Origin of the sequence: Tersicoccus sp. Bi-70 (assembly GCF_001968825.1) — a bacterium.
In the GTDB taxonomy this organism is placed as follows: Bacteria; Actinomycetota; Actinomycetes; order Actinomycetales; family Micrococcaceae; genus Tersicoccus.
In genome coordinates this window covers 284,648-339,891 of sequence record NZ_MIEU01000011.1, presented here as the reverse complement: position 1 = coordinate 339,891, position 55,244 = coordinate 284,648, and the positions used below count along the sequence as shown (strand labels likewise).

Genomic DNA, 55,244 nt, shown 5'->3' with positions numbered 1-55,244 from the left:
CAGAAGTCGAGCAGGTCGGTGCCGTGGGCGGCGCTGATCCGGCGGATCCCGTCGTTGTAGACGTCGTGCCGGCGGCGGAACGGCTCGAGCAGGGGGCTGATCTTCAGGTCGTACCCGGTGAAGAGGACGATGCGGGCCCCGGCGGCGCTCAGGTCCACCACGAGCTGCTCGTACTGCGCGAGCAGGGCGTCGACGTCGGTGCGCAGGTCGAGGATGTCGTTGCCGCCGGCGTAGAGCGTGACCAGGGTCGGCTCCAGCGCGAGGGCCGGGGTCAGCTGCTCGGCGACGATCTGACGCAGCCGCTTGCTGCGGATCGCGAGGTTCGCGTACTCCCACGCCGGGTCCTGCCGGGCCAGTTGCCGCGCGACCCGGTCCGCCCAGCCCTTCACCCCGTTGGGGCGGGCGGCGTTCCAGTCGCCCACGCCCTCGGTGAAGGAGTCGCCGAGGGCCACGAATCGTTGCGCCATGGTGCGCAGGCTAGGGACGGCAGACGACGGGCGGCCGAACACGGAGTGAACGGCCGCCCGTCGCACCGGCGGTTGCCGGAGGCGTCACGGCGTGGGCATGCCGCCGTTGACGTTGAGCGTCTCCCCGAGCACGTAGCTGGACTCGGCGGAGGCCAGGAACACGTACGCCGGGGCGAGTTCGGCGGGCTGACCGGCACGGCCGAGCGGGGTGCTCTTGCCGAATTCGGGCAGCGCCTCCTTGGGCTGACCGCCCGAGACCTGCAGCGGCGTCCAGATCGGCCCGGGTGCCACGGCGTTGACGCGGATGCCGCGCTCGGCCAGCTGCTGGGCCAGGCCCTTGGTGAACGCGTTGATCGCGGCCTTCGTCGCCGCGTAGTCGAGCAGCGTCGGGGACGGCTCGTACGCCTGGATCGAGGTCGTGTTGATGATCGCCCCACCGGCCGGCAGGTACTTCAGGGCCGCCCGGGACAGGGCGTACATCGCGACGATGTTGATGTCGAAGGTCTGCTCGACCTGCTCGTCGGTCAGCTCCTCGAGCGTCTCGACGGCCACCTGCTTGCCGGCGTTGTTGACGAGGATGTCGAGGCCGCCCAGCTGACCGGCGGCGTCGTCCACCAGCCCGTTGCGGTAGGAGCGGTCCAGGAGGTCACCCGGCAGCAGCACGGCACTGCGGCCGGCGTCCTTGACGAGGCCGGCGATGCGCTCGGCGTCGCTCTGCTCGGCCGGGGTGTAGGCGAGCGCAACGTCGGCACCCTCGCGGGCGAAGGCGATGGCCACGGCGGCGCCGATGCCGGAGTCCGCGCCGGTGATGAGCGCGCGACGGCCGGACAGCCGGCCCGAGCCGGCGTAGCTGGACTCACCGAGGTCGGCGGTGGGCGTCATCTCGCTGTCGAGGCCGGGCGGGTCCTGGTGCTGCTTCGGCGGGCTGATCGACTCGTGCTGGTCCACCGGGTTCTGCAGGGTGGTCTGGTCGTGCTGGCCGCTGGTGTTCTGGTCGGACATGGGACCTCCATCGGGACACCGTGCGGCACCGGGGCCGGCGTCGCACGGACGGACGCGGACAATCCATCAGCCTACTGACGATACGGTCGCGACGCCAGCCGGGAGACGGGCGGTGACGCCGGCGGGAGGGCCGAGGCGATGGGCCGCGTCAGTCCTCGTCGCGGCGGAAGAACCAGTGGTCCTCGTCGATGTTGCCCAGGATCTTGCGGCTGACCCGGTCCAGGTCGCGCACGTCCTGCGCGTCGAGCGCATCGAAGACGAGGGCCCGGACGCGGGCGACGTGCCGGGGCGCGAGCCCCTCGAGGAGGGCGAAGCCGGAGTCGGTCAGCCGGGCCTCCGTCACCCGGCCGTCGTCGCTCGAGGCGGAGCGCTCCACCCAGCCGCGCTTCTCCAGCTTGGTCACCACGTGGGAGAGGCGGGACAGCGACGACGACGTGCACGCCGCCAGGTCACTCATGGTGCGCGTGCGGTCCCGCTTCTCGGAGAGGTGCGCGAGCACGGAGTAGTCGAAGAACGAGATCTTCGCGGCCCGCTGCAGGCCCTTGTCCAGCGCGGAGGGCACGAGCATGGAGGCGAACAGGTAGGACAGCCACGCGTCCCGCTCGCGCTCGTTCAGCCACTTGTCCTTCTCCGCCATGCCCCCGATGATGCCACAAAGTTCAAGCTTCAATCAAAGGCTGCGGGGCAGCGAGAGGTTCGTGACGCCGTCGCCGGCGGGTCACGCCCCGTGGCCGGGGGTGACCTCCTCGCCCGCGCGGACCGGTCCGGGCGCCGTCCCGGCGCCGAACGGGGAGCCACCCAGGCGCTCCCGGCCGTGCTCCGTTCGCCAGAAGGACGTGTCGGGGCCGACGGGGACGATCTGGGTGGGGTTCAGGTCGCGGTGGACGATGTAGTAGTGCTGCTTGATCTGTACGAAGTCCACGGTGTCGCCGAAGCCGGGCGTCTGGAACAGGTCCCGGGCGTAGGCGGAGAGCACCGGCATCTCGGCCAGCTTGGACCGGTTGCACTTGAAGTGCCCGTGGTAGACGGCGTCGAAGCGGACCAGGGTCGTGAACAGGCGCACGTCGGCCTCGGTGATGGTGTCACCGACGAGATAGCGCTGGGTCCGCAGCCGATCCTCCAGCCAGTCCAGGGCGGTGAACAGCCGGTCGTACGCCGCCTCGTAGGACTCCTGGCTGCCGGCGAACCCGCACCGGTACACGCCGTTGTTGACCTCGGTGTAGACGCGCCGGTTGACGGTGTCGATCTCCTCGCGCAGGTCCTCCGGGTAGAGCACCGGAGCGCCGGGACGGTGGAACTCGGTCCACTCGGTGGAGAAGTCGAGGGTGATCTGCGGGAAGTCGTTGGTCACGACGCCGCCGCTGGGCACGTCGACGATCGCGGGGACGGTGATGCCGCGGGGGTAGTCGGGGAAGCGCGCGAAGAACGCCTGCTGCAGCCGCTCGATCCCGAGCACCGGGTCCTTGCCGTCCGGGTCCAGGTCGAAGGTCCACGACCGGGCGTCGTGCGTCGGGCCGGGCAGGCCGAGGGAGAGGGCGTCCTCGAGGCCGAGCAGGCGGCGCACGATGACGGTGCGGTTGGCCCAGGGGCAGGCCCGCGCCGCGACCAGCCGGTAGCGGCCGGCCTCGACGGGCCACCCGTCGCGCGCGTCGCGGGTGATCCGGTCCTCGATGTAGGCGGTGTCGCGCGTGAACTCCTCGCCGTCGTGGACGTAGGAGCCCCGGGTGCTGTGCGCGTCGTCGGACGCCGGCGCCTGCTGATCGTTCTCGGTGGTCATGCCGCCAGTCTAGGAGCGGCCCCGACACGTCGGACTCGCAGGAATCAACGGGTGACCGAGAGAAAACCCGCGGTTAGGCTGGGCGGCATGAACTCCCCTCTTCCCGACGTCGCGACCCGGCTCACGGACGCGCACCGCCACGAGACCCTGTTCTCGGCGCGGGCGCTGCACATCAAGCAGTCCGCGGTGCGCAACATCTTCGACATCTCGATGCGCCCGGGCCTGATCTCGCTGGCCGGCGGGAACCCCTTCCTGCAGACCCTGCCGATGGACGGGCTCGGGGACATCGCGCGGGACCTGATCGTCGAGCACGGCGCCACGGCCCTGCAGTACGGCAGTGGGCAGGGCACCGAGGAGCTGCGCCGCGCGATCTGCACCGTGATGGCCGAGGAGTCGATCACGGACGCGGTGCCGGAGAACGTCGTCGTGACGGCGGGCGCCCAGTCCGCCCTCGACGCGTGCACCCGGGTGTTCTGCGATCCGGGCGACGTCGTGCTCACCGAGGACCCGACCTACGTCGGCGCGCTGAACACGTTCGAGGCCTACGAGGTGGACGTCCGGCCCGTGGACTCCGACGAGCACGGGCTCCTGCCGGACGCGCTCGAGGCCGCGATCGCCGCCGTGACCGCCGAGGGGAAGCGGGTCAAGTTCCTCTACACGATCCCCTCGTTCGCCAACCCGTCCGGCGCCGTCCTGGCCGCGGACCGGCGGCAGCGCGTGGTCGACGTGTGCCGGGCCGCCAACGTGCTCGTCGTCGAGGACAACCCCTACGGGATGCTCGCGTTCGACGGGGAGCCGGCGCGGCCGCTGCGGGCGGACAACCCGGACGACGTCGTCTACCTCGGTACCTTCTCCAAGATCTTCGCGCCGGGGCTGCGGCTGGGCTGGCTGCTCGCCCCTGCGCACCTCAAGCGCCGCCTGTATCTGGCGAACGAGTGCGTGATCCTGTGCCCGCCGGCGTTCAACCAGATGCTCGCCGTCGAGTACCTGCACCGGTTCGACTGGATCGCGCAGGTGCGCTCGTACCGCGAGGTGTACCGCAAGCGGGCCGAGGCGATGGTCGCGGCCCTGGAGGCCGCCATGCCCGACGGCGTGCAGTGGACGACGCCGACCGGCGGGTTCTTCGTGTGGCTGACACTGCCGGGACAGCTGGACGCGGAGGCCCTGCTCGCTCCGGCCATCGAGGCCGGCGTCGTGTTCGTGCCGGGCAGCGCCTTCACGGCGGCCGACGGGCCGAGCGCGAGCCTGCGCCTCTCGTTCAGCGCCGTCGAGGAGGACGCGATCGCCGAGGGCGTCCAGCGCCTGGCCGAGGTGATCCGCGCCGCGCTGTAGCGGCTGGTACCGACCGCGAGGTCGGGCAGCGGCAGATGCGGGCGCTCAGGCCTCGGTGGGCTGGACGACGATCGGCGTCGTGGTCGGCGCCTTCGAGCCACCGGCCGGTTCGACCGTCACGCCGACGTGGGTGGCCCCGTCGAGCTGGCCCTCCAGCGCCGTGTACGAGACGCCGGATGAACCCGTGAAGGTGCCCGCCGGCCGCGCCTGCTGCCCGGCGATGTACCAGAGCTCGTAGGTCTTGCCCGACTCCAGCGCCGGCAGGTCCCGGCTGATCACCGCGGAGCGGTTGAGCGACTTCGACGACGCCACGCTCATCGAACCGCCGTTGCCGGCGTTCCCGGCGCGGACGACGGCGTCCGGCGCGGCGAACACCGCGAGGGCGGCCTCCCGCCCGGCGTTCTGGGAGTCGAGCCGCTGCTGGGCCTCGACCCGCTGCTGATTCAGGTTGCCGGCCCAGCCGCCGAGGGCGACCGCGGCGACGAGCAGCACAGCCGCCGCGGCACCGAGCCAGGCGGCGGTGCGACGCCACCGGTTCAGCTGGACGACGTTGTCCCCGTCTCCCGTCCCCCGGGCCACGGTCCGGTCGCCGTCCGTGGTGGCCGACGCCTTCCGGGCGTCGGCCGCCGTCGCCCGTTCGCCGGTGACGGCGGTGAACGCCGGGCGTCCGGTGGTCCGGTCGTCGGAGACCCAGTCGTCGTCGGTCGCGGCGTGCCGCGGACCGTCCTCCGCGGCCGTGAGCGCGCCGTCACCGGCGGGAAGCTGCGGCAGGTCGGCGATGGCCGCCATCAGCCGGGCCTTGACCTCGGCGCGCGGGGTGATCACCGGCAGGGCGAGACCGAGTTCGGTCTCGACGTCGGAGAAGTCCGTCTCGTCGTCGTGCTGATCGCTCATGTCCTCACCCCCAACGTGGTGCGCAGTCTGCTCATGCCGTCCCGGATCCTCGTCTTGACCGTGCCGAGCGGCAGGTCCATGATCCGGGCGATCTCCTGTTGTGTGTACCCGCCGTAGTAGGCGAGCTTGATGACCTTGACCTGACCGGTGTTCAGGCTCTCCATCGCGCGGTTCACCCGCTCCGACTCGAGGCGGAGGGCCACGGTGTCCTCGACGTCGTCGTAGGACTCCTGGTACTCCTTGATGCCCTGGGCGAGGTCACGTTCCTGGCTGGCCCTCACCGAACGCACGCGGTCGACGGCGCGCCGGTGGGCCAGGGTCAGGCACCACGTGATGACCCGGCCCCGGCCGGCCTCGTAGCCGCCCGCGTTCTGCCAGATCTGCACGTAGGTGTCCTGGAGGACTTCCTCGCTGAGCGCCGGGTTGCGCAATACCTTCAGGATGACGGCGTAGAGGTGACCCGACGTGGCCTCGTACAGGGCGCTGAACGCTTCCTGGTCGCCGGCTGCCACGCGGCTCATCACGGATTCCAGGTGCGCGTCGGAAGCCCTGACGGATTCCGGCGGTGTGGTCATGAACCCAGCATGTCACTTCGCTGCTGGGCGAGGGAACCGCGGCACACCCTACTGACCTGCACGTGACCGCTGCGCCCGTCGGTGCCGAGGGGCGATGCCGGCACGTTGCGTCGGGCGGCCCCACACACCGCCCGACGCCCCGCGCTCCCCCCGGACAGTCCCGTACGACCCCGACGGGACGTCCCCGGAGCTGCTGCGTGACCATGTTCCCCTCCTCCATGTCTCGGCAACAGTCCACGCTCCACCCCCCGATGGGTTCGTCATGCACTGTTCGGAACACGGGCGCCGAGCGGATTGGACCCGGGGGCACGACGCTGGACGCGCCCTGGACGGCCGCCGGGCGTCGCCGGTCAGCGCAGGGCGTTCGCGACCGCGGAGAAGAGGCTGCGGGCCCGGTGGCTGACGGCGAGGTCCTCGATCAGGACGGCGTTGCCGTCGGCGTCGGCCAGCGGTACCCGCCAGTTGGGGTACTCGTCCTTGGTGCCGGGTTGGTTCTGCACGCGCTTCTCGCCCACCGCGTCCACGAGGGAGACGCCGATGAGGCACGCCGGCGAGGCGCCGAGCAGCTCGTGGAGCGCGGCGATGGTGCGCTCCTCGTCGGCGCCGTCGGGCAGCAGGCCGCGCTCCCGGGCCATCGCCAGGAACGCACTCTGCTCGGCCCGGTCCGCGGCCAGCTCCTGCTCGAGCGGGGCGTCGAGCATGCCGAGACGCTCGCGCAGGCGGATGTGCTCGCCGCTGAGATACCCGGCGGTCGGGGGCAGGTCGTGGGTGTTGACGCTGGCCAGGCACAGCCGGCGGTACTGCTCGACGGGCAGCGGAGCGTGCGCCTCGTCGAACTCGAACCAGAGGATCGAGGTGCCGAGGATGCCGCGATCGGCCAGGTAGCGCCGCACCCACGGCTCGAACAGGCCGAGGTCCTCGCCGATCACGACGGCGCCCGCGCGCTGCGCCTCCAGCGCCAGCACGCCGATCATGGCCTCGTGGTCGTAGCCCACGTAGGCGCCGTCCGCGGCGATCGTGCCCTCGGGCACCCACCACAGCCGGAAGAGGCCGAGGATGTGGTCCACGCGGATGCCGCCGGCGTGCCGCAGGATCGTGCGCAGCATGTCGCGGAACGGGACGTAGCCGGCCTCCGCGAGCCGCTCCGGGTGCCACGGCGGCTGATTCCAGTTCTGCCCGAGCGCGCTGTACATGTCCGCGGGGGCGCCGACGGTCACCCCGTGGGCGAGCACGTGACGGAGGGTCCAGGCGTCCGAGCCCTGCTGGTGCACCCCGACGGCGAGATCGTGCAGGATGCCGACGCCCATCCCGGCGCCCTCGGCCACCCGCTGGGCGGCGGCGAGCTGCTCGTCGCAGACGAACTGCAGCCAGCAGAAGAAGTCGATGCGACCGGCGAGCTCGGACCGCAGGTACCCGATCTCGGCGTCGGAGAGATCCGGGTTGACCCACTCGCCGTCGGCGGGGTCGTGCCGCTCGCGCAGGGCGCACCACAGGGCGAAGTCCCGCAGGCCTGCGCCCTCGCGCCGCACGAAGGCCGCGTAGGCGTCCTGCCGCCACGGGCTGCGCTCGACGGCGTGGACGAGCGCCAGCGCCTCCAGCTTGGCCGCGAACACCGGGTTCCGGTCGATGGCGTCGACGCTCGTGTTGTCCGCGGAGCACCGGCCGGCGAGCTCGGCGACGCGGGCCCGGTCCTCCTGCGGCAGGTAGCCGAACTCGGGGATGTCCTCGACGCGGATGTAGAGCGGGTGGAAGAACCGCCGGCTGCTGGGCAGGTAGGGGGACGGCTCGACGGGCGGCGCCGGCTCGGCCGCGTGCAGCGGGTTGATCAGCAGCCAGCCCGCGCCCTCCCGGCCGCTGATGGCCGCCAGGTCCGCCAGGTCGGCGAGATCCCCGACGCCCCACGAGCGCCGGGACCGCACCGAGTACAGCTGCGTCATCAGGCCCCACTGGCGGGTGGCGCCGACGGTGTCGGCAGTCGCGAGGCGGCGCGGGGTGACGATCAGGCGGCAGCTGGCCAGCCGGCTGCCGGACTTGGCGCCCACCGTGTGCCAGCCCAGGGGCAGGTCGCCCGGGACGGCGAAGGTGGCGCGACCGGTGAGCGTGCCGTCGACGTCGCGCGGATCGGTCCACACGTCTCGTTGCTGGACCGGCAGGTTCCGGCCGTCCTCGGTCTCGACCCAGACCAGGACGTCGTCCCCGTGGGGCACGTGCACGCCGAACGTGCGCTGTTCCCCCTCGGTCACGACGAGGACGGGCGGCAGCAGGCGCCGCCAGGGGGCGAGGTCGCGGTCCGCGAGGGCGGCGTCGACCTGCGCGTCGTTGCTCACGGTGACGCCGAGCGCGGCGAGCACGGCGAGCAGGGTGGGCGCGGGGATGTCGCGGGTGATGCCGTCGAACCCGGTGACCGTCGTCTCCACCCGCCACGCCCGGGCGAGGGCCTGGAGGCGGTCCGGGGAGAGGGTGACGGTCGCGGGATGCGCGGGAATGTCGGTCATGATCCTGCCCTGTCGACGTGCGGTGTGCTGGCCCGGGACCGTCGGTGGCTGGTGGCACGGAACGGCTCGGGCCCCGATTCACCCTATGTCAAGGGCGCCCGGCGTCGTCCGCCCGCGTCGTGCCGGCCTGCAGCCGGGCCAGCCGGCGCCGCGCGCTGATCTCGGTCGGTCCGCGCCGGCCGAGGGCGAGGCGGACCCCGGCGAGGACGACGCGCGTGGCCGCCACGGCGGGCAACCGGACCGGTCCGATCCGCCGTCGCTCCAGGCCGAGCAGCTGCCGGTAGGGCTCGCGCAGGCTCGCCAGCGCACCCTCGAACAGCAGGCGGTAGCCGGGCAGCAGCAGGGGACTGAGGCCGGGCGACCGCAGGAAGCTCATCACCTCGTCCAACCGGGCGCTGTGGACGAGCTGGCCACTCGTCAGGTAGTCGTCCAGCTGGCTGCGGAGCTCGGCCGCCGTGCGCGGTGGGTCCGTCACCCCCATCAGCTCGCCCGCGACGGCCCACTCGGCGACGTACGCGTCGGCGCCTTTCGGAATGGACCCCCGCCCGCCCCAGTACGAGCCCCAAATCAGGTGCGCCGCCAGGAAGGAGTCGGTGAAGGCCAGGTGCACCCAGCGCAGCAGGTCGGGATCGTTCGCGGCGTAGGGCCGTTCGGTCCCGGTTCCGTCCTGGTACGTCCCGGTGACCGCGCGGTGCAGGCGCCGCACATGGTCCGAGGCCGTCCGGCCCGCGGTCGTGTCCCCGTAGGTGACGGTGAAGATCCAGCGGATGGTGCCCGCGAGCCGGCCGAGCGGATCCTCCCGGAACCGGGAGTGCTCGTAGACGCCGGCGAGGGCGCCGGGGTGCAGGGCCTGCATCATCAGCGCCCGCACGCCGCCGACGATCGGCGCCATGGACCCGTGCACCGCCCAGGCCGCCGATCCGGGCCCGAGGAAGCCGGCGTCGTTCCCGTCCGCGAGCGCAGCCGACCAGTCCGGCTCCCGTCCGGGGGAGCCGGTGAAGGTCAGTTGCAGTTCGCGGCGGAACACGCCGAGCAGGTCAGGACGCATCGATCACTCCAGCAGCAGGGCGGGTTCCTCCATGATGGCGGCGACGTCGGCCATGAAGCGGGCCGAGAGGTCGCCGTCGACGACGCGGTGGTCGAAGGAGCCGCCCAGCGTCGTGATCCAGCGCGCGATCACCTCGCCGGAGACCACCCACGGCTTCTGCCGAATGGTGCCGAACGCGACGATCGCGACCTCGCCCGGGTTGATGATCGGGGTGCCGATGTCGATGCCGAGCACCCCGATGTTCGTGATGCTCAGCGTGCCGCCCTGCATGTCCGCCGGCTTCGTCTTCCCGGCCCGCGCCGTGCCCGCCAGGTCGCCGAGCGCGACGGCCAGCTCCTTGAGGGTCAGGTCCTGCGCGTTCTTGATGTTGGGCACCATCAGCCCGCGCGGGGTGGCGGCGGCGATCCCGAGGTTCATGAAGTGCTTGATGTGGATCTCGTCGCCCGCATCGCCCGGCACCCAGCTGGCGTTGACCTGCGGGTTGCGGGCCGCGGCCCAGATCACGGCCTTCGCCAGGATCAGCAGCGGGGACACCTTGATGCCCTCGAAGTCGCGGGACGCCTTGAGCCGCTGGACGAACTCCATGGTCCGGGTGGCGTCGACGTCGACGAAGATCGACACGTGCGGGGCCGAGAACGCGGACTGCACCATGGCGGCCGCGGTGGCCTTGCGCACCCCGCGCACCGGGACCTTCTCGATCAGGCCGTGCTTCGCGCCTGCGTTCCAGAACTGCGGGGCGCGGGCCTGGTTGCGGGCCACCTGTTCGGCGTAGGAGATCAGGTCCTCGCGGGTGACCTCGCCCCCGGCGCCGGACGCGGTGACGTCGGCGAGGTCGATGCCGAGATCCTTGGCGGCCTTGCGGACCGGCGGCTTGGCGAGCACGCGCTGCACGAGCCGCTCGATCGGGTTGCCGGCCGGTCGCGACGGGGCGGCCGGCGCAGGTGCGGGAGCGGTCGGTGCCGGCGCGGGAGGCGTCGGAGCGGCCTGCGGGCGCGGGCTGGGCTCGGGCTGCGGCGTCACCGCCGGCGTCCGGTCCGGTTCCTGCGGCGCGGCGGCGCTCTTCTGCGTCGCGGTGCCGGTCTGGCTGCTCCGGCCGGCCCCCGAGGCCTGCGGGCGGGTGGGGGTGTGCCGGGCGCGGCGCTTGACGGCGTCGGCGCGAGGACCGGATCCGACCAGCGGTCCGGGTGCGGCCTGCGGCCCGACGTCGGGCGGGGTCGGGTCGTCGTGTCCGGCAGCGGCCGGCGCGGCGGGAGCCGGGGCGGCAGCGGTCTCCCCGGTCTCGAGGACGGTGATGATGGGCGTGCCGACCTCGACCGTCACGCCCTCCGCGACCAGCAGTTCACCGACGGTGCCGGCCCAGGGGCTGGGCAGCTCGACGAGGGACTTGGCCGTCTCGATCTCGACGAGTACGTCGTTGATCGCCACGGTGTCGCCGGGCGAGACCTTCCAGGAGACGATCTCCGCCTCGGTCAGTCCCTCGCCGGCGTCGGGCAGGTTGAACGTCTGGGCCATGTCCGTTCCCCTCAGTAGGCCAGCGCGCGGTCGACCGCGTCGAGGATGCGGTCGATGTCGGGCAGGTAGTGCTCCTCGACCTTGGCCGGCGGGTAGGGCAGGTGGAACCCGCCGACCCGCAGCACGGGCGCCTCGAGGCTGTAGAAGCAGCGTTCGGTCAGCCGGGCGGCGATCTCCCCGCCGATGCCGCCGAACGTGGGCGCCTCGTGCGCGACGACGAGCCGGCCGGTGCGGCGCACGGAGTTCTCGATGGTGTCGGCGTCCAGCGGCGAGATGCTGCGCAGGTCGATCACCTCGATCGAGTGGCCGTCCTCCGCGGCGGCGTCGGCGGCCGCGAGTGCGACCGGGACGAGCGGGCCGTAGGCGACCACGGTGACGTCGGTGCCCTCCCGGACGATCTGCGCCCGGTACGGGTCGGCCGTCGGGCGGTGGGTGTCCACCTCGCCCTTGAGCCAGTACCGCCGCTTCGGTTCGAGGAAGATCACCGGATCCTGCCCCTGGACGGCCTGCTGAATCATCCAGTACGCGTCGTGCGGGGTGGACGGGGTGATCACCCGCAGGCCCGGGGTGTGCGCGAAGTAGGCCTCGGGGGACTCGGAGTGGTGCTCGATCGAGCCGATGCCGCCGCCGTAGGGGATCCGGATGACGACGGGGGCGCCGAGGTTGCCGTCGGTGCGGGTGCGCATCTTGGCCAGCTGGGTGGTGATCTGGTTGAACGCCGGGAAGACGAAGCCGTCGAACTGGATCTCGCAGATCGGCCGGTAGCCGCGCAGGGCCAGGCCGATGGCGGTGCCGACGATGCCGGCCTCCCCGAGCGGGGTGTCCACGACGCGGGCGGCACCGAAGTCCTTCTTGAGGCCCTCGGTGATGCGGTAGACGCCGCCGAGGTCACCGATGTCCTCGCCCATCAGCAGGACCTTCTCGTTCTGCTCGAGGGCGGCCCGCATGCCGGCGTTGAGCGCCTTGGCCATGGTGAGGGTGCTGGTGCCCGTCGTCGCGGACGCCGTGGGGCTGGGCTGGGTGATGGTCACGTGTCGTTCCCCTTCAGTGGGTGCCGTCGCCGGCGTCGTCGAAGGACGCTTCGTACTGCTGGTGCCAGCGCCGCTCCTCCTCGACCAGGGGGTGGGGTTGGCCGTAGACGTTGTCGAAGGCCCGGTCCAGGCCGGTCAGCGACATGCCGAGCGTGGTCTCGCGCACGTGTGCGGCGACGGCGTCACCCTCGGCCGCGACGTCGGCGAAGAAGGCGTCGTCGGCGAGGCCCTGGGCGCGCAGGTACCGCTCGAACCGGACCAGCGGATCCTTCCCGGCCCACTCCTCCTCCTCGGAGGCTTGCCGGTACTTCGTCGGATCGTCCGCGGTGGTGTGGGCACCGAGGCGGTAGGTGAAGGCCTCGATCAGGGCCGGCCCGGACCCGGCGCGGGCCCGTTCGAGCGCCCAGCGGGTGACGGCGTGAACGGCGAGGACGTCGTTGCCGTCCACCCGCACGCCCGGGAAGCCGTAGCCGGCGGCCCGGCGGGACAGCGGCACGCGGGACTGCACGTCGAACGGGACCGAGATGGCCCACTGGTTGTTCTGGCAGAAGAACACGATCGGGGCGGTGAAGGAGGCGGCGAAGACCATGCCCTCGTGCACCTCGCCCTCGGTGCTGGAGCCGTCGCCGAAGTAGCCGAGCACGGCCTCGTTGCGGGCCGGGTCCTCGTTGCCGACGGCGCCGTCCCGGCCGATGCCCATCGCGTACCCGACCGCGTGCGGCACCTGGGCGGCGAGGACCAGCGTGTAGGTGTGGAAGTTGTGCTCGCGCGGGTCCCACCCGCTGTTGGAGACGCCGCGGAAGAGCCGGAGGATGTCCGCGAAATCCACCCCCCGGGTGCGGGCGACGGCGTGCTCCCGGTAGGTGGGCACGATGTAGTCCTGGGGCGCCGTGGCACGGCCGGAGCCGACCTGCGCGGCCTCCTGCCCGCGGGACTGGACCCAGAGGGCGAGCTGGCCCTGTCGCTGCAGGGCGGTGGCCTCGTCGTCGAAGCGGCGGGTGACGGCCATGTCCCGGTAGAACGTGCGCAGCTCGTCGTCGGTGACGTCGGCGAGGTAGGCGTCGAAGAAAGGGTGGGGATGCCGGGTGCCGTCGACGTCGAGCAGCTGGATCATCTCGTCGGCGCTCGGCAGCTCCGGCAGGTCGACGGCGGCGTCGTCGGCCGGAGTGTCGGCAGGGGCGTCGCTCTCCGCGCCGGTGGGCGCGGTGACGTCGGCGTCCGGGTCGGCGGGCGTCGGCTCGGGAATGCCCGTGGTGGCGCGGGAAGACATCGATCCGGCTCCTGTCCGGGCGGCATGGCCCTGGAGGGGTGGGAGACGGTCATCGGCGCTCGGACGGGAGACGGCCCGTTTATTCCGCATGGCGCATATGACCTGCAGTGACGGCCTTAGCCTAGCGAGCGCCGTTGGCCGCCACTATTCGCGCCATGCGGGGCGGACGATCGGGCCGCGGTCGGCGCCGCCGCCCGCGTGAACCAGCGCCCGTCATCCGGGTCCCGGTCGCGGGTGCGGGCACCGCACCGCTCAGGCGCCGAACTCGCGGCAGAGCTCGATGAACCGGGAATTGCCGTCGACCTCACCGATGCTCACCCGCACGCCCTCGTCACCGAACCGGCGGACGGCGAGGGCCTTCCGCTCGGCGGCCTCGGCGAAGGCACCGCACCGGTCACCGAGCCGCAGCCACACGAAATTGCCCTCGGCCTGCGGCAGGTCCCAGCCCCGCTCGGTGAGCGCGGTGACCACGCGTTCCCGCTCGGCGACCAGGCCGTCGACCCGGGCGAGCACCTCGTCGAGGTGGTCGAGGGAGACGATCGCCGCCTGCTCGGCCAGTGACGAGACCGCGAACGGCACGGCGCTGACCCGCAGGTTCTCCGTGATGCCCTGCTGCGCCACGGTGTAGCCGACGCGCAGGCCGGCCAGCCCGTGCGCCTTCGAGAAGGTGCGCAGCAGCACGAGGTTGGGGTACTCGCGGTAGAGGGCGATGCCGTCGACCGCGGCCGGGTCCCGGACGAACTCGAGGTAGGCCTCGTCCAGCACCACGACGACGTGACGCGGCACCCGGGCGAGGAAGGAGGTCACCTCGTCGTGGGTCAGGATCGGGCCGGTCGGATTGTTCGGGGTGCAGAGCAGGATCACCCGGGTGTTCTCGGTGACGGCGGCCGCCATCGCCTCCAGATCGTGACGCCCGTCCGCCAGCAGCGGCACCTGCACGCTCGAGGCACCGGAGAGACCCACGGAGATCGGGTAGGCCTCGAACGAGCGCCACGCGTAGACGACCTCGTCGGGGGCGCCGAAGTCGTTCTGCCCCGCGTAGGTGGCGAGCACCTGGTTCAGGGCGCCGAGGCTGCCGCCGCCGGTGACGATGTCCTCGGCCGGGACGCCGAGGTGGGTGGCGAGCCGCTCCCGCAGCCGCGTGCTGACGGCGTCGGGGTACCGGTTGATCGACGTGAGGTCGCGGATCGCGTCGAGCACCGCCGGGATGGGGGGCAGCGGGTTCTCGTTGGAGGAGAGCTTGAAGCTCTCCATCCCCTCGACCACCGTGGCCGGCCGGCCGGCCGCATAGGCGGGGAGCGCACCGAGCACCGCACGGGGGCGGACGCCGGGCGACGGGCTCGGCGTGTCGGCTCCGGTGGCGGGACTGGTGGTGGTCGGGTCGGTGGGCGTCATGGGCAACACCCTAGTCATCGGTCCGGCGACCGGAGCCGGCCGACAGGTCGGCGCACCGTACGACCCTGCGTCCCCGGTACGACCCTGCGTCCCCGGTACGACCCATGGCACGATGGTGCCGTGAGCCGGTTCCTCTTCCGCTGGGTGGTCAACGCCCTCGCCCTTGCCGTCGCCGCCTGGCTGCTGCCGGGCCTCGCCATCACCGCCGATGCCGCGATGGTGCGCACGTTCGGCGGCGCGCAGGCGGCCACGATGGCCGCGTACGTCATCATCAGCCTCATCTTCGGGCTGGTGAACGCCGTCATCCGGCCCGTCCTGGCGTTCCTCTCGATCCCCATCACGTGCCTGACGCTCGGCCTGTTCAGCGTCGTCATCAACGCGCTGATGCTGTGGCTGACCGCATGGCTGAGCACCTTCACCCCGGCGAAACTGGGCATCGACACGTTCTTCTGGACCGCGATCCTGGCCGCGCTGATCGTCTCCGTGGTCTCCCTGCTGGTCGGCTGGCTGGAGCCCTCGGAGCACCGCCGGTCGCGGCGTCGCGCCGTCGCCGACTGACCCCGGCACCGACCGAGCGCGTCCGGACTGGCCGGCCCCGACCGGCCGGACGCGGCTGCTCCCGCCCCGGGTCCCTGGCTACGACAGGCCGAGGATGGTGCCGTCGTCGGCCAGGTCGATCCGTCCGGCCGCGGGCGTCGCGGGCAGTCCCGGCATCGTCATCATGTCCCCGCACACGACGACGACGAACCCGGCCCCGGCGGAGAGCCGCACCTCACGCACGTGGATCTCGTGGCCGGTCGGGGCGCCGACCGCGTGCGGGTCGGTGGAGAACGAGTACTGCGTCTTGGCCACGCACACCGGCAGCGCACCGAACCCGTCGTGCTCGATCCGGTCGAGCCGGCGCCGGGCCCGCGCGTCCCAGGTGACCAAGGACGCGCCGTAGAGCCGCGTCGCGATCGCCTCGACCTTCTCCGTCAGGGACGCCCCGTCGTCGTAGGTGTAGGAGAACGTGTAGTCCGACGGCTCGTCGAGCACCTGCAGCACGCCCTGCGCGAGGTCCCGGGCACCGGTCCCGCCGTCGGCGAAGTGGGTGGCCGGGAAGGCGCGCACCCCCTCCGCGGCCACGAGGTCCACGACCCGGGCGATCTCCGCGTCGGTGTCGGTGGGGAACCGGTTCACGGCGACGACGCACGGGATGCCGTACACGCCGCGGACGTTGGCCAGGTGCCGGCGCAGGTTGACCATGCCGGCCTCGACGGCGGCCACGTCCTCGGTGCCGAGATCCGCCAGCGCCACCCCGCCGTGATACTTCAGGGCGCGGACCGTGGCGACGACGACGGCCACGTCCGGCCGCAGCCCCGACTTGCGGCACTTGATGTCGACGAACTTCTCCGCGCCGAGGTCCGCGCCGAAGCCGGCCTCGGTGACGACGTAGTCCGCGAGCCGCAGCCCGGCCCGCGTCGCGGCGACGGAGCTGCACCCGTGAGCGATGTTGGCGAACGGGCCGCCGTGCACGAAGGCGGGCGCGCCCTCGAGGGTCTGGACGAGGTTGGGCGCGAGGGCGTCGCGCAGCAGGGCGGCCATGGCGCCGTGGGCCTGCAGGTCACGCGCCGTGACGGGGGCGGCGGAGCGGTTGTAGCCGATCACGATGTCACCGATGCGCCGCTTCAGGTCGGCCCACGACTCGGTGAGGCAGAAGATGGCCATCAGCTCGGAGGCGACCACGATGTCGAATCCGTCCTCCCGGGGGAACCCGTTGGCGTGGCCGCCGAGGCCGACCACCACCTCGCGCAGCGCCCGGTCGTTGACGTCGAGCACGCGCCGCCAGGTGATGGTGCGGGTGTCCAGGTCCAAGGCGTTGCCGTGGTGGACGTGATTGTCGATGAGTGCCGCGAGCAGGTTGTTGGCGGCGGCGATCGCGGCGAAGTCCCCGGTGAAGTGCAGGTTGATGTCGGTCATCGGCACCACCTGGCTGTAGCCGCCGCCGGCCGCCCCGCCCTTCATACCGAACACCGGACCCATCGACGGCTCCCGCAGGCACGCGACCGTGCGGTGCCCGAGACCGTGCAGCGCGTCGGTCAGGCCGACGGTGGTCGTCGTCTTGCCCTCGCCGGGCGGCGTCGGGGAGAGGGCGGTGACGAGGATCAGCCGGCCGAGAGGCCGGTGCGCCAGCGTCGCGAGGTACCCGAGATCGACCTTCGCCTTGTGGCGCCCGTAGGGCGAGAGGTGCTCCTCCGCGATGCCCAGCGTCTCCGCGGCGACGTCCCGGATCGGGCGCAGGACGGCGGCATTGGCGATCTCGATGTCCGACAGCATCGTCGTGACCTCCCGTGATGGTTCCCTGTGGTCCCGCTCACACCGTAGCGGAGTGCGGTGCCGTCATCAGCCGTTCGGCCAGCGGACCGGGGTGACGTGCCGCTCCTGCTGCGGCGGTCGCGGGTCCGGAGCTCGCGGTGTCGCGGTTCCCGGCGCCGGTATACACGCCGGCACGTCGCGGCCCTCGAAGACCCAGACGGTCTGCCGGGAGACGCCCCGGGTGAGGCCGCGAAGCGAGTCGCGTTGCGCCGCCAGGCTGGCGTCGGTCGATCCGTCGGCCTCGGCCGCGATCCGGCGGTAGGAGTCCAGGCCGTGCGCCGCGGCGATCATCGCGACGGGCGCGGGCAGGGCCAGCCCTCCGCGGGCGCCGGACGGCGTGCCGGCGGGCCGGGCGGTCGGCCCGGGGAACGGCGGCGGGGAGGACCCGGTCACGGTGACGCGATTCCGCGCGTCCGGGTTGGGCCGCCCGTCGAGAGCGGGGACGACGTCGTCGCGGTGCTCCAGGCTCAGCACCGCCGTGCCGGCGGGCACGGTGAAGCCCGCGACGGGAGATCCCGCCGTGACGACCTGCCGGACGTCGTAGCGACGGCGGAACGCCGGGTCCGCCGCGAGCGCGGTGGCGTGGATGCCGCCCTGGCTGTGGCCGGTGAGGATGACGCGGGCACCGCGCGGCGCCCCGGACGCGGCGAGCGCGGCCGTGACGAGCGCGGCGACCTGCGTGGGCCGGACCGTGGTGCCGTCGGCGTCCATGGCGGTGATCGCCTCCGCGTTGCCCTCCAGATCGAACAGACCGGGGCCGTCGGCCAGCTCCCAGCCGGTGGTGCCGGGGACGTCGACCTCCCAGACCGGCTCGGCGCCGCCCTCGAGGCGGCGGACCGTCACCGTGCTGCGGGCGACGCCGTCCGGGCCGGCGCGGGAGCTGACGCCGGCAGCCTGCAGGTTCGCGGTGAGCGAGGAGAGGGTCGCGGGCGTCGCGAGCTCCGTCCGCGGCGTGCCGACGGCGCTGACCGTCAGGGTGCCGGGGGTGACGATGCCCGCGCGCCGACCCGCCGCCACCGCGCTCACGGTGACCCAGGCGAGTGCCCCGATGTCGTGCCCCGTGTCCCGCAGCAGCTGATCGAGGGCGGGCAGCGCGAGCGGCGGATCGGTCGGGTCGATCAGCCGAGGCAGGGTGGCCACCTCGGCCTGGACGGCGTCGCGGTATCCCACCACCCTCGCCCGGATGGCGAGGCCGGTGAGCCAGCCGCCGATGCCCGTGGCGCCCAGGGCGCCGGCGGCCCCGGCGAGCGGACCGGCCGCCGGCGCACCGGCCGCGGCGCTGCCCGCGAGGCGCAGGGCGGTCAGCTCCGCGTGCTGCCGGGCCAGGACCGCCGCGACCGCCGCCGCCTCGCTGCGCTCGTACACGGCCCGGGCGGTGCGCACGCCGGCGGCCAGGTCGAGCAGACGGCTGCCGAGCCTGCCCGCGGACAGCTGGGCGGATCCCCCGGCGAGGCGGGCTGCCGCGGCCGCCGGCTGAGCCGGTGGGGGCAGGCGCCAGAGATCGCCGGTGATCGCGCCGAGGACCGCACTGACCCGGCACAGCTCCTCGGCGACCGCCTGGACCCGGGTGGAGGCCTCGTCCAGCTCCTCGAGGCTGCAGGCGATCCCGTCGACACCACCGCGCACCGTCAGGGTGCCGCTGGTGGGTCCGGAGGCGGCCGGCAGTGTCGGCACCGGGTGCACCGTCCCGGCCCGGGTGCCGCCCTCACCGGCCGGGCCCCAGGAGAAACTCATCGGCCACCCCCGTTCCCCGCGCTCACGGCGTCGTCCCCGGCGTCGCCCATCCCCGCAGGACGGCATCGGCGACACGGCCCTCGGCGTCGAGCAGGTCACCGGCGCCCCCGTGGCGCAGGTCCTCCGCCAGCCGACCCAGGTGCTGGTGCAGGGACTGGACGTCGGCGTCGACGCCGGTCAGCCCGCTCATCAGGGACAGCAGGGAGTCCCGATAGCCCTGCGCCGCCCTGGACTGCCACGCAGCGCACGCACAGCGCCCCAGGTCGGCTCGGTGCTCGGTGAGGGCAGCCGCCTCCGCTCGCACGCGCGCCGCCAGGTCGTCCACCAGGACCGCCGCGGCGGTCCGCTCGCCGCCCACGCTCTCCCCCGCCATCCGTCTCCCCTTCCCGTCGGCCTCCGACCGCTCCTCGTCCCGACGCTAGGCCGGGCCCGGACCGGGCGAGCCGGTGTCGGACGGCCCTGGGGAGAACCTGCCGCAAAGGCCCGGCTGGGGAGGGAGAAGCGGCCCGATCCGTGCACCGATCGGCCGGCCCGCCCCGCGGACTTGCCCGCGGAGAGGCCGGTGGACGCGGGTCCGGCCGCGCCGATCGACGAAAGTGCTTGCGCTCACACGATCCGCGGGTTCTCCTTGATCGCACACGTCGGTGGTGTCGCGTGTCTCGAGCAGCCGGGGCGACGACAGACCCAGCCACTCACGCGCTTCCTCTCACACATCCACACTCGCTCAGGAGTCCGATGTTCAACCGCATCCCGGCGCGCATCGCGGTGGCCGTCACGGCCGCCGCCCTCGTCGTCGCCACCCCCCTCACCGGTGCCGCAGCGGCACCCGCCACCCCCACCCACGCGTCCTCCCCCACTCGTTACTACGTCCCGCCCCTCCCGGACGGCTCGGCGGCCCAGATCGCGTCCCTCGCCCGGACGGGCCAGCTGACCGATGCCCTCCTGGTCGCGAAGGAGGTCACCACCCCGCAGGCGGTGTGGTTCACCTCCGGCACCGCGAAGCAGGTCGAGAAGTCCGTGCGGACGACGATGCAGCAGGCGGCCCGGCAGCGCGCCGTGCCCACGCTCGTCGTCTACAACGCGCCCGGCCGGGACTGCTCGCAGTACTCGTCCGGCGGCGCCGGTTCGGACGCGGCGTACCGCAGCTGGATCGACGGCTTCGTCCGTGGTCTCGGGACGAAGCAGCAGGCGACCGTGATCGTCGAGCCCGACGGCCTGGCCAACCTGCCCTCGGACTGCCCGGCCGCCTACCCGGGCCAGGACATCGCCGCGCTCACGGCGGGCCGCATCGCGGACGTCAAGTACGCGGGCACCACCATCGCGACCCGCAACCGGCACGCGCAGGTCTACCTGGACGCCGGCCACAGCGGCTGGCACAGCGTCGCCGACGCCACGGCCCGGCTCGCGAAGGCGGGCGTGGGCGGGGTGCGCGGGTTCTCGTTGAACGTGTCGAACTACCAGTGGACCCCGAACCTCTCCGAGTACGGGACCTGGATCTCCAACTGTCTCGCCCTGCACCCGGATGCCGCGACCACGACGCCGACCGACTGCGGCGACCAGTACTACTCCGGCGGCCCGGCGAACGACTGGCAGGGCGGCGCCCTCGACGGAAGCAAGGTCTGGAGCACGACGGCGACGGACCCGACGGCGAACGTCGCGGGCATCGACTCGCGCTACGCGCAGGAACTGCAGGCGGCCGGTGTCCGGCCGACCGCCGGGTTCGTGCTGGACACCAGCCGGAACGGCCGCGGCCCCTGGACCCCGGCGGTGACCACCGACTACCCGGATCCGCAGACCTGGTGCAACCCTCCGGGCCGCGGCCTCGGAGCGCGCCCGGCGGCGCACCCGTCGTCGGCCTACCCGCTGCTCGATGCGTACCTGTGGATCAAGACGCCGGGCCAGTCCGACGGCCAGTGCAACCGCGGGTTCGCGGGCAGCACCACGGACCCGGAGTGGGGCGGGATCACCGACCCGGCGGCCGGGGCCTGGTTCCCGCAGCAGGCGCTGCAGCTGGCCCGGCTGGCGCAGCCGGCGCTCTGACAGCGCCCGCATGACCGACGGGCGGCTCCCCTGTACGGGGGAGCCGCCCGTTCTCCTTCCGAGGTCGAACGGTGCGCCACGGGGGCGCGTTCGTCAGGCGCTGGGGGTGGCCTCCGCCGCCCGGGTCGCCTGCCAGCTGGCCAGCAGCCGCAGCCGCTCCGCGGAGGGTGAGCCCGGCTCGGCCGTGTAGATGAGCAGCACGAGACCGGGCTCGGCGGTCAGCGCGAGCTCCTCGTAGGTGAGCGTCAGGTCCCCGACCACCGGGTGGTGGAATCGCTTGAGGCCGGAGCCGTGGGTGCGCACGTCGTGGGCGCCCCAGAGCCGCCGGAACGTCTCGCTGCGGGTGGAGAGCTCACCGACGAGGTCCTGCAGCTCCTTGTCGTGCGGGTCGCGTCCCGCCTCGGCGCGCATCACGCCGACGCACATCTGCGCGAACAGGTCCCAGTCGGGGTAGAAGTCCTCCGCGGCCGGGTCGAGGAACTGGAAGCGCGCCAGGTTCGGGGTGCGCCCGCCGTCGCCGATCACCGGCGAGTAGAACGCCCGGCCGAGCGCGTTGGTGGCGAGCAGATTCTGCCGCGGGTCGCGGACGAAGGCGACGCCCTCGGTGATGGCGTCCAGCGCCCACTGCAGCCCGATCCGCGCCGCGGGCGGCGGGGTGGCCCGCCTCCGTGGCCGCCCGCTGGTGGGGATCCCGTCCGCCGCCCGGGCGAGGTCGAACAGGTGGGCACGCTCGGTCTCGTCCAGCCGCAGGGCGCCGGCGACGGCGTCGAGCACCGACGCGGAGGCCCCGGCGATCGCCCCGCGCTCCAGCTTGGCGTAGTACTCGACGCTGACGCCGGCGAGCGTGGCCACCTCCGTGCGGCGCAGGCCCGGCACCCGCCGGTTGCGCCCCGCCGGCAGCCCGGCGTCCTCCGGGGACAGCTTCGCCCGGCGCGACATGAGGAATTCCCGCACCTCGGCCCGATGATCCATGCGTTCCAGCCTAGGGAGTCCCGCGCGCCCGTGGGGTGCCCTCCCGGTACACCCCTCGACAGGGACTCCCCCACCCGCGTGAGGCACGATGGAATGGGAACCGAATCATTCCGACACCAAGGAGAACATTCATGCGCGGAGTCATCATGCACGCGCCCGGCGACGTCCGGGTCGAGGAACGCGAGAACCCGGTCATCGTCGAGCCCACCGACGCGATCATCAAGCTGGCCGCCAGCTGCATCTGCGGCTCGGACCTGTGGCCCTACCGCGGCGCGGACGACGTCGACGGGGCCCCGATGGGCCACGAGTACGTCGGCGTCGTGACCGAGATCGGCGACGCCGTGACCACCGTCAAGCCCGGCGACTTCGTGGTCGGCTCGTTCATGGCCTCGGACAACACCTGCGAGATCTGCCGGGCCGGGTACCAGTCCCGGTGCGTGCACGTCGTCCCGATGGGCGGCGTCGGCACCCAGGCCGAGTACGCCCGCATCCCCCTGGCCGACGGCACGCTCGTCGCCACCCCGGGCCAGCCCGACGAGGACCTGATCCCGTCGCTGCTCGCCGCCTCGGACGTGCTCGGCACCGGCTGGTTCGCGGCCGTCGCCGCCGAGGCCGGCCCGGGCAAGACGGTCGCCGTGGTCGGCGACGGCGCGGTGGGCCTGCTCGGCGTGCTCGCGGCGAAGCAGCTGGGCGCGGAGCGGATCATCGCGATGAGCCGCCACGCCGACCGGCAGGAGCTGGCCCGGAAGTTCGGCGCCACCGACATCGTCGAGGAGCGCGGTGACGACGGCGTCGCGAAGGTCAAGGAGCTGACCGACGGCCTCGGCGCGCACTCGGTGATCGAGGCGGTCGGCACCCAGGAGTCGATGATGCAGGCGGTCCGGTCGACGCGCCACGGCGGCCACGTCGGATTCGTCGGCGTCTCGCACGACGTCGAGCTGCCCGGCCAGGAGCTGTTCCGCTCGATGGTCCACCTGCACGGCGGTCCCGCCCCCGTCCGGCAGTACCTGCCCGAACTGATCCAGCTCATCTGGGACCGGAAGATCGACCCGGGCGCCGTGTTCGACCTGACGCTGCCCCTGGACCAGGCGCCCGAGGGCTACAAGGCGATGGACGAGCGGCGCGCCACGAAGGTGCTGCTCACCGTCTGAGTTCCACCCCGTTCACGAGGAAGGCCCCCGGCAGCTGCCGGGGGCCTTCCTCGTGTTCTCAAGCGGAGTCATCCGCGTCAGTGGCTCGCGTCGAGAGCGCCACTGACGCGGTCGCGGAACCGGCTGCTGACCGCATTCAGTCCCACCACGCGCACCTGGACGCCGCGCTGGGCGTACTTGTCGGTGATGGAATCCACGGCCGCGACGGTGGAGGCGTCCCACAGGTGGGAGTCGGAGAAGTCGATCTCCACCCGGTGCGGATCCTCGGCGTACCGGAACGACGTGTACAGGTCGTTGGACGAGGCGAAGAACAGCTCGCCGTGCACGCTGTAGACGGCGGTCTGCTCGCCGTCGCGCTGCTCCACGACCCGATCCACGGTCACCAGGTGCGCCACCCGGCGAGCGAACGCGACCATCGCCACGACCACGCCCACCATGACGCCGAGCGCCAGGTTGTGCGAGGCCACCGTCACCACCACGGTCGCAAGCATCACCAGGGTCTCGGCCACCGGCATCCGCCGGAGCGTGCGGGGGCGGACGGAGTGCCAGTCGAACGTCGCCCAGGACACGAAGATCATCACGGCCACCAGTGCGGCCATGGGGATCCGTCCGACGACGTCGCCGAGGCCCACCACGAGGATCAGCAGGAACACCCCGGCGGCGAAGGTGGACAGGCGTGTGCGGGCGCCGGAGGCACGGACGTTGATCATCGTCTGGCCGATCATGGCGCAGCCGCCCATGCCGCCGAAGAAGCCGGTGACGACGTTGGCGACGCCCTGCGCCCACGACTCGCGGGTCTTGTTCGAGCGGGTGTCGGTGATGTCGTCCACGAGCTTGGCCGTCATCAGCGATTCCAGCAGTCCGACGAGCGCCATCGTCAGCGAGAACGGCGCGATGATCCGGAGGGTCTCGACGGTGAAGGGGACCTGCGGGACGAGGAACGCGGGCAGGGAATCGGGGAGCTGGCCCTTGTCGCCCACGGACGGGACCGCCACGCCGAGCACCAGCACGACGGCGGTGACGACGACGATGGCCACCAGCGGCGCCGGGACCGCGGTGGTCAGTCGGGGCAGCAGGAAGACGATCACCAGTCCGAGGGCGGTGAGCGGGTACACCGCCCAGGGCACGCCGATGAGCTCCGGGACCTGCGAGAGGAAGATCAGGATGGCCAGGGCGTTGACGAAGCCCACCATCACGGAGCGGGGCACGAAGCGCATCAGCCGGGCGACCCCCACCAGCCCCAGCATGACCTGCATCAGGCCCGCGAGGATGACGGCGGCGATGAGGTAGTCCACCCCGTGCGAGGCCATCAACGGCGCCACGACCAGGGCGACGGCGCCGGTGGCGGCGGAGATCATGGCGGGACGCCCACCGAGGACGGCGGTCGTGACCGCCATGGTGAAGGCGGCGAACAGGCCGACCCGCGGATCGACCCCGGCGATGACGGAGAAGGCGATGGCCTCCGGGATCAGGGCGAGGGCCACGACGAGCCCGGCGAGGAGCTCGGTGCGCAGCAGTCGAGGGCTCCGCAGCGCGACGCGCAGGGAACCCCGCTGCTCGGGCGTGAGGGCGGTGGTGCCGAAGCGGGCCGGGCGGGAGGACATGGGCGACTCCGAGGGGAATGAGCGGTGCTGAGCGGGGCGCGCGGTGCCGGTGAGCCCGGTGTCGACGCTGCCGGTGACGAGCGCGCACGAGGGATCGGAAACCTTGACCACGCGTGAAGGTTCATCTCAACCCTAACCATTGGTTAAGGTTGATGCGCAACCATCACGGCCCACGGTGACCGACGTCACGGGCCTGCGACGCGGACGGAGGGGCGACGATGCACATCGGTGAGATGGCCGAGCGGTCAGGGTTGTCCTCGCGCACGCTGCGCCACTACGAGGCGATCGGCCTGCTGCCGCCGTCCGGTCGCACCGAGGGGGGCTTCCGCGTCTACACCGACGAGGATCTGCGTCGGCTCATGACGATCCGGCGGATGAAGGCGCTCGACTACTCGACCGCGGAGATGGGGCGGCTCCTGGACCTGCTCGACGTGGTCGAGGGCGACGGAGCCGACGAGGACCGGGCGCGCGCTCGCGCCGAGCTCGACGCGCTGCAGCAGGACGCCCGCGACCGGCGCGCCAAGCTGGCCCGCCAGGTGGAGCGGGCCGATGAGTTCCTCGACATCCTGGACCGCCGCCTGACGTAGTCCGGACCTGCGCCGCCCGTCGACCGTGCGGTGCGCCCGCTGGTGGTGCCGGCTCAGAGGCGCACGTACGCCCAGCCGTCCCACTGCCGACGGGCGAGGTGTCCCACCGCGGCAGGAACGGTCTCGACGCCGTCGCGCAGCCGTGCGGCATCCAGGTCGGCCGAGCGCATGCTGTTCTCGCAGGCCAGCACGGTGATGCCGGCATCGTCGTCGAGGGGGGCGAGCGACGCCGCGGGCTCGCTGTCCGCGAGCAGGCCCCGGACCGCCCCGCCCTGGACGACGAGCTCGATGACGGCGTCGTCTCGTAGGTCCCGCCGGGCGTTCAGCGCCACGCGGACACCCGCGGTCACGGCCGCCGGGTCGCCGCCGAACACGTGCAGCAGCAGTCCTGCCGGTCGGTTCGCGGTCATACGCACTCCTCGTTCCCGGTCGCAGCGATCGTCCTCGCCTGCCCGCTGCTCAGGCGAGGGAGAGGAACAGCTTCTCGAGGTCCTTGGTGTCGAGCGACTCGTCGGGGTTGCTCAGGCACTGCTGCAGGCCGCTCGCGATGATCGCGAAGCCGGCCCGGTCCAGCGCCTTGGAGACCGCGGAGAGCTGCGTGACGACGTCCTTGCAGTCCTGCCCCTCCTGGAGCATGCGCACGACGCCGGCCAGCTGCCCCTGGGCGCGCTTCAGGCGGTTGATGACGGGGGTCAGTTCCTCGGTGTCGAGCTGCACGGGTGCCTCCTGTGGCGTGTCCGAGTTGCGGAAGAGTTCTCCATCGTATACCCCGGGGGGTGTCTTACATACCCCTGGGGGTATCTGTCATGCTGGTGTCACACCCCATCGAGAACCCGTCGAGAGGACCTCATGACGACCCCCACCATCACCACCGTCGAGCCCACCACCGTGCGCGGGTGGATCGATCGACACGACGACCTCCTGATCCTCGACGTGCGGTCCGCCGCCGAGTTCGAGACCCTGCACATCAGCGGCTCCTACAACGTGCCGCTGCCGCTGCTCGCCGAGCACACCGCCGAGCTGGCCTCCCGCCTCGGCGAGCGCGTCGTGCTCGTCTGCCAGTCCGGCGTCCGCGCCGAGCAGGCCCGCGTGAAGCTCGCCGGCGCCGGCATCGACACGGCGTACGTGCTCACCGGTGGCGCGCCGGGCTACGCGGCGGCCGGCGGCGACGTCGTCCGTGGCGCCGGCACCTGGGCCATGGAGCGCCAGGTGCGGATGGCCGCCGGCTCGCTCGTGCTCGCCAGCATCCTCGGCGGGCGCTTCGTCTCGCCGAAGCTGCGCGCCGTCGCCGGCGTGATCGGTGGCGGCCTCGCGTTCTCCGCCGCCTCGAACACCTGCGCCATGGGGCAGGCGCTGGCGAAGATGCCCTGGAACCGCACCGCCGAGGAGCCGACCGCCGCGTCCGCGATCGGTCAGCTGCCCCGCCCCACCGCCTGAGTCACCCCCACCCCCTGACACGTCGAGGAGACGACACCATGTCCGAGATCACCGTGGCCGACGCCGATCGGCGTCGTTCGAACGAGCAGGTCCTCGACGTCCGCGAGGACGTCGAGGTGCGCGCCGGCATGATCCCCGGCGCCCTGCACATCCCGATGGGCACCCTGGGCGACCGGCTGGGCGAACTGGACCGCACCCGGCCCGTGATCGTGGTCTGCCGCAGCGGCAATCGCAGCGCTCACGTCGCGGATGCCCTGAACCAGGCCGGCTTCGCGGCCGACACGATGGCCGGCGGCATGGTCGCCTGGCAGCGCGCCGGCCTGCCCACCGCCTGAGCCACCCGCCCACGCACCCGACCTGCGAAGGACGCCACCGATGACCCTCACCCTCACGCTCCTCTTCTCCGTGCTGATCGGGCTCCTGCTCGGTCTGCTCGGCGGGGGCGGATCCATCCTCACCATCCCGGTGCTGACGTGGGTCGCCGGTTTCGCTCCTGCGCAGGCGATCACCGCCTCGCTCGTGGTGGTCGGCACGACCTCCGCGGTCAGTGTCATCGCCCACGCCCGGGCCGGCCGGGTCGCCTGGCGCACCGGCCTGATCTTCGGTGCCGCCGGCGTGCTCGGCGCCTTCGGTGGCGGGCTGATCGGCCGGCTCATCCCGGGCACCGTGCTGATGATCCTCTTCGCCCTGATGATGCTCGTGACGTCGATCGCGATGATCCGAGGGCGCCGCGGGTCAGGCAACGCGGCGGATCCGGTGCGGCGGCGCGTGCCGCTCGTCCTCGCAGTCGGGCTCGGCGTCGGCATGCTCACCGGGCTGGTGGGTGCGGGTGGCGGCTTCATGATCGTGCCGGCGCTGACCCTGCTGGCCGGGCTGTCGATGCCGCAGGCCGTCGGCACGTCCCTGCTCGTCATCACCGTCAACTCCGCGGCCGGGCTGGCCGGTCACCTGACCTCCAGCACGGCCCTGAACTGGCCGCTGGTGGGCGCGGTGACGCTCGTGGCGATCGCCGGCAGCCTCGTCGGTGCCCGCCTGGTCGACCGGATCCCGGCGCCCGCGCTCCGCCGCTGGTTCGGCGTCTTCGTCCTCGCCATGGGCGTCATCGTCCTGGCGCAGAACCTGCCCGGTGCCACCGGCATCGCCGTCGGCGGTGTGGCCGCGGCCCTCGCTCTCGGCGCGGTGGCCTGCTGGTTCACCGTTCCCCGGTGCCCGCTGCGGCGCACCGCCACCGCCTGATTCCCTCCCTCCCCCCTCGTCCCCTCTCCCCCGAAGGAGTTCCCACCATGGCCGTCATCGACATCACCGAACAGCAGTTCGCCGACACCATCGAGACCAACGACGTCGTCCTCGTGGACTTCTGGGCCTCCTGGTGCGGCCCGTGCCGTCAGTTCGCCCCGACCTACGCGGCCGCCGCCGAGAAGCACACCGACGTGGTCTTCACGAAGGTCGACACGGAGGCCGAGCAGCGTCTCTCCGCCGCCGCCGGCATCAGCTCGATCCCGACCCTGATGGCCTTCCGCGACGGCATCCCCGTCTTCTCCCAGCCCGGCGCGCTGCCCGCCGCCGGCCTCGAGAAGGTCATCAGCGCGGTCAAGGACCTCGACATGGACGACGTCCGGGCCCGCATGGCCGAGCAGCAGGCCGCCGCCACCGCGTCCTGACCCGCGCCGCTCCACCTCTGCGCTCCACCCACACCCACTGACACACCACCGACCCGAGAACCACCCCAGGAGGATCACCATGGACGTCATCGTCATCGACACCCCCCAGCTCGGCGACCGCAGCTACCTCGTGCACGACGGCACCACCGCGCTCGTCATCGACGCCCAGCGCGACATCGACCGCGTCGAGCAGGCCGCCGAGGCCGCCGGCGTCACCGTCACCCACGTGGCCGAGACCCACATCCACAACGACTACGTGACCGGTGGCCTGATCTACGCGACGAAGCACGGCGCGGCCTACCTGGTCAACGCCGCCGACGACGTCTCGTTCGACCGGACGCCGATCAGCGACGGCGAGACCGTGCAGGTCGGCGAGCTGACCGTCAAGGCCGTCGCGACCCCCGGCCACACGCACCACCACCTCTCGTTCGTCGTCTCGCACGGGCAGGACGAGGCCGTGTTCTCCGGCGGCGGTGTGCTCTACGGGTCGGTCGGCCGCACCGATCTGCTCGGCCACGAGCACACCGAGGGCCTGACCCACGACCAGTACGCGTCCGCCCGGCGCCTGGCGAAGGAGGCGACGGCCCAGGCCGCGCTGTACCCGACGCACGGCTTCGGCTCGTTCTGCTCCTCCGGCCCCGCGACCGGCGCCTCCGAGTCCACCCTGGGCGAGCAGTTCGCCGCCAACCACGTCTACACCGACGCCGACGAGGCGCACTTCGTCCGCGAGCTGATCGCCAACCTCACGGCATACCCGAGCTACTACGTGCACATGGGCCCGGCCAACAGCGCCGGCCCCGTCGAGGCGGACCTGAGCGTGCCCGAGTCCCTGACCACGGACGAGCTCACCGCCCGGCTGGAGCGCGGCGAGTGGGTCGTCGACCTGCGCCAGCGCGTGGCCTACGCCGCGGACCACCTGGCCGGCACGATCAGCTTCGAGTACGGCAACGGCGGCAGCTTCACCACGTTCCTCGGCTGGATCTTCCCGTACGAGCAGCAGCTGACCCTCGTCGGCTCCCAGGACGACGTCGAGAACGCGATCCGCGACCTGTCCCGGATCGGGATCGACTCCCCCGACGCTGCCGTCGGCGAGGACCCGCGGCAGCTCGCCCCGGGCACGCCCGTGCTCTCCTACGACCGGGTCGACTGGGCCGGCCTGCTCCGGGACCGCCCCGCCGACGAGCCGATCCTGGACGTGCGACGCACCGAGGAGTTCGCCGCGTCGCACCTCGACGGTGCGGTCAACATCCCGCTGCACGAGCTGGTCTCCCGGATGGACGAGGTGCCCGCCGGTCGCGTGTGGGTCCACTGCGGCTCCGGGTACCGCGCCGGGGTGGCCTCCTCGCTGCTCGAGCGCGCCGGCCGCACCCCGGTGCACGTCGACGGCTCCTTCGGTGACGCCGCGGGCGCCGGCCTGCCGATGGCGGCCTGAGCCGAGTCTCTCGCCGACCGCGGCCCGGTTTCCGCCGGACCGCGGTCGGTGGACCAGTCGGCCGGCCAGGTCTCCCCCGCCTGGCCGTCCCGCGGGACATGTCCCCAGCGTGTCCCGCATTCCCGGCCGGGGCGAGTCCGTCTCGACTCGCCCCGGCCCCCTGACGTCCCGTTCTCCTCGTTCTCCCCACCCCGGAAGGGCTACCGTGACATCCGTGAGCTTCGAGACGCCAGCGCGCTCCGCAGCACCCGTGCCGCCGTCGCTGCCCGGGTCCGGCCCGCTCCGCGCCATGGTCGCGACCGTGGTCGGTCTGCACCTGCTCGGCGTCGGGGCCCTCGTCCTCTGGCTGCTGCCCGCGCAGGCGGCCGCCGGTGGCAACACCGGCGTGCTGCTGGGTCTAGCGCTGAGCGCCTGGGCCCTCGGCGTCCGGCACGCGTTCGACGCCGACCACATCGCGGCCATCGACAACGCGACGCGTCGCCTGCTCGCCCGCGGCCGACCGAGCTCCACGACCGGCTTCTGGTTCGCCCTCGGCCACTCCTCGGTGGTGCTGCTGGCCGTCCTCGGACTCTCCCTCGGTGTCGCGTCGCTGACCGGTGGCCTGGCCGACGAGCACTCACCCCTGCGCGAGGGCGCCGGCATCTGGGGAGCCAGCGTCTCGGGCCTGTTCCTCCTGACCGCCGGGCTGCTCAACGTGCCGACACTGCGCGGCCTGCTCCGGCTCCGCCGGACCGCCGGGACCCGCAGGTTCCGGGCCGGCACCGATGGTGCGGCGGTGGACCAGGCCGCCCTGGCCGCCCACCTGGACCGGCGCGGCGTCCTGCACCGGCTGCTCCGCCCGGCCGCACGCTGGGTGAACCGCCCGGCCGCGATGTACCCCGTCGGCTTCCTGTTCGGCCTCGGCCTGGACACCGCCGCCTCGATCGGCCTCTTCGTCCTGGCCGGCGCGCTGGCCCCCGGACTGCCCTGGTACGCCGCCCTCGTGCTGCCGGTGCTCTTCACCGCGGGCATGACGGCGTTCGACAGCGCGGACGGCCTGCTGATGAGCCGCGTGTACCGGGACGCCGCCGCCGACGCGCGGCGCACCCTCGACCTCAACCTGGCGATCACCGCCGTCTCGGTCGGCGTCGCGTTCCTCGTGGGCGGGGCGAACCTGCTCGGCGTGCTCAACGAGGTCCTCACGCCGCTGACGGGGGTGCCGTCGTCCCTCGGGCTCCTGGCGGACCTCGACCTGAACGTCCTCGGCGTGCTGCTGGCGGCCTTCTCCGCGCTGGTGTGGGCCGCCATCCTCTTTTCCCGGCGGCTGCGGCCGGGTCTCTCCCGGTAGGCCGGCGCCGCCCGTCGTCGCCCGTCGCCCGTTGTGCTGCGGGTCCGCGTGGCTCCGTGTGACGTGCGCCTTCGGACGGGCGGGGTCCCGGCGTCATGCTGGATCCCAGCCCACCGTCCGTCGACTCCGGGAGGACCCCCGTGACCGTCACCGCCACTGCCTCTGCCTCTGCCACTGACACTGCCCCCACCACGATCGACCCCGCGCTGCTGCAGGAGTGGACCGGGGATCACGACGACGTCGTCCTCGTCGACGTCCGGTCGGCCGCCGAGTTCGAGGCCGTCCACATCGACGGCTCGTACAACGTGCCGCTGCCCCTGCTCACCGCTCACACGGGCGACGTGGCGTCCCGGCTCGGCGATCGGGTCGTGCTGGTCTGCCAGTCCGGTGCACGCGCGGAGCAGGCGCGGCAGAAGCTGGCCGCCGCCGGCCACGACGGTGCACGCGTGCTCACCGGTGGCGTCCCGGCCTTCGCCTCGGCCGGCGGTGCCGTCGTCCGCGGGGCCGGCGCGTGGGCGATGGAGCGTCAGGTGAGGATGGTCGCGGGCTCGCTGGTGCTCGTCGGCCTCGTCGGCGGCCGCTTCGTCTCGCCGAAGCTGCGTGCCGTGGCCGGCGTCATCGGCGGCGGCCTGACCTTCTCCGCCGCCACCAACACGTGCGCGATGGCTCGCGCCCTCGCGGTCCTGCCGTGGAACCGCGCGACCGAGGAGCCCACCGCCGCGACCGCGATCGGTCGGCTGCCGCGGGCCACCGTCTGACCCGCCGATCGGGACGCACGGGGCCACACGGTGCCTCGTTCTGCCGGCCTGTTCAGCGAATGCCCAGATCAGCAGGGCATGATGGAGGAAAGCCGAGGTCGGGACGTCCGTCCGCCGAACAGGTGACAACCACCCGATCCGCGCTTCGCTTCGGTCGATCCGGCTCCGTGCGCCGTCATGAGACGCGGCACACGCCCGTGGCACCATCGCCGAATCCGGCCGGTTGTGTCCCCAGCGCAACCGGCGCCGCCGGGACGGGTCACGCACCCGTCCCGGCCTTCTTCTTCCGGCCGTGCAGCCGAGCCGGCAGCGCCCCTCAGGCGGCCGGCGCCTCGTACCGGTAGACCGACTCCCCGCCGATCCACACCTGCTCCGCGCGGGAGTAGAGGTCCAGCGGGTCGCCGGACCACAGCACCAGGTCGGCGTCCTTCCCCGGCGTCAGGGAGCCGAGCCGTTCGTCCACGCCGAGCACTCGCGCCGGGTTGATCGTGATCGCTCGCAGCGCCGTCTCGCGGTCCAGCCCCTCCTTGACCGCCAGCGACGCCTGGTGGACGAGGAAGTGGATCGGCACGACCGGGTGGTCGGTGATGATGGAGATCTCGACGCCGGCCTTCGCGAGCAGCCCCGGGTTGCGCAGGGAGCGGTTCCGCAGCTCCACCTTCGAGCGCGACGTCATCAGCGGGCCGATCAGCACGGGAACGTTCCGCTCGGCCAGCAGGTCCGCCACGAGGTGCGCCTCGGTGCCGTGGTCGATGACGAGCCGGTAGCCGAACTCGTCCGCGATCCGCACGGCGGTCGCGATGTCGTCCGCCCGGTGGCAGTGCTGCCGCCACGGGATCTCCCGGTCGAGCACCTGGGCGAGCGCGTCCAGTTTCAGGTCCCGGCCCGCGAAGGCGTCCCCGGCCGCGTCCCGCGTCGCCCGGTAGTTGGTGGCCTCGACGAAGGCCTGCCGGATGACGGCGGCGACGCCGAGGCGCGTGCTCGGCATCTTCTTCTGGTCGCCCCAGACGCGCTTCGGGTTCTCGCCGAGCGCGGACTTCAGCCCGGCCGGCGACTTGAGCACCATGGCGTCCACGGTGGGTCCGGCGGTGTGGATGGCGGCGGACAGGCCGCCGATCGGGTTGGCGGAGCCGGGGTTGACGTTGACGGTGGTGACGCCGCCGGTGAGCGCGTCGCTGAAGCCGAGGTCGGCCGGGTTGATGCCGTCGATCGCGCGGACGTGGGCGGTGACCGGCTCGGTCTTCTCGTTGGTGTCGTCACCGGCCCAGCCCTCGGCCTCCTCGTGCACGCCCAGGTGCACGTGGGCGTCGACGAAGCCGGGGAGCAGCCATTTCCCGGCGGCGTCGACGGTCTGCGCACCGTCGGGGATCTCGATGTCCGGGCCGAGCGCGGTGATGGTGCCGTCGGTGACGACGACGGTGCCGTCGAAGGGATCGCCGTCGACGGGGACGACGTGGGCGTGGGTGAATGCGGTGATCGACATGAGTCCACCGTAGATCGCCCCACGTCGGAGCGGCAGTGTCCGGGGACATCGTCATGCCCCGGGGCGTAGTCGCCGTGACCTCTGCCGCACGTAGCGTCAGTCTTCTGAAGGCCGGTCGTTCAATGCACAGGGGATCGATGTGAGGTAGTTCCCCACCGACCTCCGGTAGACATCGGGTTCGCCCACGCCCACCGAGACCAAGAGCTCGATTGAGTCGAACGCTTCCGCAGCGTCGGAGTTGAAGAAACGGACGGCGTTCTCGTTACATCTCGAGAAACTCGTGTCTTGGCCATAGAGGGTCTCGATCGCTGAGCGTGGAGTGAAACGTCCGCCGCGAGGATCGCCGCCTTCGGCGGCGGCCTGTCGGCCTCGAGCCCACCGTTGATAGGCCCGATACACGGCGACTTCGCTGGACACTTCCACGTCGATGATGCGGACGTCACTGTAATCGTGGAGAGCCAGTAGTCGAAGCTTCTCGGCAACAGTTCCGGCCCACGACATCGTCCCCGAGATCACGACGTTCTCGCCCGCTTCAACGGATCGCTCTGCCATCCGGTCCGCCAATATGGCGCTCTCTACGTGAACGAGAGTCGACAACTCGTTCAGTCGCACAGGGAATCCGTCGGCAAGGATCGTGTCAAGTGCAGGGGAAAACCGCCCGTCGGCCCAGCAGTCTTCGAGAAGTCGGACTTTGATATCGTCGGCATCAATAATCCGCCAACCGTCGAGTTCAAGGTTCCCAGTTTCGATTGCCGTCGACTTGCCTGCACCGGGCGGCCCCGCGGTGAGGAGGACCGAACGCCCTTCCCGCGCAACGTCGGCCTCGCTCGACTCGAACAGTTCGTCAAGTAGGCGTCTTTGATAGCGCAATCGGTCTGATTTGAGGGGGATGTCGTAAGACTGCGTGGAGAGGGTGGAGACCCAGGTTCCACTGACATCCAGATGGGACTCGAGTTGGTGCGCGACCTTCCCCAGGATCGCGTTGTCCATCTATCGTCGACCGCCCGGAAGTCCGTGAAGGAGCTCGTCGTAGTCCTCGACGAGGAGCAGATCGCGATGGACGGCATCGACGACGTCCTCCCACGAGCCTCGTGCCGACGGACTCAGCGGGTTTTTCGGCTCCGCGGGAGTGCTGAAGGTGAACGGCCATACCTTGAGTTCGTCCATCATCTCGGAGTGGTTGATCAGCTCTGCATGGAAGTCAAGAATGACCTCGCGCGGCGTCCGGTCGAGCAGCTCCGGGAAGTGGTCAACCTTGCGCAGCATACGGTGAACCTCGGGCTGCGAAACACCGAGCTTGCGGGCGATCTCGACCTGGGTCATCCCGTCCTCGCGAGCCTTGTTACAAGCTCGAAGAGCGTTCAGCCGGTTGAGTTCTCGCTGAGCGTGAACTCGGGCAAGTTCTTCCTGGACGGTCAACACCAGCAGGCTCCTGTCTATACAAGATGTATAGACAGGAGCGTACTGCTCGACGGCCCAGGCCGGAAGACGCGCTCACTCCAGGCCCACCAGCCCTGATACACCGCATGGGAGAATGGGGCCATGCCCTCCGCCGCGGACTCGACCCTGCCCTCCGGCCGCCGCTCGCTGGCCGCCACCGACATCGCGCTCGGCCCGCTCGACGGCCGCTACCGCATGGACGCCGCCCCACTGGTGGACCACCTCTCGGAGGCGGCGCTGAACCGGAACCGGATCCACGTCGAGGTCGAGTGGTTCCTGCACCTGACGGAGCAGTCGGTGCTGCCGGGGCTGTCGCCGGTCAGCGCCGAGCAGCGTGACGGCCTGCGTGCGATCGTCACCGGCTTCGGTCCCGAGGAGATCGCCGAACTGGCGGCGATCGAGCGGGAGACCGTGCACGACGTCAAGGCCGTCGAGTACTTCATCGGCCGCCGGCTCCCGGCGCTGGGCCTGGAGGCCCTGACGCCGCTGGTCCACTTCGCGTGCACCAGCGAGGACATCAACAACCTCGCCTACGCCCTCGGCATCCGGGACGCCGTCCGCGAGGTGTGGACGCCCACCGCGCAGCGCGTCGTCGACCAGATCCGTGAGCTGGGCGAGGCCCACGCCGAGACGCCGATGCTCTCCCGCACGCACGGGCAGCCGGCGACGCCGACCACCCTCGGCAAGGAGCTCGCGGTGTTCACGCACCGGCTGGGCCGGCAGCTCGGCCGGATCGGCGGCCAGGACTACCTGGGCAAGATCAACGGCGCCACCGGCACGTTCGCCGCCCACGTGGCGGCCGCACCCGCCGTCGACTGGCTCGAGGTGTCCCGGACCTTCGTCGAAGGCCTCGGGCTGACCTGGAACCCGCTGACGACGCAGATCGAGTCGCACGACTGGCAGGCGGAGCTGTACGCCGACGTCGCCCGCTTCAACCGCATCCTGCACAACTTCTGCACCGACGTGTGGAGCTACATCTCCATCGGCTACTTCAAGCAGATCCCGGTGGCCGGCGCGACCGGGTCCTCGACCATGCCGCACAAGGTCAACCCCATTCGGTTCGAGAACGCCGAGGCGAACCTCGAGATCTCGAACGGGCTGCTCGACACCCTCGCCGCCACGCTCGTCACCTCGCGCTGGCAGCGGGACCTGACGGACTCGTCGTCGCAGCGCAACGTCGGGGTGGCGCTCGGCCACGGGCTGCTCGCGCTGAACAACGTCGCCAAGGGGCTGCGCCAGCTCGACGTCGCCGGGCCCGTCCTGGCCGAGGATCTCGACCACAACTGGGAGGTGCTCGGCGAGGCGATCCAGACGGTGATGCGGGCCGAGGCCCTTGCCGGAAGGCCGGGCATGGACAACCCCTACGAGCGGCTCAAGGAGCTCACGCGCGGGCACCGGGTGGACGAGGCGCGGCTGCGGGAGTTCGTCGGTGAGCTCGGCCTGTCCGACGGCGCCGAGGGCCGGCTGCAGCGGCTGACGCCGGGGTCGTACATCGGCATCGCGGCGAAGCTCGCGCGGCGGGCGTAGGGCGGCTCGCGCCGGCCACGCCGAGTGGACCGATAACGCACCCATGCCCCGCGTATGGCGACGTCAACCGTCCACTCGACGCGTCGGCCGGTCCCCTGAGCCACCTGCCGTTACGCCGGCGGCCGACCGGCCGACAGTCTCGAGAGGGCGGATGACGAGCCGTCCCCGACAGTGAGGCGACAGGGGGACGGATGCAGCCGGTGGCGACACCGTCGATCGACGCGGAGGTGCTGGCGGCGACGGGCGTGGATGCGCGGCCGGCCTGGCTCGACGCCATCACCGCGCCCGTGCACCCGCCGGCGGCGGTCATGGCCCGGACGGCCGTCGTCCGCAGGCAGGCGCTGTTCCTCATCGTCACCGGCCTCATCTGGCTCGGCGGCCTGGCGCTCGTCGCTCTGACCCGCCCGTTCGACCGTGTCGGGCTGCCGCCGCTCACCGGACTGCTCACGGGACTGCCGGACGTCTACTCCCTGGCCCGGATGTACACCCGCGCCGACCTGCCGTCGTTCTCCGGCACGGCCACGCTCGTCGCGCTGGCCCTGACCATCGCCGCCGTCATCCGCACGTTCCCGACGGAACGCTTCGAGGCGCTCACCCGCCGGATCGGGCACGTTGCCGTCGTCGTGGTCGCGCTCGGTTCGCTGTTGCCCTGGTATCTCACCGGATGCAACGGGTGGTGGAGCGCCTACCTGCTCGTCATGGCTCTGGTGATCCCGAAGGCTGCGGTGGCCCGACTCGACCCGAAGTACCGCCGCAACCAGACGCTCGGCAGCTACCTGCCCGACCTCAACCACTGCGAGCCGCCGGCCCGGGTGTTCGGCAGCGCCGGCGCCGTCGCCGACTCGGTCGACCGGTTCGGTGAAGCGCGCGTGTCCCGCGGAGTCGCGGGCGAGCGGTACACCGCGGAGCTGCTGAAGTTCTTCGCGACGATCCCCGGCGTCGCGGTGTTCCACAGCCTGCGCTTCCCCGGATCACGCCACGCGGACATCGACCACGCCGTCCTCTTCGGCACCAACCTGCTGCTGATCGACTCGAAGATGTACCGCCCCGGCGACTACACGCTCAACGAGTGGTCCCAGATCCGCGACACCGTCTCCGGGCGACTCATCGACAACCACATGAAGGCAGCCGTCGACAAGATAGCCCAGCGGTTCCCGCACCTGTTCGTCACGGCCATGATCGTGATCCACGGTGAGGGCGTGACGACGAGCGGCACGTCGTCCGACCACCGCCTGAGCATCGAGACGCCGCGCAGCTTCGTGGACTGGGGCGCGTGGGTCACCGTGCACAGCCAGAAGAACTACCAGCCCGGTCTCGCCCGGCAGCTGGCCGCCCAGCTGAAGGGCTGGCAGGGCGAGGGCGCCGGTGTCGAGCCCCCGAGGCCGGCCCCGAGAGCTCGACGGGCCGGATCGCGGAACGTCGCCACCCGTGCGCCCTTCACCCCCTCCGGTGTCGGGACGCCCGCGGCCGGGTCCGCGCGCGGGCGACGGCGCCACCCACCGCGCACGCCGGGCCCCCGGGACTGGAGCCCGCCGCGTCGCGGACGCTGAGCGTCAGACCCGCCGGTACCGGGATGCCAGCTGCGGGCTCTGCCCGTGGAAGGCGGCGAGGTCCGCGTCGAACACCCGGCCCAGCAGGCTCGCGTCCTCCACGCCGGGGGCGATCACGGTCTCGCCGAGTTCGATGCCGGCGAGCGCGGCGGTGACGACGTCGTCGGCGCTCATCCGCGGCACGGACGAGAGGTCCATGCCCTGCACCTCGTGGAACTCGGTGGCGACGATGCCCGGGCACACCACGTGCACGCCCACGCCGGTGCCCTCCAGCTCGGCGTGCAGCGTCTGCGACATCGCGACCGTGCCGGCCAGGCTGGCGACGTAGACGGCGCGTTGGCTCGGGGCGGGAGCCGCCGGTGCCGGGCCGGAGAACGCGAGCATGCCCGCGACGTTCAGGACGGTCCCCGTCCCGCGCTCGAGCATGCCGGGCAGCACCGCCCGGGTCAGCATCGTCGGGGCGACGACCTTGACGCCGACCAGTTCGTGCGCCTTCTCGGGCGGCAGGTCGGCGAGCGGCATGTAGTGCGCGACGCCGGCATTGTTGACCAGCAGGGTCACGGGCCGGTCCGCGCACCGCTGGGCCACGGCGTCGATGCCGGCGTCGGTGGCGAGGTCGGCGACGAGGACGTCGGCCGTGACCGTCGCGTGCGCGTGGCGCAGGGCGGCGGCGAGTGCGTCGAGGCGCTCCTTCCGCCGGCCGACCAGGATGAGGTCGTGGCCGTCCGCGGCGAGGCGCTCGGCGAAGGCCTTCCCGATGCCGGAGGAGGCCCCGGTGACGAGGGCGAGAGGGGCAGGAGTCTCAGTCATGTCCTCGAGTCTGGGCCGGATCGCCGACGTCAGACAGCCGTCCGGTCATCCTGGGACTTAGAGGGCCACGACACCGGCGACCGCGGTGACGCACACTGGTGCGATGGAGTCCCCCGAGTTCGGCCGCGCAGTGCGCCGGTGGCGCGACCGCGTCACCCCGGACGCCGTCGGACTCCCGGCCGGACGACGGCGCCGCGCGGCGGGGCTGCGGCGCGAGGAGCTGGCCGGCCTCGCCGGCATCTCGTCCGACTACCTCACCCGGCTCGAGCAGGGGCGCGCGACGTCACCGTCGGCTCAGGTCGTCGAGGCGCTGGCCCGTTCCCTGCGACTCTCCTCGGCCGAACGGGACCTGCTGCACCAGCTGGCCGGGCTCGCCGCACCGGGCCGGGACCTCGTGCCCTCCCACGTCCCGCCGAGCGTGCACCGGCTCCTCGACCGCCTCGCCCACACCCCGGTGGCCGTGTACGACGCCGGCATGACCCTCGTCGTCGCCAACGGCCCGTACGACGCGCTGATGGGGGACACGAGCAGACTCACCGGCCTGGAGCGGAACGCCATCTGGCGCAACTTCCTCGGCCCGGGCAGTCGGGCGGCTCTCGACGACGAGGAACGTGCCGACCTGCAGGCCCGCATGGCCGCCGATCTGCGGGTGACCGCCGCGCGCTACCCCGCCGATCCCGACCTGCGCCGCCTCGTCGCCCACCTGACCGCGCACAGCGCCCGCTTCCGCGAGCTGTGGGAGGGCGGCGTGCTCGCCGCCGTCCCGGATCCGTCGCGACGCAAGGTCGTCGTCCACCCCGTGGTCGGGCCCATCACCCTGGACTGCGACACCCTGGTCGACGCCGTGGACGGCCTGCGGATCATGATCTACACCGCCGAGCCCGAGACGGAGGACGCCGACCGCCTCGCTCTCGCGACGGTCGTCGGCACCCAGTCGCTGGTGGAGTGAGCCGTCAGCGTCAGTGCGACGAGTGAGCTGCCGTCAACGCTGTCACCGGTTCACCAGGTCGCCGTCGCGACGTCGCTGTACGCCAGGATCGTGCGATCCACGGTCAGCAGGGTGTGAGCCTCGCACTGTGCCTGGGCGACGAGAAGGCGATCGAACGGATCCCGGTGCTCCCAGTCCAGTGTTCCGGCGACGGTCGCGTGACGACTGGTGATCGACAGTGGATCCATCCCCGCCGACCGCAGATGCGCATCCCAACCGGCCACCAGTCCGGGGACGCGCAGTTTGCCCAGACGCTCCTTCGTGGCCACCTCGAGGGCAGACGCGGCGGAGACGACGAGCGTCGATCCGGGATCAGCCAGTCTCGTACGCCAGGTTTCCGGAAGTCGGCCCGGATCTGAGAGCAACCAGAGCAGGACGTGCGTATCGAGCAGCCAGGTCACTCCCACGCGGCACGTTCTTCGTCCGGCAGCGGCGCGTCGAAGTCGTCCGGCACAGAGAAGTCGTGGAGACCGAAACGACGGATCTGTGCCTCCACCGGGACCAGTCGGACGGCGGGATGGCCGGCCCTGGCAATGACGATGTCCTCTCCGGCCTCGGCGCGCGCCACGAGCTCGGAGAGCTTGCCCTTGGCCTGCGCAACGTTGACGGTGCTCATGTGGTCCATGGTACGTGGACCACTCGTGAACGCGAAGGTCCGTTTCGGTCAGCGCTGCGCGGTCCGCCGGGAGCGCCAGAGGAACCACGCCGCCGGCCCTGCCAGGGGCAGCGCGAGCACGACGACGGCCCACCCGGCCTTGACCGGCCCGGTGAGGCTACGGGTCGTCACCACGGACACCATGCCGACGATCGTGACGAGCAGCAGCGCCAGGCCGACGCCACCGACCAGCACCTCCCACATCATGGGACCGGCCGGGTCGTCGACCTCGTCGGCGAGAACGGTCATCGCGGGCGACGGGGTTCCGGACGTCATCCGTCGAATCTATCCGGTGGTGCCGCGCTCCGCTGCGCCGGGCAGCCCCTGCGGGCGGCGGAGGACGAGGGCCTCGGTCAGCAGGTCGAGGAACCAGCGGGCGGACGCCGACGCCGAGGTCGCCTCGTTCCAGTACAGGCTCACGTCGAAGGTCGGCCCCTCGACGGGCAGCTCCCGGATGACGACCGGGAACTCCCGCTCGAAGTGCTCCGCGGCGACCAGCGGCATGACCGCGGCGATATCGCTGTCGTGCATCAGATTCGGCAGCACCGAGAAGTGCCGGAGGCGCACGACGGTCCTCCTCGTCAAGCCCGCTTCGTCGAGGGTGGCGTCGACCTGCCGGTGACCGGCCGCCTCGTCGATCACCACGTGCCGCAACGACTCGAACTCCTGCACCGAGAGCCTCGGCCGTTCCCCGACCGCGTGCACGACGTCGCCGGCGCCCGCACGGTCCGCCGGCAGCACGCACACGTAGCGGTCCCGGCTGATGACGGTGTGACGGCGCAGTCCCGGGATGACGACGCTCGCGACCGCGGCATCGACCTCGCCGCGCTGGAGCCAGCCCTGCACCTGCGCGATGTCCATCGGGACGACGTCCAGCGCGACGGTCGGCGCCTCTCGACCCAGGCGGCCGAGGATCGCCGAGAGGAACGAGAACTCGCCGAGGTCGGACAGGCAGAGCCGGAACTGCTTCTCCGACGTCGCCGGGTCGAAGGCCTGGTCGCCGCTGACCGCGTCGATGTCGGCGATGGACCGCCGGAACACCTGGTACAGCTCCGTGGCCCGCTCGGTCGCCACCATCCCGCCCCGCGTCCGCACGAACAGCGGGTCGGCGAGCTGCCGGCGCAGCCGGCCGAGGCCGTAGCTCACCGAGGGCTGGGTGACGGACAGCCGGTTCGCGGCGCCAGTCACGCTCCCCGCCTCGTACACGGCCAGGAACGTCCGGAGCAGGCTCAGGTCGATCATGACCCAGTATTGGTTCGGTCTATCCGCTCAATCAAGAGTATCTACTGGTCAAATAGCTTTGACTGTTCCTAGGGTGGGGCGGGGCCAACGACGACACTCGCAACGACGCGGTGTCGACCTGCCGGACACCGAACGGAGCATCCAGATGGACGTCCGATCAGTCATCAGCACCTCGCGCATGAGCGGATACCAGATCCAGGCGGTGCTGATCTGCCTCGTCATCAACATGCTCGACGGGTACGACACCCTGGTCATCGCCTTCAGCGGGCCGGCCCTGTCGAAGGAGTTCGCCCTCTCGAGCACCGCCCTCGGAGTGATTCTCAGTGCCGGCATGCTCGGCATGGGCGCCGGCTCCCTGTTCCTGGCCCCGCTCGCCGACCGGATCGGCCGCCGGAACCTCACCCTGATCGCCCTGTTCACCACCGCCCTGTTCCTGCTGCTCACCACGACGGCGACCGACATAACCCAGGTCGGGGTGTACCGCGTGCTCTCGGGCCTGGGCATCGGCGCGATGCTGGCGAGCCTGAACGTCATCACCGCCGAGTACTCCTCTGACAGGCGCCGTGCGACCGCCATCGCGGTGTATGCCGTCGGCTACCCCGTCGGCGCCACCCTGGGCGGCTTCGTGGCCGCCGGGCTGATCACGTCCTCCGGCTGGCGGTCCGCCTTCGTGCTCGGCGCCGTCCTGACCGCCGCGCTGGCCGTCGTCGTCTGGTTCCGGCTGCCCGAGTCCATCGACTACCTGACGGTCGCCCGGCCCCGCGGCGCCCTGGAGAAGGTCAACCGCCTGCTCGTGAAGATGGGCCACGGCACGATCTCCGCACTGCCGGAGGTCGAGGCGCGTCCGCGCCACGGCGCCGTCCGGGCATTGTTCGCCGGCGGCAAGTGGCGGACGACGCTGCTCATCTGGGTGGCGTTCTTCATCCTGCTGGCCTCGTTCAACTTCGCCGCCCAGTGGACGCCGACCATCCTGGTCTCGAGCGGGCTCTCCCAGTCCAACGGCATCGGCGGCGGGGTGCTGGTCACCCTCGGCGGTATCTTCGGTTCCCTGATCTTCGGCCTGCTGGCCGTCAAGTACAGCGCCCGCTGGACCACCGTGGCCTTCTTCGTCCTCGACGCGCTGAGCTTCCTGGCCTTCGCCCTGACGATCGGCCAGCTGGGCCCGGTGCTCGCGGCCGCCATCGCGATCGGCTTCTTCACCAACGGCGCGATGGCCGGGGTGTACGCACTGACGCCGAACGAGTACGCGACGTCGGAACGCTCGACCGCGATGGGCGCCGCGATCGGCGTCGGACGGATCGGGGCGATCATCTCGCCCGCCCTGGCCGGCGCGCTCCTCGACGCGCGGTGGCCGCAGTCGGGGGTCTACCTGCTCTTCATCCTGCCGCTGCTCATCGCCGCGGCCGCCATCGCCCTGATCCCCTCGACGGTCGCACGGGCACGGGTGCGGCAGGAAGCGTCGGTCGTCTAGGCCAGGAAATGGGGCCCGCTCAGGCCAGGATCTGCATCGGCAGACCGGTCGCGTCCAGGACGCGCTCCCGCGGGTAGGCCTGCGCCGTTCCCTCGGCCGCGCGCCACGCCGACCAGGCCGCGACCACGGCGTCCAGCGCGTCGTCGGGTGCGCAGTCGAGTTCCCGGGCCGCGAGCGGGTCCAGCCCGACTGCCTGCAGGGCCTCCATCCGCTCGAAGATGCCGGCCGTCGTCTTCTTGCCGAAGCGCGCGGGATGGCCGAGCAGCTTCGTGAAGCTCACCTCCGGATGCACCTCGACGACCCGGTCCCTGGACGTGCGCACCCAGGCGTCGGCCTCACGGATCTTGGCGAACAGGCCGAAGCTCTGCGCCGAGAGGCCGCCCGCGTCGTGAGCGCGGTTGACGACGTCGGCGGCGGCGCGGGTCGGTTCCGCCAGGGCCGCCCGCGTCGGTGTCCAGAACACCGAGGAGCGCCGTTCCCCCAGCGCCGCCTTCGCCTCGCGGTCGGCGTCCCGTGTTCCGCGCTCGGGCAGCCCCATCGGGATGTCGATGCCGATGCACGCCATCCGGCCGGCCCGGTCCAGGTCGGTGAGCGCGCGGATCACCCGCAGTTCCCGTAGCCGGAGCTCTCGCCGGCGAGCCTCCACCACGGCCAGCACCCAGCCCCCACGACACCCGTCCAGACCCGCCACCGTCGTCATGCGCTCAGCATGCCAGTCGACCGCCCGGCACGGGTCGGTCCGGACCGATTCCGGGGAGATCCCGACACTCCCGGCGACCGATCGAGCCCCTGACGTGGGTTCTCATTCCCCGGATTCGACGGCTCAACAGGCTGCTTACCGTCCGGCACGCCGTGCCGACAGTGTCGTCCGAGGGGCGTGTGGGGCAACCGACCTGCCGAGCCGTCCTTCGACCACCATCTCGCCGGCGTGGGGCCGGCTCAGTTCACAGGGGAGAAATCACCATGGTCAAGTTCATCGCCACTCTGTCCACCCTCGGGTTCACCTTCCAGCAGCGCCTGCGGCGCGACGAGCGGGGCGCCACCGCCGTCGAGTACGCGCTGCTCGTCGGCCTCATCGCCGTCGTCCTCGTCGCCGGTCTGACGCTCTTCGGTCCTGCCCTGAAGGACTTCTTCGGTGGCCTCGCCGCCAAGACGTTCAACAAGACGGTCTGAACGCGGCCTCAGTTCCGATCACGCTCATCATCGGAAGGAAGTCATCACCATGGTCATGCTGATCGCGACGCTGCACACCCTCGGGTTCAGCGCGCAACAGCGCCTGCGACGCGAGGAGACCGGGGCCACCGCCGTCGAGTACGCCCTGCTCGTCGGGCTCATCGCGGTCGTCCTCGTCGCGGGCCTCACCCTGTTCGGTCCGGCACTGAGCGACTTCTTCGGCGGTCTTGCCGCGAAGACGTTCAACAAGCCCGCCACCTGATCGCCGGATCAGGTCGAAGGTTCCCGCGATGACCTCTCCCGGGAACGGGCACCGCGTGGGGGGCGGCGTTCCGACGTCGTCCTCCACGCAGCCGAAGCGACCGGCGAAGCGCCTCGCGCTGTTCACCCGCCTCGGGTCCGAGCGGGGGGCAGCCGCGGTGGAGTTCGCCCTCGTCGTGCCCGTCCTCCTGCTCCTGCTCCTCGGCATCATCGAGTTCGGCCGCGCCTACAACACGCAGATCGAACTGTCCGGCGCGGCCCGCGAGGCCGCGCGCGTCATGGCCGTCCGGAACGATGCGACGGCCGCCAAGGCCGCCGCCCAGGCCGCCGCTCCCTCACTGAACCCGGCGCTCACCACCGGCCAGATCACGATCGGCCTGAGCAACGGCAGCTCCTGCGCTGCGAACGCCAGCACCACGTACCCGGTGGTCACCGTGACCGCCGCCTACCCGCTGAAGTTCCTGACCGGAATGTTCGGCTCCACCATCACCATCACCGGAAAGAGCAGCATGCAATGCGGAGGATGAGCCTGCGGCTTCGGCGCCGCCTGCGTCGTGCTCTTCCGCAGCTGCGTCACGCGCGCCTTCATGACGAGCACGGCGCCGTCGCGGTCGTCACCGCCCTGTGCATGGTCGTCCTGCTCGGTGTCACCGCGATGGTGATCGACGTCGGGGGGATCTACGTCGAACGCCGCCAGCTGCAGAACGGCGCGGACGCGGCCGCCCTGGCCGTCGCCCAGCGCTGCGCCACCGGCTCGTGCGGCGACGTCAACGCCACCGCCCTCGGGTTCGCGGGGAGCAATGCCAACGACGGTGCATCCCAGGCGACCGCGACCGTCGACACCGCCGCCGGCAGTGTCCGCGTCAACACCGGCGTCCAGACCGCCACCGGCGCGCACGTCCTCACCAACGCCTTCGGCGCCATCCTGGGCGTCCCGACCAGCAGCGTGACGGCATCGGCGACGGCCAGTTGGGGGAGCCCGTCCGCCGCCGTCGTCTTCCCGTTCACCGTCGCCCGCTGCATCTACAACGGCACGCCGGCCAACAGCGAGCGCTGGATCACGACGAACAACACCTGCACGGACGACAAGGGCAACGCGGTACCCGGCGGCTTCGGCTGGCTGGACGAGAGCGGCAACTGCGCCGCCTCCGTCGACATCCTCGTGCAGGTCGGCAGTGACCCCGGCAAGAGCGCCCCGCCGTGCGATCCGTCGAAGATCATCAACACGACGGTCCTGCTGCCGATCTACTCGACCGCGCAGGGTCAGGGTCAGAACGCCACCTACACCGTGTACGGCTTCGCCGCGTTCAAGATCACCGACACGAGCTGGCCGGGCAGCTGGACCAACAACCCCTCGTCCGCGTGCAACAAGTGCACCGGCATCAAGGGTTCGTTCATCCGGCTCGTCAGCCTGGACACCGTGACCAAGTGGTCGGTGTCCAAGCTCGGCGGCCCGACCCTGAACGCGTCCTTCGTCTCCCTGAGCCAGTAGGAGCATCCTTCCCGTGAAAGTCCGGATCGTGGCCGCCGTCGTGGCCGTCCTGCTCGCCGTCCTCGGCGCCGTCGCCCTGACCAACTACGTCTCCGGCGCGGACCAGCGAGCCCTCAAGGGTGCCGAGTCGCGCGAGGTGTACGTCGTGCGCAAGGCCATCCCCAAGGGCACGACGTCGGATCAGCTGCCGCAGTACACCGGCCGGCAGACGGTGCCCGCCAGTGCCGTGGCCGACGGCGCCGTCACCGAGCTCTCCCAGGTGAACGGGAAGGTGCCCTCGGCGGCTCTCGTCCCCGGCGAGCAGCTGCTCACCGGCCGCTTCGCCGACCCGGCCTCGCTGAAGGAGGAGAAACCCGGCTTCGCGGTGCCCAAGGGCATGCAGGAGCTGACCATCAAGCTCGACCCCCAGCGGGTGGTCGGGGGTCAGCTGCAGGCGGGCGACACCGTCGGCATCGTGATCAGCTACAACGTCAAGAGCGATCCGCTGAGCGACGCGGTGACGCACCTGGCCATGCACAAGGTGCTCGTCACGAGCGTGCAGGGGCTCGCCTCACCGACCACGCCCGCGGCCGAACCCAGCCCCAGCCCGAGCCCGACCGCCAGTGGCACCCCGAGTGCCGCCGCCGTGCCGGCCGGCGCCGTGCTCGTGACCCTGGCCCGCACCGCGCCGGACGTGGAGAAGATCGTGTGGGCGGCCGAGAACGGCGCCATCTACCTGACGAAGGAACCCTCGACCGCCTCCGAGTCGGGGACGAAGCAGATGACCGTGGACGGAGTGTTCAAGTGAGCCAGTTCCTGGTGATCAGTCGCGACGACGCCTTCGTCGACCGCGTCTCCGAGGCCGTCGGCGGCGACCTCGACCACTGGAGCGACCCGGCGCTGCCGGCCGACCCCGGTGTCCTGTTCTCCGTCTCGCGGGACGGTTTCCGGCCCGACGTCGTCATCCTCTCCCCCGACCTGTCGATCGCCGACGGGCTCACCATCGCCAGCGCACTCGACGCTGCGCACCCGGAGATCACCGTCCTGCTCGTCCGTCCCGTCGAGCGCGGCCTGCCCGTCGCCGCGATGCGCGCGGGAATCCGCGACCTGGTGGCGCCCGGCATCGACGACGTGGAGTTCCGCGACCTGCTGCGGAAGGCCGCCCGCGCGGCCGCCGACCGACGGGCAGCCGCCGGGCTGCAGGACGGGGACGGGGAGCGCCGGTCCACCCGCGGCCGCGTCGTCGTCGTGCTCTCCCCCAAGGGCGGCGTCGGCAAGACCACCGTGGCCACCAACCTGGCCGTGGGGCTCGCCGCCACCGCACCGCAGAGCACCGTCCTCGTCGACCTCGACCTGCAGTTCGGGGACATCGCCCACACCCTGCAGCTCGCTCCCGAGCAGACCCTCACCGAGGCGGTCAGCCGGGCAGCGGCCCGGGACACCATGGTGCTCAAGTCCTACCTCAGCGCGCACCCGTCCGGACTCTTCGCGCTCTGCGCCCCGCATTCCCCGGCGGACGAGGCACAGATCCGCGCCGACGACATCACCCACCTCATCGACCAGCTCGCCGCCCAGTACTCCTGGGTGGTGGTCGACACGGACGCCGGGTTGTCCGCCGCGACGCTGGCCGCGCTCGACCGCGCCACCGACCACGTGTTCGTCGTCGGCACCGACGTGCCGAGCGTGCGGGGCCTGCGCAAGGAGATCGACATCCTGCGCCAGCTCGGCCTCGTACCCGCCCACCGCCACGTCATCATCAACAACGCCGACACCCGCGACGGCCTCGCTCAGCAGGACATCGAGACCACCCTCGGCCACCAGGCCGACGTGGTCGTGCCGTTCAGCCGGTCCGTCCGGCTCTCGACCAACCGCGGGGTGCCGCTGCTGCAGGCCGGGACGCGGGACAAGGCCGGCCGCCACCTGCGGCACCTGGTGCGCCGGTTCGAACCCCCCGTGCCGAAGAGCCGGCCGACGAGCACCGCCCGACACCGCAAGGGAGCGTCGTGAACCTGGCCCAGCGCCTCGCCGTCGCCGACGGCGGCACCGTCCCCGCCCCGAGCGCGCCGACCCGGACGCCGAGCGCGACGCCCGGGGCCACCCCGCCCGCCGCCGCGAGCCGGCCCGCGCCGGCAGCTCAGGCGAGTCCCGCGCCGGCCTCTCCGGACGAGAAGCGCGGCGACGGGCAGGCACCGTCCGACCGCGTCACGGACCGTTCGTCCGAGGCTCCGGTCACGTGGACCGCCATGTCCGCCTCCGCGGCACGGTCCTCGACCACGTGGATCAGCACGTCCGCCTCGGCGGGACAGCACGACGCCCTGGCCAAGCTCAAGCAGCGCGCCGGGGACGAGCTGTTCGAGCGCATGGGCACCCGGCTCCTCGATGCCTCGCTGACCGAGGAGGCCCTCTACGAGCTGGTGCACGAGGAACTCATCCGCGTCGTCGAGGCCGAGGCCGTCCCGCTCTCCCGCGACGAGCGTCAGCGCCTGATCAAGGAGGTGACCGACGACGTCATCGGCTACGGGCCGCTGCAGCCGCTGCTGGACGACGAGCAGGTCACCGAGATCATGGTCAACGGACCCTCCCAGATCTACGCCGAGTACCGCGGCCGGCTCACCCTCACCGGCGTCCAGTTCACCTCGGAGGAGCACCTGCGCCGCGTGATCGAACGCATCGTCTCCAAGGTCGGCCGGCGCATCGACGAGTCCTCACCGCTCGTGGACGCGCGCCTCTCCGACGGCTCCCGCGTCAACGCGATCATCCCGCCCCTGGCCGTGCGCGGCTCCTCCCTGACCATCCGCAAGTTCTCCACCGACCCGTTCCAGGTCAACGACCTGATCGGCTTCGGTACGCTCTCCCCCGAGATGGCCGAGCTGCTCGACGCGTGCGTCAAGGGGCGGTTGAACATCCTCGTGTCCGGCGGCACGGGCACGGGCAAGACGACGCTGCTGAACGTCCTCTCCTCCTTCATCCCCGCCGACGAGCGGATCGTCACCATCGAGGACGCCGTCGAACTGCAGCTGCAGCAGGAGCACGTCGTCACCCTCGAGAGCCGGCCCTCCAACGTCGAGGGCAAGGGCGAGGTCACCATCCGCGACCTGGTGCGGAACTCCCTGCGCATGCGGCCGGACCGGATCGTCGTCGGGGAGTGCCGTGGCGGCGAGAGCCTGGACATGCTGCAGGCCATGAACACCGGCCACGACGGCTCGCTCTCCACCGTGCACGCCAACTCACCGCGCGACGCGATCTCCCGGCTCGAGACCCTCGTGCTGATGGCGGGCATGGACCTGCCCCTGCGGGCCGTGCGCGAGCAGATCGCCTCCGCCGTCGACGTCATCGTGCAGCTGACCCGCCTGCGCGACGGCACCCGCCGCGTCACCCATGTCACGGAGGTGCAGGGCATGGAGGGCGAGATCGTGACCCTCCAGGACGCCTTCGTGTTCGACTACAGCGCGGGGCTGGACGCCAACGGGCGGTTCCTCGGCAAACCCATTCCGAGCGGCGTCCGCCCGCGGTTCACCGACCGGTTCGAGGAACTCGGCATCGAGCTCTCCCCCCGGGTCTTCGGTGCTGCTCCGGCCGTTCCGGCGGGAACGGGACGCCGGTGATCGCGGTGCTGCGCGCGACGGCGCCGTCGGCCACCACCCTCCCGGACGGCCCGTCGCCCCTGCTGCTCGTCCTCGGCATCCTGCTCGGGGTGGTCGCCCTCGCCGCCGTGTATCTGGCGATCTTCCCGCCGCGGCCGCGGGTGTCCCTGACGCGCACCGGTCCCGCCGCGGGGTCGACGCCGCAGGAGTCACGGCTGGCCGGCCTCACCACCGCCACCACCGAGCTGATCGAGCGTCTGCTGCTCCAGCTGCGCAGCGCGCCCGCCCTCGCCGGGGCCCTGGAGCAGGCCGGCATCCGGATGAAGCCGGCCGAGTTCATCGTCCTGGTGGCCTCGGTGACCGCGGTCCTGGCCGTCCTCGTCATGCTGAGCGTCGGGCCGATGGGTGCCGTGCTCGTCATCGCCGTCGCCGTCATCGCCACCCGGCTCCTCCTCGGCTTCCTCGCCGGACGACGGCGCAACGCCTTCGCGGACCAGCTCGACGACACCCTCGAGCTGATGTCCAGCGGGCTTCGCGCCGGCCACAGTCTTGCCCGCGCCATCGACGCCCTCTCGACCGAGGCGGAGGCCCCGACGTCGGAGGAGTTCGCCCGCATCACCAACGAGACGCGCCTCGGCCGCGACCTCGGGCAGGCCCTCGACGCCGCGGCCGAGCGGATGCGCAGCGAGGACTTCGTCTGGGTGGCCCAGGCCATCGCCATCCACCGCGAGGTGGGCGGCAACCTGGCGGAGGTGCTCGACCAGGTCGGTGAGACGATCCGGGAACGGAACCAGATCCGCCGGCAGGTCAAGGCGCTGAGCGCCGAGGGGCGGATCTCGGCCCTCGTGCTGATGATCCTGCCCTTCGCCCTCGGAGGCATCCTGGTCGTCATCACGCCCACGTACCTCAACCAGCTGTTCGAGAGCCCCATCGGCTGGGCGATGCTCGCCGTCGGCGCGATCCTGCTCCTCGTCGGCGGCCTCTGGCTGCGCAAAGTCATCAGCTTCCGGTTCTGAGGAAGGACCAGCACCGTGCCCCTGACCGTCATCGTCGCCATCGCCGCGGCCGCCATCGCCCTCCCGCTGCTCGGCTGGGCGACCCTGTCCCCGCGGCTCTACCAGGACCGCGCCGTGCAGCGGAACCTCGCCCGCGGGATGGCGACGACCACGGTGGACGCGACGACCCCGGGCCGCGGGCAACGCCTCGCCGCCTTCGCCCGCCGCTTCACCCCGGGCAGCTTCATCGCCCGCCTCGACCGGCAGCTCGCACGCGCCGGCCGGCCGGCATCCTGGCCGATGTGGCGCGTGCTCTCGGCCAAGGTCGTGCTCGCCGCCGTCGCCGCGGTGCTCGGTCTGCTCTTCGCCGCCGGTTCCCCCGACGTCCGCCGACTCCTGCTGGCGATCCTCGCGACCGCCGTCTGCTACTTCGTGCCCGACCTGCTGCTCTACAGCCGCGGCATGGAGCGGCAGGCCGCGATCGCCCGCGAGCTGCCGGACACGCTGGACCAGATGACCATCGCCGTCGAGGCCGGGCTCGGCTTCGAGGGAGCCATGAGCCGCGCCGCCTACAACGGCAAGGGCGCCCTCGCCGAGGAGCTCGTCCGCACCATCCAGGACATGCAGGTGGGCCGCTCCCGCCGGGAGGCCTACACCGACCTGTCCGAGCGCACCGGCGTCGCGGACCTGCGCCGCTTCGTCCGCTCGATCATCCAGGCGGACCAGTACGGGATCGCCATCTCCGGGGTGCTGCGCACCCAGGCGGCCGAGATGCGCCTCAAGCGGCGGCAACGGGCCGAGGAGAAGGCCATGCAGATCCCGGTCAAGGTGCTCTTCCCGCTCATGTTCTGCATCCTGCCGGTGCTGTTCATCATCATGGTCGGGCCGGCGGCCATCGGCGTCATCAACTCCCTGAACCCATGAGCAGCGCCGCTTCACCCCTCCTGCTGACGCTGGCCATGCTCGTCGGGCTGGCCGCCGGACGCTACGCCCGGCACCTGGCGGCCGCATTCGAGCCGGCGGAAGCCGCCACCCCGCGCCGCCCGCCCGTGCTGCTCGAGCCGCTCACCGCCCTCGTCTTCGGGGCGCTGACGTGGCGATTCGGCCTGACTCCGGAGCTGCCGCTGTACCTGTTCGTGGCCACGATCGGGGTGGCCCTGGCGGCGATCGATCTGCGGCACCGGGTCCTGCCCAACGTGGTCGTGATGCCGGCGCTCGGCGTCGTGGGGGTGCTCGTTCTCGCTGCGGCCGTCGCGGGAGCGGACGGCGGCGCGGCGATCCGGGCCCTGCTCGGGGCCGGCCTGCTGTTCGTCCTCTACCTCGTGCTCGCCCTGATCAACCCGTCCGGGCTGGGGATGGGGGACGTGAAACTGGCAGCGCTGCTCGGGCTGGTGCTGGCGTTCGACGGCTGGGACACGCTGATGACCGGCGCCCTGCTCGGCTTCGTCGCCGGCGCGGTGGTCTCGGTGGTGGTGCTGCTCACCCGGCGCGGCGGTCTGCGCAGCTCCTTCCCGTTCGGTCCGGCGATGCTCGCCGGTGCCCTGGTGGCCTGCTTCGTCTGAGCTGCCTCAGCTGTCCCCTTGGGAGGCATAAGCCGCTTCGACCCGGCGTTGAAACAACACGTGAAAGCATCGACGGACATCCGCACCATCGGTATTCTCGGCGCCGGCAAGCTCGGCACCGTGCTGGCACGTCTCGCCGCGGCCGCCGGTTACCGGGTGCTCGTGGCCGGCAGTGGGGACGCCGCCCGGATCGCGCTCACCGTCGAGGTCCTCGTCCCGGGGGCCACCGCCGTCACCGCCGAACGGGCGGCACGGGAAGCCGACGTCGTCATCCTCGCCGTTCCGCTGGGCAAGTACCGCACGCTGCCCGTCGAGGCGCTGGCCGGCCGGCTGGTGCTCGACGCGACCAACTACTGGTGGGAGGTCGACGGGATCCGGGACGACCTCACGGACCCCCGCACCTCCACCAGTGAACTCGTGCAGCGGTTCCTGCCCGCTTCGCGCGTGGTCAAGACGCTCAACCACGTCGGCTACCACGACCTGGAGGGCGACGCCCGCCCCGCGGAGACGCCGGGGCGGATCGCGATCGCCGTCGCCGGGGACGACCCCGCCGACGTGACCACCGCCTCCGCCGTCGTGGACGCACTCGGGTTCGATCCGGTGCCGGCCGGTCCGCTGGCGGCCGGGGTGGCGATGGAGCCGAACACGGCACTCTTCGGCGCCGACGTCGACGCCAATGCGCTGCGCGCCTTCCTCGAGGACTTCCCCAACTCGGCACGCGGCCACGTCGTCGCCCGCGCCCGCGCGGCCGCCTGAGTAGCGCTGCCTCCGGGTCGACGGAGGACACCGGCGGCCCGTTCAGGCCTGGAAGAGAGGGCCGGAAATCAACTACCCACGGGTAGAACCTGCCCTACCCGTGGGTAGAAGTCCGTACCCGTCGGTAGGTGACGACGGCATCTGGCAGGACCCGCGCCAGTGACGTACGGTCGCCTCAACCAAGGGTTGCGAGAGCTCCGGAACGGTCCGTGTTCCGGAATCCTCGCGGGCAGGGGGCCCACCATGAGACATCTCCATACCGACGCGCCGAGCCCGGCGATCACCGCGCAGGGCGCCTGTCCCGGACACCGGCACTGGCTCGTCACCGGCGGCGCCGTGGGTCTGGTCTTCGCCTACCTGACAGGGGTCGTCTCCTCGTCGTTGCTCTCTGCCGTCGCCGTCGAGACCGGCCCGCTGGCCCGGTCCCTTCCCGAGGCCACCGCCCTGATGATGGTCACCGTCGCCCTCGCGGGGGTGATGGCGGCGGTCATCCAGTTCGTGCCCGCCCTGCGGGTCGGCCTCGTCGGCGTGCTCGGGCTCCTGCTCGCCACCGGGATCAGCCTCACGGCGCTCACCGGCGGCGCGGGCACGCTCGTGACCACCGACGTGTGGGCGCCCACCGTCCTCCTGCAGGGAGCGGGCTACAACCCCATCGGCGTCGCCATGGTGGCCTGCGTGCTCGCCCACGGCGTCGTCACGCTGATCGCCGAGCACCACCGCGACTGACGCGGGACCAGACCAACCGCCGCGCGCCCGACCGACCGGGCGCACCCGGTCGGTCGGCCACCGTCGACGTGTCCGATCAGTACGGGTAGTCGGCGATCTCGGGGCGGACCGTCAGCCACTGCACCTCGGTGAAGGCGTCGATGTTCGCCTCCGCCCCGCCGATGCGCGACCCGTTGCCGGATGCCTTGACGCCGCCGAACGGGGCGTTGGCCTCGTCCATCACCGTCTGCTCGTTGATGTGCACCTTGCCGGACTCGAGCCGGTCGGCCATCCGCATGGCCGTCCCGACCTCACCGAGGATGCCGACGGACAGGCCGTACTCGTTGTCGTTGACCAGCGCGACCGCCTCGTCGATCGTGGAGTACGCGACCACGGGCGCCACCGGGCCGAAGATCTCCTGCGTCCACGCGGGGTTGTCCGTCGCGACGTCCGCGAGGACCGTCGGCTGGTAGAACGGCCCGTCGTTCGAGCCGCCGGCCGCCAGCCGCGCCCCGTGCATCACGGCGTCCTGCACGATGCCGTCGATCCGCTTGAGCTGCTTCTCGTCGATGATCGGGCCGAGCGCCACGGTGCCGCTGGTCGGATCACCGACCGGCAGGTTCGCGGCCTTCTCGGCCAGCGCGGCGACGTACTCCTCGTACAGCGACTCGTGCACCACGTGCCGGCCGGTGGTCATGCAGATCTGGCCCTGGTGCAGGAACGAGGCGAAGGCCCCGGCCGACGCCGCCTTGGCGACCTCCGCTCCGGGCAGGACGACGAGCGCGTTGTTGCCGCCGAGCTCCAGGTGCACGCGCTTGAGGTTCCGCGCCGCGGACTCGCCGACCGCGCGGCCGGCGGCCGTCGACCCGGTGAAGGCGACCACCTGCACCTGCGGCGCCTCCACCACGGCGGCCCCCACGTCGGCGGCACCGGGCAGCATGGCGAAGAGCCCGGACGGCAGCCCGGCCTCCTCGAACACCCGGGCGAGCGCGACGCCGCCGCAGACGGCGGTGCGGGGGTCCGGCTTGAGCAGGACGGCGTTGCCGAGCGCCAGCGCCGGCGCCACCGCGCGGATCGAGAGGATGAGCGGGAAGTTGAACGGGGCGATCACGGAGACGACGCCGACGGGCTTGCGCCGGGCGAAGGACCAGCGGTCGTCGTTGGTGGCGAGCACCTGACCGGCCGGGTGCGTCGGCAGCGCGGCGGCCTCGTAGCACTCGTTCGCGGCGATGTGGGTCTCGAGCTGGGCCTTCGGCTTGATCGCGCCGGACTCGCGCATGATCCAGTCCTCGACCTCCTCGGCATGCTCGTGCCACAGGTCGCCGGCGCGGCGCAGCACGGCCGCCCGGTCCTCCGGGCTGGTCGCCGACCACGCGCGCTGCGCGGTGGCGGCCTTCTCGGCGGCCTCGGCGACGTCCTCGGCCGTCGCCACGCCATAGCTGCCGAGCGCGTGGCCGGTCGCGGGCTCGAGGGCGTCGGCGGTGCCGCCGCGGCCGGCGCGCCAGCCGTCGAGGAAGATCCTGCCGTCCCAGGTGGACGTGTCCAGCAGACTCATGGGTGATCCTTCGCTTCCGGTATGGAGAGGTATTCGTGGCTGTCAGGGGGAGCAACGGCTCCGGGTCAGCTGGTGTTCCCGGTCACATCCGGGCCAGGGCCTCGGTGGTGACCTCGATCAGGGTCGGCGTGTCCGCGGCGAGGGCCTCCGTGAGCGCTGA

General features: G+C 72.0%; 58 protein-coding genes (2 of these 58 running past the window's edge). 28 read left to right on the top strand and 30 right to left on the bottom strand.

Annotated elements, in window-relative coordinates; genetic code table 11:
• The 4 genes from BGP79_RS08140 to BGP79_RS08125 all read right to left on the bottom strand — a co-directional run.
• Positions 1-467 carry the 5' portion of an SGNH/GDSL hydrolase family protein gene (locus BGP79_RS08140; RefSeq protein WP_076694427.1) on the bottom strand. 337 nt of this gene lie to the left of the window's left edge, so 467 of the gene's 804 nt are visible here — the first part of the coding sequence; the start codon lies at positions 465-467; its stop codon lies off the left edge, out of view.
• A gap of 84 nt (positions 468-551) precedes the next feature.
• Positions 552-1,469 carry an SDR family oxidoreductase gene (locus tag BGP79_RS08135; protein ID WP_076694425.1) on the bottom strand — a complete coding sequence of 306 codons (918 nt, stop codon included), beginning with the start codon at positions 1,467-1,469 and terminating at the stop codon, positions 552-554.
• A gap of 148 nt (positions 1,470-1,617) precedes the next feature.
• Positions 1,618-2,106, bottom strand: coding sequence for a MarR family winged helix-turn-helix transcriptional regulator (locus tag BGP79_RS08130; protein WP_076694424.1), 489 nt, complete (start codon positions 2,104-2,106; stop codon positions 1,618-1,620).
• 81 nt (positions 2,107-2,187) lie between these two features.
• A complete protein-coding gene (locus BGP79_RS08125) occupies positions 2,188-3,246 on the bottom strand; it encodes a glutathione S-transferase family protein (protein WP_076694422.1) in 1,059 nt (352 codons plus the stop codon).
• 87 nt (positions 3,247-3,333) lie between these two features.
• On the opposite strand from BGP79_RS08125, the gene BGP79_RS08120 reads away from it, so the two are divergent.
• Positions 3,334-4,578: a PLP-dependent aminotransferase family protein gene (locus BGP79_RS08120; protein ID WP_076694421.1), complete on the top strand. Its 1,245-nt coding sequence runs from the start codon at positions 3,334-3,336 to the stop codon at positions 4,576-4,578.
• Between the two features lie 45 nt (positions 4,579-4,623).
• Here BGP79_RS08120 and BGP79_RS08115 read toward each other — a convergent pair whose 3' ends face one another.
• The 8 genes from BGP79_RS08115 to BGP79_RS08080 all read right to left on the bottom strand — a co-directional run bounded on the left by BGP79_RS08115 (position 4,624) and on the right by BGP79_RS08080 (position 14,798).
• Positions 4,624-5,472: an anti-sigma factor gene (locus tag BGP79_RS08115; RefSeq protein ID WP_076694419.1), complete on the bottom strand. Its 849-nt coding sequence runs from the start codon at positions 5,470-5,472 to the stop codon at positions 4,624-4,626.
• Complete coding sequence (sigK, locus tag BGP79_RS08110; protein ID WP_076694418.1) at positions 5,469-6,047, bottom strand: ECF RNA polymerase sigma factor SigK; 579 nt, start codon at positions 6,045-6,047, stop codon at positions 5,469-5,471. Before sigK ends, BGP79_RS08115 begins: the two co-directional genes overlap by 4 nt.
• A gap of 350 nt (positions 6,048-6,397) precedes the next feature.
• Positions 6,398-8,542, bottom strand: coding sequence for a 4-alpha-glucanotransferase (gene malQ, locus BGP79_RS08105; RefSeq protein WP_076694416.1), 2,145 nt, complete (start codon positions 8,540-8,542; stop codon positions 6,398-6,400).
• Between the two features lie 88 nt (positions 8,543-8,630).
• Positions 8,631-9,590, bottom strand: a complete 960-nt coding sequence (locus tag BGP79_RS08100) for an oxygenase MpaB family protein (protein ID WP_076694414.1) — start codon at positions 9,588-9,590, stop codon at positions 8,631-8,633.
• Positions 9,591-9,593: 3 nt separating this feature from the next.
• Positions 9,594-11,102 (bottom strand): dihydrolipoamide acetyltransferase family protein, encoded by a 1,509-nt coding sequence (locus BGP79_RS08095; RefSeq protein ID WP_076694413.1) that lies wholly within the window; start codon positions 11,100-11,102, stop codon positions 9,594-9,596.
• An 11-nt stretch (positions 11,103-11,113) separates the two neighbouring features.
• On the bottom strand, positions 11,114-12,073 hold the full coding sequence (locus BGP79_RS08090; RefSeq protein ID WP_076694792.1) for an alpha-ketoacid dehydrogenase subunit beta: 960 nt from the start codon (positions 12,071-12,073) through the stop codon (positions 11,114-11,116).
• Between the two features lie 73 nt (positions 12,074-12,146).
• Positions 12,147-13,247, bottom strand: a complete 1,101-nt coding sequence (gene pdhA, locus BGP79_RS08085) for a pyruvate dehydrogenase (acetyl-transferring) E1 component subunit alpha (RefSeq protein ID WP_076694790.1) — start codon at positions 13,245-13,247, stop codon at positions 12,147-12,149.
• Positions 13,248-13,655: 408 nt separating this feature from the next.
• Positions 13,656-14,798: a histidinol-phosphate transaminase gene (locus tag BGP79_RS08080; protein ID WP_076694411.1), complete on the bottom strand. Its 1,143-nt coding sequence runs from the start codon at positions 14,796-14,798 to the stop codon at positions 13,656-13,658.
• A 120-nt stretch (positions 14,799-14,918) separates the two neighbouring features.
• Here BGP79_RS08080 and BGP79_RS08075 point away from each other — a divergent pair, with 120 nt between their 5' ends.
• Positions 14,919-15,356 carry a phage holin family protein gene (locus BGP79_RS08075; RefSeq protein WP_076694410.1) on the top strand — a complete coding sequence of 146 codons (438 nt, stop codon included), beginning with the start codon at positions 14,919-14,921 and terminating at the stop codon, positions 15,354-15,356.
• Positions 15,357-15,434: 78 nt separating this feature from the next.
• On the opposite strand, the gene BGP79_RS08070 is transcribed toward BGP79_RS08075, so the two are convergent.
• The 3 genes from BGP79_RS08070 to BGP79_RS08060 form a co-directional block, all read right to left on the bottom strand.
• Entirely contained in the window at positions 15,435-17,114 is a 1,680-nt protein-coding gene (locus tag BGP79_RS08070) for a formate--tetrahydrofolate ligase (RefSeq protein ID WP_076694408.1), read from the bottom strand.
• 66 nt (positions 17,115-17,180) lie between these two features.
• The gene (locus BGP79_RS08065) at positions 17,181-18,887 is read right to left on the bottom strand and encodes a hypothetical protein (protein ID WP_076694406.1); all 1,707 of its coding nucleotides are present in this window, start codon (positions 18,885-18,887) and stop codon (positions 17,181-17,183) included.
• 22 nt (positions 18,888-18,909) lie between these two features.
• Entirely contained in the window at positions 18,910-19,260 is a 351-nt protein-coding gene (locus BGP79_RS08060; protein ID WP_076694405.1) for a hypothetical protein, read from the bottom strand.
• Positions 19,261-19,622: 362 nt separating this feature from the next.
• On the opposite strand from BGP79_RS08060, the gene BGP79_RS08055 reads away from it, so the two are divergent.
• Complete coding sequence (locus BGP79_RS08055) at positions 19,623-20,927, top strand: glycoside hydrolase family 6 protein (RefSeq protein ID WP_076694403.1); 1,305 nt, start codon at positions 19,623-19,625, stop codon at positions 20,925-20,927.
• 93 nt (positions 20,928-21,020) lie between these two features.
• On the opposite strand, the gene BGP79_RS08050 is transcribed toward BGP79_RS08055, so the two are convergent.
• Entirely contained in the window at positions 21,021-21,899 is an 879-nt protein-coding gene (locus BGP79_RS08050) for a helix-turn-helix transcriptional regulator (protein WP_076694402.1), read from the bottom strand.
• A gap of 131 nt (positions 21,900-22,030) precedes the next feature.
• On the opposite strand from BGP79_RS08050, the gene BGP79_RS08045 reads away from it, so the two are divergent.
• Complete coding sequence (locus tag BGP79_RS08045; RefSeq protein ID WP_076694400.1) at positions 22,031-23,050, top strand: zinc-dependent alcohol dehydrogenase family protein; 1,020 nt, start codon at positions 22,031-22,033, stop codon at positions 23,048-23,050.
• A gap of 77 nt (positions 23,051-23,127) precedes the next feature.
• On the opposite strand, the gene BGP79_RS08040 is transcribed toward BGP79_RS08045, so the two are convergent.
• Positions 23,128-24,654, bottom strand: a complete 1,527-nt coding sequence (locus tag BGP79_RS08040) for a SulP family inorganic anion transporter (protein WP_076694788.1) — start codon at positions 24,652-24,654, stop codon at positions 23,128-23,130.
• A gap of 218 nt (positions 24,655-24,872) precedes the next feature.
• On the opposite strand from BGP79_RS08040, the gene BGP79_RS08035 reads away from it, so the two are divergent.
• Positions 24,873-25,241 (top strand): MerR family transcriptional regulator, encoded by a 369-nt coding sequence (locus tag BGP79_RS08035; protein ID WP_076694398.1) that lies wholly within the window; start codon positions 24,873-24,875, stop codon positions 25,239-25,241.
• Between the two features lie 53 nt (positions 25,242-25,294).
• Here the strand turns inward: BGP79_RS08035 and BGP79_RS08030 are convergent, their stop codons facing one another.
• Both BGP79_RS08030 and BGP79_RS08025 read right to left on the bottom strand, forming a co-directional pair.
• A complete protein-coding gene (locus tag BGP79_RS08030) occupies positions 25,295-25,651 on the bottom strand; it encodes a DsrE family protein (RefSeq protein ID WP_076694396.1) in 357 nt (118 codons plus the stop codon).
• A 49-nt stretch (positions 25,652-25,700) separates the two neighbouring features.
• A complete protein-coding gene (locus tag BGP79_RS08025) occupies positions 25,701-25,958 on the bottom strand; it encodes a metal-sensitive transcriptional regulator (protein ID WP_076694395.1) in 258 nt (85 codons plus the stop codon).
• A 132-nt stretch (positions 25,959-26,090) separates the two neighbouring features.
• Between BGP79_RS08025 and BGP79_RS08020 the strand changes: the two genes are divergently transcribed.
• From BGP79_RS08020 to BGP79_RS07990, 7 genes are all read left to right on the top strand, one after another.
• Positions 26,091-26,678, top strand: coding sequence for a rhodanese-like domain-containing protein (locus BGP79_RS08020; protein WP_076694393.1), 588 nt, complete (start codon positions 26,091-26,093; stop codon positions 26,676-26,678).
• A gap of 38 nt (positions 26,679-26,716) precedes the next feature.
• The gene (locus tag BGP79_RS08015; RefSeq protein WP_076694391.1) at positions 26,717-27,013 is read left to right on the top strand and encodes a rhodanese-like domain-containing protein; all 297 of its coding nucleotides are present in this window, start codon (positions 26,717-26,719) and stop codon (positions 27,011-27,013) included.
• A 40-nt stretch (positions 27,014-27,053) separates the two neighbouring features.
• Entirely contained in the window at positions 27,054-27,914 is an 861-nt protein-coding gene (locus BGP79_RS08010; RefSeq protein ID WP_076694389.1) for a sulfite exporter TauE/SafE family protein, read from the top strand.
• A gap of 47 nt (positions 27,915-27,961) precedes the next feature.
• Positions 27,962-28,339, top strand: coding sequence for a thioredoxin (trxA, locus tag BGP79_RS08005; protein WP_076694387.1), 378 nt, complete (start codon positions 27,962-27,964; stop codon positions 28,337-28,339).
• Positions 28,340-28,418: 79 nt separating this feature from the next.
• Positions 28,419-29,771 (top strand): rhodanese-like domain-containing protein, encoded by a 1,353-nt coding sequence (locus BGP79_RS08000; RefSeq protein WP_076694385.1) that lies wholly within the window; start codon positions 28,419-28,421, stop codon positions 29,769-29,771.
• Positions 29,772-29,985: 214 nt separating this feature from the next.
• The gene (locus BGP79_RS07995) at positions 29,986-31,098 is read left to right on the top strand and encodes a HoxN/HupN/NixA family nickel/cobalt transporter (protein ID WP_143588344.1); all 1,113 of its coding nucleotides are present in this window, start codon (positions 29,986-29,988) and stop codon (positions 31,096-31,098) included.
• A 140-nt stretch (positions 31,099-31,238) separates the two neighbouring features.
• Entirely contained in the window at positions 31,239-31,856 is a 618-nt protein-coding gene (locus BGP79_RS07990) for a rhodanese-like domain-containing protein (RefSeq protein WP_076694383.1), read from the top strand.
• A 316-nt stretch (positions 31,857-32,172) separates the two neighbouring features.
• On the opposite strand, the gene BGP79_RS07985 is transcribed toward BGP79_RS07990, so the two are convergent.
• From BGP79_RS07985 to BGP79_RS07975, 3 genes are all read right to left on the bottom strand, one after another.
• Entirely contained in the window at positions 32,173-33,339 is a 1,167-nt protein-coding gene (locus BGP79_RS07985; protein WP_076694382.1) for an amidohydrolase, read from the bottom strand.
• Positions 33,340-33,435: 96 nt separating this feature from the next.
• The gene (locus tag BGP79_RS07980; protein ID WP_076694379.1) at positions 33,436-34,329 is read right to left on the bottom strand and encodes a zeta toxin family protein; all 894 of its coding nucleotides are present in this window, start codon (positions 34,327-34,329) and stop codon (positions 33,436-33,438) included.
• On the bottom strand, positions 34,330-34,662 hold the full coding sequence (locus BGP79_RS07975) for an Lrp/AsnC family transcriptional regulator (RefSeq protein WP_083701695.1): 333 nt from the start codon (positions 34,660-34,662) through the stop codon (positions 34,330-34,332).
• Between the two features lie 219 nt (positions 34,663-34,881).
• Between BGP79_RS07975 and purB the strand changes: the two genes are divergently transcribed.
• Positions 34,882-36,306 carry an adenylosuccinate lyase gene (gene purB / locus BGP79_RS07970; RefSeq protein WP_076694375.1) on the top strand — a complete coding sequence of 475 codons (1,425 nt, stop codon included), beginning with the start codon at positions 34,882-34,884 and terminating at the stop codon, positions 36,304-36,306.
• A gap of 200 nt (positions 36,307-36,506) precedes the next feature.
• The gene (locus tag BGP79_RS07965; protein WP_198928447.1) at positions 36,507-37,856 is read left to right on the top strand and encodes a nuclease-related domain-containing protein; all 1,350 of its coding nucleotides are present in this window, start codon (positions 36,507-36,509) and stop codon (positions 37,854-37,856) included.
• Positions 37,857-37,859: 3 nt separating this feature from the next.
• On the opposite strand, the gene BGP79_RS07960 is transcribed toward BGP79_RS07965, so the two are convergent.
• Positions 37,860-38,666 carry an SDR family oxidoreductase gene (locus BGP79_RS07960; protein ID WP_076694371.1) on the bottom strand — a complete coding sequence of 269 codons (807 nt, stop codon included), beginning with the start codon at positions 38,664-38,666 and terminating at the stop codon, positions 37,860-37,862.
• 103 nt (positions 38,667-38,769) lie between these two features.
• Here BGP79_RS07960 and BGP79_RS07955 point away from each other — a divergent pair, with 103 nt between their 5' ends.
• Positions 38,770-39,615 (top strand): helix-turn-helix transcriptional regulator, encoded by an 846-nt coding sequence (locus tag BGP79_RS07955; RefSeq protein ID WP_076694369.1) that lies wholly within the window; start codon positions 38,770-38,772, stop codon positions 39,613-39,615.
• A gap of 50 nt (positions 39,616-39,665) precedes the next feature.
• Here BGP79_RS07955 and BGP79_RS07950 read toward each other — a convergent pair whose 3' ends face one another.
• Genes BGP79_RS07950 through BGP79_RS07935 form a run of 4 tightly spaced genes read right to left on the bottom strand, consistent with a single transcriptional unit; the run spans position 39,666 to position 41,551 of the window.
• Positions 39,666-40,061 carry a type II toxin-antitoxin system VapC family toxin gene (locus tag BGP79_RS07950; protein ID WP_076694367.1) on the bottom strand — a complete coding sequence of 132 codons (396 nt, stop codon included), beginning with the start codon at positions 40,059-40,061 and terminating at the stop codon, positions 39,666-39,668.
• Positions 40,052-40,270, bottom strand: a complete 219-nt coding sequence (locus tag BGP79_RS07945) for a type II toxin-antitoxin system Phd/YefM family antitoxin (protein WP_076694784.1) — start codon at positions 40,268-40,270, stop codon at positions 40,052-40,054. The genes BGP79_RS07950 and BGP79_RS07945 overlap by 10 nt, the downstream gene beginning before the upstream one ends.
• A gap of 48 nt (positions 40,271-40,318) precedes the next feature.
• Entirely contained in the window at positions 40,319-40,585 is a 267-nt protein-coding gene (locus tag BGP79_RS07940) for a PLDc N-terminal domain-containing protein (RefSeq protein WP_083701694.1), read from the bottom strand.
• A gap of 9 nt (positions 40,586-40,594) precedes the next feature.
• Positions 40,595-41,551 carry a LysR family transcriptional regulator gene (locus BGP79_RS07935; RefSeq protein ID WP_076694363.1) on the bottom strand — a complete coding sequence of 319 codons (957 nt, stop codon included), beginning with the start codon at positions 41,549-41,551 and terminating at the stop codon, positions 40,595-40,597.
• Between the two features lie 178 nt (positions 41,552-41,729).
• On the opposite strand from BGP79_RS07935, the gene BGP79_RS07930 reads away from it, so the two are divergent.
• A complete protein-coding gene (locus tag BGP79_RS07930; RefSeq protein ID WP_158067152.1) occupies positions 41,730-43,022 on the top strand; it encodes an MFS transporter in 1,293 nt (430 codons plus the stop codon).
• 19 nt (positions 43,023-43,041) lie between these two features.
• On the opposite strand, the gene BGP79_RS07925 is transcribed toward BGP79_RS07930, so the two are convergent.
• Positions 43,042-43,722, bottom strand: coding sequence for a DUF429 domain-containing protein (locus tag BGP79_RS07925; protein WP_076694359.1), 681 nt, complete (start codon positions 43,720-43,722; stop codon positions 43,042-43,044).
• 263 nt (positions 43,723-43,985) lie between these two features.
• Here BGP79_RS07925 and BGP79_RS07920 point away from each other — a divergent pair, with 263 nt between their 5' ends.
• The 12 genes from BGP79_RS07920 to BGP79_RS07865 all read left to right on the top strand — a co-directional run bounded on the left by BGP79_RS07920 (position 43,986) and on the right by BGP79_RS07865 (position 53,550).
• Positions 43,986-44,195: a Flp family type IVb pilin gene (locus BGP79_RS07920; protein WP_076694357.1), complete on the top strand. Its 210-nt coding sequence runs from the start codon at positions 43,986-43,988 to the stop codon at positions 44,193-44,195.
• A gap of 49 nt (positions 44,196-44,244) precedes the next feature.
• Positions 44,245-44,457: a Flp family type IVb pilin gene (locus BGP79_RS07915; protein ID WP_076694355.1), complete on the top strand. Its 213-nt coding sequence runs from the start codon at positions 44,245-44,247 to the stop codon at positions 44,455-44,457.
• Between the two features lie 28 nt (positions 44,458-44,485).
• Positions 44,486-44,983 (top strand): TadE/TadG family type IV pilus assembly protein, encoded by a 498-nt coding sequence (locus BGP79_RS07910; protein WP_083701692.1) that lies wholly within the window; start codon positions 44,486-44,488, stop codon positions 44,981-44,983.
• Positions 44,980-45,948, top strand: coding sequence for a pilus assembly protein TadG-related protein (locus tag BGP79_RS07905; protein WP_158067150.1), 969 nt, complete (start codon positions 44,980-44,982; stop codon positions 45,946-45,948). The genes BGP79_RS07910 and BGP79_RS07905 overlap by 4 nt, the downstream gene beginning before the upstream one ends.
• 13 nt (positions 45,949-45,961) lie before the next feature.
• Positions 45,962-46,735 (top strand): Flp pilus assembly protein CpaB, encoded by a 774-nt coding sequence (locus BGP79_RS07900; RefSeq protein WP_076694353.1) that lies wholly within the window; start codon positions 45,962-45,964, stop codon positions 46,733-46,735.
• The gene (locus tag BGP79_RS07895) at positions 46,732-47,934 is read left to right on the top strand and encodes an AAA family ATPase (protein WP_076694351.1); all 1,203 of its coding nucleotides are present in this window, start codon (positions 46,732-46,734) and stop codon (positions 47,932-47,934) included. The genes BGP79_RS07900 and BGP79_RS07895 overlap by 4 nt, the downstream gene beginning before the upstream one ends.
• A complete protein-coding gene (locus BGP79_RS07890; RefSeq protein ID WP_369800174.1) occupies positions 47,931-49,532 on the top strand; it encodes a CpaF family protein in 1,602 nt (533 codons plus the stop codon). The genes BGP79_RS07895 and BGP79_RS07890 overlap by 4 nt, the downstream gene beginning before the upstream one ends.
• The gene (locus BGP79_RS07885; protein WP_233121271.1) at positions 49,529-50,527 is read left to right on the top strand and encodes a type II secretion system F family protein; all 999 of its coding nucleotides are present in this window, start codon (positions 49,529-49,531) and stop codon (positions 50,525-50,527) included. Before BGP79_RS07890 ends, BGP79_RS07885 begins: the two co-directional genes overlap by 4 nt.
• Positions 50,528-50,542: 15 nt before the next feature.
• On the top strand, positions 50,543-51,430 hold the full coding sequence (locus BGP79_RS07880; protein WP_076694350.1) for a type II secretion system F family protein: 888 nt from the start codon (positions 50,543-50,545) through the stop codon (positions 51,428-51,430).
• Entirely contained in the window at positions 51,427-52,068 is a 642-nt protein-coding gene (locus BGP79_RS07875) for an A24 family peptidase (protein WP_076694348.1), read from the top strand. Before BGP79_RS07880 ends, BGP79_RS07875 begins: the two co-directional genes overlap by 4 nt.
• 60 nt (positions 52,069-52,128) lie before the next feature.
• Positions 52,129-52,824 (top strand): NADPH-dependent F420 reductase, encoded by a 696-nt coding sequence (locus BGP79_RS07870; protein WP_233121269.1) that lies wholly within the window; start codon positions 52,129-52,131, stop codon positions 52,822-52,824.
• A gap of 243 nt (positions 52,825-53,067) precedes the next feature.
• A complete protein-coding gene (locus BGP79_RS07865; protein WP_076694346.1) occupies positions 53,068-53,550 on the top strand; it encodes a hypothetical protein in 483 nt (160 codons plus the stop codon).
• Positions 53,551-53,626: 76 nt separating this feature from the next.
• Here the strand turns inward: BGP79_RS07865 and BGP79_RS07860 are convergent, their stop codons facing one another.
• Together BGP79_RS07860 and mdlC are read right to left on the bottom strand one after the other, a co-directional pair.
• Positions 53,627-55,084: a benzaldehyde dehydrogenase gene (locus tag BGP79_RS07860; protein WP_076694344.1), complete on the bottom strand. Its 1,458-nt coding sequence runs from the start codon at positions 55,082-55,084 to the stop codon at positions 53,627-53,629.
• Between the two features lie 82 nt (positions 55,085-55,166).
• Positions 55,167-55,244, bottom strand: partial view of a benzoylformate decarboxylase gene (mdlC, locus tag BGP79_RS07855; protein ID WP_076694342.1) — the 3' portion only. It continues 1,542 nt past the right edge of the window; the window shows 78 of its 1,620 coding nt (coding positions 1,543-1,620); its start codon lies beyond the right edge, outside the window; it ends in the stop codon at positions 55,167-55,169.

Coding starts and splice junctions, on each gene's coding strand:
- BGP79_RS08135 (WP_076694425.1), bottom strand. CDS start 1,469: ATGTCCGACCAGAACACCAGCGGCCAGCACGACCAGACCACCCTGCAG.
- BGP79_RS08130 (WP_076694424.1), bottom strand. CDS start 2,106: ATGGCGGAGAAGGACAAGTGGCTGAACGAGCGCGAGCGGGACGCGTGG.
- BGP79_RS08125 (WP_076694422.1), bottom strand. CDS start 3,246: ATGACCACCGAGAACGATCAGCAGGCGCCGGCGTCCGACGACGCGCAC.
- BGP79_RS08120 (WP_076694421.1), top strand. CDS start 3,334: ATGAACTCCCCTCTTCCCGACGTCGCGACCCGGCTCACGGACGCGCAC.
- BGP79_RS08115 (WP_076694419.1), bottom strand. CDS start 5,472: ATGAGCGATCAGCACGACGACGAGACGGACTTCTCCGACGTCGAGACC.
- sigK (WP_076694418.1), bottom strand. CDS start 6,047: ATGACCACACCGCCGGAATCCGTCAGGGCTTCCGACGCGCACCTGGAA.
- malQ (WP_076694416.1), bottom strand. CDS start 8,542: ATGACCGACATTCCCGCGCATCCCGCGACCGTCACCCTCTCCCCGGAC.
- BGP79_RS08100 (WP_076694414.1), bottom strand. CDS start 9,590: ATGCGTCCTGACCTGCTCGGCGTGTTCCGCCGCGAACTGCAACTGACC.
- BGP79_RS08095 (WP_076694413.1), bottom strand. CDS start 11,102: ATGGCCCAGACGTTCAACCTGCCCGACGCCGGCGAGGGACTGACCGAG.
- BGP79_RS08090 (WP_076694792.1), bottom strand. CDS start 12,073: ATGGCCAAGGCGCTCAACGCCGGCATGCGGGCCGCCCTCGAGCAGAAC.
- pdhA (WP_076694790.1), bottom strand. CDS start 13,247: ATGATCCAGCTGCTCGACGTCGACGGCACCCGGCATCCCCACCCTTTC.
- BGP79_RS08080 (WP_076694411.1), bottom strand. CDS start 14,798: ATGACGCCCACCGACCCGACCACCACCAGTCCCGCCACCGGAGCCGAC.
- BGP79_RS08070 (WP_076694408.1), bottom strand. CDS start 17,114: ATGCTGTCGGACATCGAGATCGCCAATGCCGCCGTCCTGCGCCCGATC.
- BGP79_RS08065 (WP_076694406.1), bottom strand. CDS start 18,887: ATGAGTTTCTCCTGGGGCCCGGCCGGTGAGGGCGGCACCCGGGCCGGG.
- BGP79_RS08060 (WP_076694405.1), bottom strand. CDS start 19,260: ATGGCGGGGGAGAGCGTGGGCGGCGAGCGGACCGCCGCGGCGGTCCTG.
- BGP79_RS08055 (WP_076694403.1), top strand. CDS start 19,623: ATGTTCAACCGCATCCCGGCGCGCATCGCGGTGGCCGTCACGGCCGCC.
- BGP79_RS08050 (WP_076694402.1), bottom strand. CDS start 21,899: ATGGATCATCGGGCCGAGGTGCGGGAATTCCTCATGTCGCGCCGGGCG.
- BGP79_RS08045 (WP_076694400.1), top strand. CDS start 22,031: ATGCGCGGAGTCATCATGCACGCGCCCGGCGACGTCCGGGTCGAGGAA.
- BGP79_RS08040 (WP_076694788.1), bottom strand. CDS start 24,654: ATGTCCTCCCGCCCGGCCCGCTTCGGCACCACCGCCCTCACGCCCGAG.
- BGP79_RS08035 (WP_076694398.1), top strand. CDS start 24,873: ATGCACATCGGTGAGATGGCCGAGCGGTCAGGGTTGTCCTCGCGCACG.
- BGP79_RS08030 (WP_076694396.1), bottom strand. CDS start 25,651: ATGACCGCGAACCGACCGGCAGGACTGCTGCTGCACGTGTTCGGCGGC.
- BGP79_RS08020 (WP_076694393.1), top strand. CDS start 26,091: ATGACGACCCCCACCATCACCACCGTCGAGCCCACCACCGTGCGCGGG.
- BGP79_RS08015 (WP_076694391.1), top strand. CDS start 26,717: ATGTCCGAGATCACCGTGGCCGACGCCGATCGGCGTCGTTCGAACGAG.
- BGP79_RS08010 (WP_076694389.1), top strand. CDS start 27,054: ATGACCCTCACCCTCACGCTCCTCTTCTCCGTGCTGATCGGGCTCCTG.
- trxA (WP_076694387.1), top strand. CDS start 27,962: ATGGCCGTCATCGACATCACCGAACAGCAGTTCGCCGACACCATCGAG.
- BGP79_RS08000 (WP_076694385.1), top strand. CDS start 28,419: ATGGACGTCATCGTCATCGACACCCCCCAGCTCGGCGACCGCAGCTAC.
- BGP79_RS07985 (WP_076694382.1), bottom strand. CDS start 33,339: ATGTCGATCACCGCATTCACCCACGCCCACGTCGTCCCCGTCGACGGC.
- BGP79_RS07980 (WP_076694379.1), bottom strand. CDS start 34,329: ATGGACAACGCGATCCTGGGGAAGGTCGCGCACCAACTCGAGTCCCAT.
- BGP79_RS07975 (WP_083701695.1), bottom strand. CDS start 34,662: ATGACCCAGGTCGAGATCGCCCGCAAGCTCGGTGTTTCGCAGCCCGAG.
- purB (WP_076694375.1), top strand. CDS start 34,882: ATGCCCTCCGCCGCGGACTCGACCCTGCCCTCCGGCCGCCGCTCGCTG.
- BGP79_RS07960 (WP_076694371.1), bottom strand. CDS start 38,666: ATGACTGAGACTCCTGCCCCTCTCGCCCTCGTCACCGGGGCCTCCTCC.
- BGP79_RS07955 (WP_076694369.1), top strand. CDS start 38,770: ATGGAGTCCCCCGAGTTCGGCCGCGCAGTGCGCCGGTGGCGCGACCGC.
- BGP79_RS07945 (WP_076694784.1), bottom strand. CDS start 40,270: ATGAGCACCGTCAACGTTGCGCAGGCCAAGGGCAAGCTCTCCGAGCTC.
- BGP79_RS07940 (WP_083701694.1), bottom strand. CDS start 40,585: ATGACGTCCGGAACCCCGTCGCCCGCGATGACCGTTCTCGCCGACGAG.
- BGP79_RS07935 (WP_076694363.1), bottom strand. CDS start 41,551: ATGATCGACCTGAGCCTGCTCCGGACGTTCCTGGCCGTGTACGAGGCG.
- BGP79_RS07930 (WP_158067152.1), top strand. CDS start 41,730: ATGAGCGGATACCAGATCCAGGCGGTGCTGATCTGCCTCGTCATCAAC.
- BGP79_RS07925 (WP_076694359.1), bottom strand. CDS start 43,722: ATGACGACGGTGGCGGGTCTGGACGGGTGTCGTGGGGGCTGGGTGCTG.
- BGP79_RS07920 (WP_076694357.1), top strand. CDS start 43,986: ATGGTCAAGTTCATCGCCACTCTGTCCACCCTCGGGTTCACCTTCCAG.
- BGP79_RS07915 (WP_076694355.1), top strand. CDS start 44,245: ATGGTCATGCTGATCGCGACGCTGCACACCCTCGGGTTCAGCGCGCAA.
- BGP79_RS07910 (WP_083701692.1), top strand. CDS start 44,486: ATGACCTCTCCCGGGAACGGGCACCGCGTGGGGGGCGGCGTTCCGACG.
- BGP79_RS07905 (WP_158067150.1), top strand. CDS start 44,980: ATGAGCCTGCGGCTTCGGCGCCGCCTGCGTCGTGCTCTTCCGCAGCTG.
- BGP79_RS07875 (WP_076694348.1), top strand. CDS start 51,427: ATGAGCAGCGCCGCTTCACCCCTCCTGCTGACGCTGGCCATGCTCGTC.
- BGP79_RS07865 (WP_076694346.1), top strand. CDS start 53,068: ATGAGACATCTCCATACCGACGCGCCGAGCCCGGCGATCACCGCGCAG.
- BGP79_RS07860 (WP_076694344.1), bottom strand. CDS start 55,084: ATGAGTCTGCTGGACACGTCCACCTGGGACGGCAGGATCTTCCTCGAC.